The 57,671-nt window shown below is 44.4% G+C and carries 45 protein-coding genes (2 of these 45 only partly in view); 8 read left to right on the top strand and 37 right to left on the bottom strand.

Features of this window, described 5'->3' with window-relative positions:
* The 9 genes from ACFWMP_RS06920 to alaS form a co-directional block, all read right to left on the bottom strand.
* Positions 1–1,882, bottom strand: partial view of a methyl-accepting chemotaxis protein gene (locus ACFWMP_RS06920; protein ID WP_042186088.1) — the 5' portion only. It extends 296 nt beyond the left edge of the window; 1,882 of the gene's 2,178 nt are visible here — the first part of the coding sequence; its start codon is at positions 1,880–1,882; its stop codon lies beyond the left edge, outside the window.
* A gap of 317 nt (positions 1,883–2,199) precedes the next feature.
* Positions 2,200–3,531: a peptidase U32 family protein gene (locus ACFWMP_RS06925; protein WP_042186086.1), complete on the bottom strand. Its 1,332-nt coding sequence runs from the start codon at positions 3,529–3,531 to the stop codon at positions 2,200–2,202.
* A 97-nt stretch (positions 3,532–3,628) separates the two neighbouring features.
* Complete coding sequence (locus ACFWMP_RS06930) at positions 3,629–4,561, bottom strand: peptidase U32 family protein (protein ID WP_042186084.1); 933 nt, start codon at positions 4,559–4,561, stop codon at positions 3,629–3,631.
* A gap of 56 nt (positions 4,562–4,617) precedes the next feature.
* Positions 4,618–5,667 carry an endolytic transglycosylase MltG gene (gene mltG / locus ACFWMP_RS06935; RefSeq protein ID WP_231573402.1) on the bottom strand — a complete coding sequence of 350 codons (1,050 nt, stop codon included), beginning with the start codon at positions 5,665–5,667 and terminating at the stop codon, positions 4,618–4,620.
* A gap of 176 nt (positions 5,668–5,843) precedes the next feature.
* The gene (locus ACFWMP_RS06940) at positions 5,844–6,152 is read right to left on the bottom strand and encodes a DUF1292 domain-containing protein (protein WP_042186082.1); all 309 of its coding nucleotides are present in this window, start codon (positions 6,150–6,152) and stop codon (positions 5,844–5,846) included.
* Entirely contained in the window at positions 6,145–6,453 is a 309-nt protein-coding gene (locus ACFWMP_RS06945; protein WP_038569507.1) for a DUF1292 domain-containing protein, read from the bottom strand. Before ACFWMP_RS06945 ends, ACFWMP_RS06940 begins: the two co-directional genes overlap by 8 nt.
* Before the next feature lie 13 nt (positions 6,454–6,466).
* Entirely contained in the window at positions 6,467–6,883 is a 417-nt protein-coding gene (gene ruvX / locus ACFWMP_RS06950) for a Holliday junction resolvase RuvX (RefSeq protein ID WP_042193474.1), read from the bottom strand.
* Positions 6,883–7,158: an IreB family regulatory phosphoprotein gene (locus tag ACFWMP_RS06955; RefSeq protein WP_042125473.1), complete on the bottom strand. Its 276-nt coding sequence runs from the start codon at positions 7,156–7,158 to the stop codon at positions 6,883–6,885. Before ACFWMP_RS06955 ends, ruvX begins: the two co-directional genes overlap by 1 nt.
* 316 nt (positions 7,159–7,474) lie before the next feature.
* Entirely contained in the window at positions 7,475–10,108 is a 2,634-nt protein-coding gene (alaS, locus tag ACFWMP_RS06960) for an alanine--tRNA ligase (RefSeq protein ID WP_042186080.1), read from the bottom strand.
* Between the two features lie 567 nt (positions 10,109–10,675).
* Between alaS and ACFWMP_RS06965 the strand changes: the two genes are divergently transcribed.
* Complete coding sequence (locus ACFWMP_RS06965; RefSeq protein ID WP_379422695.1) at positions 10,676–11,539, top strand: CPBP family intramembrane glutamic endopeptidase; 864 nt, start codon at positions 10,676–10,678, stop codon at positions 11,537–11,539.
* 210 nt (positions 11,540–11,749) lie between these two features.
* On the opposite strand, the gene ACFWMP_RS06970 is transcribed toward ACFWMP_RS06965, so the two are convergent.
* From ACFWMP_RS06970 to ACFWMP_RS07000, 7 genes are all read right to left on the bottom strand, one after another.
* On the bottom strand, positions 11,750–13,135 hold the full coding sequence (locus ACFWMP_RS06970) for an MATE family efflux transporter (RefSeq protein ID WP_042186074.1): 1,386 nt from the start codon (positions 13,133–13,135) through the stop codon (positions 11,750–11,752).
* A 116-nt stretch (positions 13,136–13,251) separates the two neighbouring features.
* Positions 13,252–13,434, bottom strand: a complete 183-nt coding sequence (locus ACFWMP_RS06975) for a hypothetical protein (protein ID WP_379422697.1) — start codon at positions 13,432–13,434, stop codon at positions 13,252–13,254.
* A gap of 1,155 nt (positions 13,435–14,589) precedes the next feature.
* Positions 14,590–15,507 (bottom strand): DUF5692 family protein, encoded by a 918-nt coding sequence (locus ACFWMP_RS06980; protein ID WP_042186069.1) that lies wholly within the window; start codon positions 15,505–15,507, stop codon positions 14,590–14,592.
* 377 nt (positions 15,508–15,884) lie between these two features.
* Positions 15,885–17,147 (bottom strand): FAD-dependent oxidoreductase, encoded by a 1,263-nt coding sequence (locus tag ACFWMP_RS06985; RefSeq protein WP_340968189.1) that lies wholly within the window; start codon positions 17,145–17,147, stop codon positions 15,885–15,887.
* A 3-nt stretch (positions 17,148–17,150) separates the two neighbouring features.
* Entirely contained in the window at positions 17,151–18,188 is a 1,038-nt protein-coding gene (locus ACFWMP_RS06990; protein ID WP_379422700.1) for a helix-turn-helix domain-containing protein, read from the bottom strand.
* A 115-nt stretch (positions 18,189–18,303) separates the two neighbouring features.
* The gene (locus ACFWMP_RS06995) at positions 18,304–19,071 is read right to left on the bottom strand and encodes a metallophosphoesterase family protein (protein WP_379422702.1); all 768 of its coding nucleotides are present in this window, start codon (positions 19,069–19,071) and stop codon (positions 18,304–18,306) included.
* Between the two features lie 148 nt (positions 19,072–19,219).
* Positions 19,220–19,741 (bottom strand): MarR family winged helix-turn-helix transcriptional regulator, encoded by a 522-nt coding sequence (locus ACFWMP_RS07000; protein WP_052404196.1) that lies wholly within the window; start codon positions 19,739–19,741, stop codon positions 19,220–19,222.
* Between the two features lie 217 nt (positions 19,742–19,958).
* On the opposite strand from ACFWMP_RS07000, the gene ACFWMP_RS07005 reads away from it, so the two are divergent.
* The gene (locus tag ACFWMP_RS07005) at positions 19,959–21,590 is read left to right on the top strand and encodes an MDR family MFS transporter (RefSeq protein WP_379423538.1); all 1,632 of its coding nucleotides are present in this window, start codon (positions 19,959–19,961) and stop codon (positions 21,588–21,590) included.
* Positions 21,591–21,665: 75 nt separating this feature from the next.
* Here the strand turns inward: ACFWMP_RS07005 and ACFWMP_RS07010 are convergent, their stop codons facing one another.
* A complete protein-coding gene (locus ACFWMP_RS07010) occupies positions 21,666–22,133 on the bottom strand; it encodes a MarR family winged helix-turn-helix transcriptional regulator (RefSeq protein WP_379422705.1) in 468 nt (155 codons plus the stop codon).
* Positions 22,134–22,349: 216 nt separating this feature from the next.
* Here ACFWMP_RS07010 and ACFWMP_RS07015 point away from each other — a divergent pair, with 216 nt between their 5' ends.
* Positions 22,350–23,846 carry an amidase gene (locus ACFWMP_RS07015; protein WP_042186059.1) on the top strand — a complete coding sequence of 499 codons (1,497 nt, stop codon included), beginning with the start codon at positions 22,350–22,352 and terminating at the stop codon, positions 23,844–23,846.
* A 31-nt stretch (positions 23,847–23,877) separates the two neighbouring features.
* Here the strand turns inward: ACFWMP_RS07015 and ACFWMP_RS07020 are convergent, their stop codons facing one another.
* Positions 23,878–24,477 carry a TetR/AcrR family transcriptional regulator gene (locus tag ACFWMP_RS07020; protein ID WP_379422707.1) on the bottom strand — a complete coding sequence of 200 codons (600 nt, stop codon included), beginning with the start codon at positions 24,475–24,477 and terminating at the stop codon, positions 23,878–23,880.
* 166 nt (positions 24,478–24,643) lie between these two features.
* On the opposite strand from ACFWMP_RS07020, the gene ACFWMP_RS07025 reads away from it, so the two are divergent.
* Together ACFWMP_RS07025 and ACFWMP_RS07030 are read left to right on the top strand one after the other, a co-directional pair.
* Entirely contained in the window at positions 24,644–25,531 is an 888-nt protein-coding gene (locus ACFWMP_RS07025) for an ABC transporter ATP-binding protein (RefSeq protein WP_379423540.1), read from the top strand.
* Positions 25,528–26,340 (top strand): ABC transporter permease subunit, encoded by an 813-nt coding sequence (locus ACFWMP_RS07030; RefSeq protein WP_379422709.1) that lies wholly within the window; start codon positions 25,528–25,530, stop codon positions 26,338–26,340. The genes ACFWMP_RS07025 and ACFWMP_RS07030 overlap by 4 nt, the downstream gene beginning before the upstream one ends.
* A gap of 95 nt (positions 26,341–26,435) precedes the next feature.
* On the opposite strand, the gene ACFWMP_RS07035 is transcribed toward ACFWMP_RS07030, so the two are convergent.
* The 4 genes from ACFWMP_RS07035 to ACFWMP_RS07050 form a co-directional block, all read right to left on the bottom strand.
* Positions 26,436–27,398 carry a glycoside hydrolase family 43 protein gene (locus tag ACFWMP_RS07035; RefSeq protein WP_379422711.1) on the bottom strand — a complete coding sequence of 321 codons (963 nt, stop codon included), beginning with the start codon at positions 27,396–27,398 and terminating at the stop codon, positions 26,436–26,438.
* Positions 27,399–27,501: 103 nt separating this feature from the next.
* Positions 27,502–28,413: a carbohydrate ABC transporter permease gene (locus ACFWMP_RS07040; protein ID WP_042186041.1), complete on the bottom strand. Its 912-nt coding sequence runs from the start codon at positions 28,411–28,413 to the stop codon at positions 27,502–27,504.
* A gap of 54 nt (positions 28,414–28,467) precedes the next feature.
* A complete protein-coding gene (locus ACFWMP_RS07045; RefSeq protein ID WP_042186039.1) occupies positions 28,468–29,346 on the bottom strand; it encodes a carbohydrate ABC transporter permease in 879 nt (292 codons plus the stop codon).
* 79 nt (positions 29,347–29,425) lie between these two features.
* Positions 29,426–30,670, bottom strand: a complete 1,245-nt coding sequence (locus tag ACFWMP_RS07050) for an extracellular solute-binding protein (RefSeq protein ID WP_339246106.1) — start codon at positions 30,668–30,670, stop codon at positions 29,426–29,428.
* A gap of 275 nt (positions 30,671–30,945) precedes the next feature.
* Between ACFWMP_RS07050 and ACFWMP_RS07055 the strand changes: the two genes are divergently transcribed.
* The 3 genes from ACFWMP_RS07055 to ACFWMP_RS07065 all read left to right on the top strand — a co-directional run bounded on the left by ACFWMP_RS07055 (position 30,946) and on the right by ACFWMP_RS07065 (position 38,148).
* Positions 30,946–31,851, top strand: coding sequence for an ArsR/SmtB family transcription factor (locus ACFWMP_RS07055; RefSeq protein WP_042186035.1), 906 nt, complete (start codon positions 30,946–30,948; stop codon positions 31,849–31,851).
* 461 nt (positions 31,852–32,312) lie between these two features.
* Positions 32,313–37,061 carry a LamG-like jellyroll fold domain-containing protein gene (locus tag ACFWMP_RS07060; protein WP_379422715.1) on the top strand — a complete coding sequence of 1,583 codons (4,749 nt, stop codon included), beginning with the start codon at positions 32,313–32,315 and terminating at the stop codon, positions 37,059–37,061.
* A 172-nt stretch (positions 37,062–37,233) separates the two neighbouring features.
* Positions 37,234–38,148, top strand: coding sequence for an ArsR/SmtB family transcription factor (locus tag ACFWMP_RS07065; RefSeq protein ID WP_379422717.1), 915 nt, complete (start codon positions 37,234–37,236; stop codon positions 38,146–38,148).
* 44 nt (positions 38,149–38,192) lie between these two features.
* Here ACFWMP_RS07065 and ACFWMP_RS07070 read toward each other — a convergent pair whose 3' ends face one another.
* The 15 genes from ACFWMP_RS07070 to ACFWMP_RS07140 all read right to left on the bottom strand — a co-directional run.
* On the bottom strand, positions 38,193–38,480 hold the full coding sequence (locus ACFWMP_RS07070; RefSeq protein WP_042186032.1) for a hypothetical protein: 288 nt from the start codon (positions 38,478–38,480) through the stop codon (positions 38,193–38,195).
* Positions 38,481–38,492: 12 nt separating this feature from the next.
* Positions 38,493–39,989 carry an alpha-N-arabinofuranosidase gene (locus ACFWMP_RS07075; RefSeq protein ID WP_042186030.1) on the bottom strand — a complete coding sequence of 499 codons (1,497 nt, stop codon included), beginning with the start codon at positions 39,987–39,989 and terminating at the stop codon, positions 38,493–38,495.
* Positions 39,990–40,096: 107 nt separating this feature from the next.
* A complete protein-coding gene (locus tag ACFWMP_RS07080) occupies positions 40,097–40,804 on the bottom strand; it encodes a DUF421 domain-containing protein (RefSeq protein ID WP_042186028.1) in 708 nt (235 codons plus the stop codon).
* A gap of 525 nt (positions 40,805–41,329) precedes the next feature.
* A complete protein-coding gene (locus ACFWMP_RS07085; RefSeq protein WP_379422720.1) occupies positions 41,330–42,811 on the bottom strand; it encodes a sensor histidine kinase in 1,482 nt (493 codons plus the stop codon).
* Positions 42,778–43,464, bottom strand: a complete 687-nt coding sequence (locus ACFWMP_RS07090) for a response regulator transcription factor (protein WP_379422722.1) — start codon at positions 43,462–43,464, stop codon at positions 42,778–42,780. The genes ACFWMP_RS07085 and ACFWMP_RS07090 overlap by 34 nt, the downstream gene beginning before the upstream one ends.
* A 138-nt stretch (positions 43,465–43,602) precedes the next feature.
* Positions 43,603–44,958, bottom strand: coding sequence for an erythromycin esterase family protein (locus ACFWMP_RS07095; RefSeq protein WP_042186023.1), 1,356 nt, complete (start codon positions 44,956–44,958; stop codon positions 43,603–43,605).
* 108 nt (positions 44,959–45,066) lie between these two features.
* Positions 45,067–45,510 carry a signal peptidase II gene (lspA, locus tag ACFWMP_RS07100; RefSeq protein ID WP_379422724.1) on the bottom strand — a complete coding sequence of 148 codons (444 nt, stop codon included), beginning with the start codon at positions 45,508–45,510 and terminating at the stop codon, positions 45,067–45,069.
* Positions 45,511–45,763: 253 nt separating this feature from the next.
* Positions 45,764–47,596: a glycoside hydrolase family 35 protein gene (locus ACFWMP_RS07105; RefSeq protein ID WP_379422726.1), complete on the bottom strand. Its 1,833-nt coding sequence runs from the start codon at positions 47,594–47,596 to the stop codon at positions 45,764–45,766.
* A gap of 24 nt (positions 47,597–47,620) precedes the next feature.
* Complete coding sequence (locus ACFWMP_RS07110; protein ID WP_379422728.1) at positions 47,621–48,895, bottom strand: alpha-L-fucosidase; 1,275 nt, start codon at positions 48,893–48,895, stop codon at positions 47,621–47,623.
* Between the two features lie 117 nt (positions 48,896–49,012).
* The gene (locus tag ACFWMP_RS07115) at positions 49,013–50,410 is read right to left on the bottom strand and encodes an ABC transporter substrate-binding protein (protein WP_341049438.1); all 1,398 of its coding nucleotides are present in this window, start codon (positions 50,408–50,410) and stop codon (positions 49,013–49,015) included.
* A 143-nt stretch (positions 50,411–50,553) separates the two neighbouring features.
* Positions 50,554–51,390: a carbohydrate ABC transporter permease gene (locus ACFWMP_RS07120; protein WP_042186014.1), complete on the bottom strand. Its 837-nt coding sequence runs from the start codon at positions 51,388–51,390 to the stop codon at positions 50,554–50,556.
* 15 nt (positions 51,391–51,405) lie between these two features.
* Complete coding sequence (locus ACFWMP_RS07125) at positions 51,406–52,335, bottom strand: carbohydrate ABC transporter permease (protein ID WP_042125419.1); 930 nt, start codon at positions 52,333–52,335, stop codon at positions 51,406–51,408.
* A 170-nt stretch (positions 52,336–52,505) separates the two neighbouring features.
* Positions 52,506–54,089 carry a response regulator transcription factor gene (locus ACFWMP_RS07130; RefSeq protein ID WP_341061505.1) on the bottom strand — a complete coding sequence of 528 codons (1,584 nt, stop codon included), beginning with the start codon at positions 54,087–54,089 and terminating at the stop codon, positions 52,506–52,508.
* Positions 54,089–55,810, bottom strand: coding sequence for a sensor histidine kinase (locus ACFWMP_RS07135; protein ID WP_379422732.1), 1,722 nt, complete (start codon positions 55,808–55,810; stop codon positions 54,089–54,091). Before ACFWMP_RS07135 ends, ACFWMP_RS07130 begins: the two co-directional genes overlap by 1 nt.
* 67 nt (positions 55,811–55,877) lie before the next feature.
* A protein-coding gene (locus tag ACFWMP_RS07140) for an alginate lyase family protein (RefSeq protein ID WP_379422734.1) crosses the window boundary here: on the bottom strand, positions 55,878–57,671 show its 3' portion. The gene runs 369 nt beyond the window's last position; only the last 1,794 of its 2,163 coding nucleotides appear in the window; the start codon falls outside the window, past its right edge — the gene reads right to left on this strand; it ends in the stop codon at positions 55,878–55,880.

Here is a 57,671-nt window from a genome sequence, read left to right on the forward strand (position 1 = left end):
CTGCGCTTATTTGCTCTTTAAAGAGAGGTGCCACTTCAGATAATACAGCTTCCGTTTCGTTCATTTCCGTTATGATCTTGTCGGTGATTCCAGCAACAAGAGCAATAGACTGCTTCGATTGGTCGGCAAGCTGTCTTACCTCACCTGCTACCACCATAAAGCCCTTGCCAGCTTCGCCTGCACGTGCGGCTTCTATCGTCGCATTCAATGATAAAATATTCGTCTGCTGTGTGATACTCTTCATCACATCCAGCACCTTAATCACTGAGAATACTGTTTCTTTCAAATTGTTAACACGTTCTACAAGCGCACCTGTCTTTTCCCCAGTACGGCTAGTCTGATCCAGTAAATCCGTTAATTGCTTGGCACCTTGAGCACTAGCTTCTCCAACCCCGCGTGCTGCCTCATCCATCTCACTATTGGCACTAATCACGGTCTGCATTTGCGTAGCTATCACATCTGTAAGCTCATTACCACGTTCAGCTTCAAGTGCCAGACTGCCTGCTCCTCCAGCAATTTCTTCCGTAGCGGCTGCTATTTCCTTCGCGGAAATAGCAGTCTTACGCGAAGCTTCTCCAAGCTCGCCAGCGGTCTCTAGCACATCTCGAGCAGTTTCTCTAGTTTGCGATACAAGCTCAGTGATACGCTCCATCATCAAGTTAAAGGAGGCTGATAGTTGTCCAATCTCATCCTTAGACACATATTCTGTACGTACACTTAAATCTCCGCTTGCACCTTGAACCATAAGATCCTTCAATCGTGCCAGAGGGCGAGCAATCATACGAACCATCCAAATCCCGATCAATATCGCAAGCAGTGCTGCGCCAGCAGCTGTAATAAACGTCGTCAACAGAATCGGACGGGCTTCCTTCACTAGCTCGTCTGTAGGCACTACGCCTGATAGCTTCCAATCCGCCCGTATCATCGGATTAAATACCGCCAGAATTTCTTTTCCGTTTGGATCTTTAGCTTCTAGGCTATTATTATTTTTCTTACTCTCTTTGATAAAAGAAAACTCGGATGGCTTTCCATCGTCTATCGAATTAGAAGAAGCTACAACTGTACCTTCAGGAGATACTAGTTGAATACGGGAGCCATCTCCCAGCTTCACACTTGCAAAAGATTCCTCCAGCAGTGTGTTTTTCAACACAAGCATGATTATGTATCCTTTTTCTGATCCCAGATTTTTAAGGGATCTTACCATAGCAATCTCCTTATCTCCATTTCCTTGAATAGAAGTGGAGAACCAAATATTCTTGGCGCCGCCTTTGTCACCGTCCGAATAATATGAATTATATTCTTTGGTGTCTTCTACTAACTTCTTGTACCATTCTTGTTCACGTAATCCGTCAAGACTAATGCCAGCACTACCACTTGTAACGATATCCTGCTCAGGTGTCTCTGGAATCAAAGAGACACTGATAATATTATTATCTGTTGTTGTCTGACTGGACAATTTCTTACTTATTGCACTTGTTGCTTCAAATTTCTCGTAAGCTGTTTGTGCAGTAGACAAAGCCTTCAGATCCGTTTGCATCTGCGCATCAAAATAAAGCTGTAATGCCAAGTTCTCATACTGTTTCAAGGTAATATCCAGCTTCTCAGCAGTCTGAATAATAGTCTGACGATAGGCTTCTGATACGTTATTCTTTATCGTTGTTTTCGCCTTCGAATAAGATATAAGTCCAAGTGACATAACTACGATTACAGTGGAACATAGGAATATTAGAAATAACTTCACACCGACGGATTGGATAGGATTAACTCTCTTGATCTGGCTTCCCCAACCCAACATCATTTTCTTAGCATCTAACTTTGATGTCTTTCCTGTACCTACTTCATTGCTCTGTACATTTACGGATTTTTTATTGTTCTTCTTCATCTCTCTAACCTTCTCTCTTTATGCTTTTCACTAATACTATCTTGATCAGGATCCCCATCATGATCATCTACCCGCTAATATTAGAGGACATATGAAAGCGCTAACCATACTATATATCGGTTTATTAGGCCTTTTTTCTTAGCTTTACTATACTTTTTTTATAACTTTTAACCTATGTATTCTGAAACAAAAAAACTCCCTTCGTTCTACCCTCCTTTTGGATTTATTTGTTAGTTACTAATATATATATCTTATTGTTAGCTTTGTCAAAAGAAAAACAGGGATGCTCTTATAGCAAAGAACATCCCTGTATCTTATTAAGATTTTCTCTTACGCATCATATCAAAGTATGCTACCGGCTGATCTACCTTCATGCGTACACGTTGCAGAGGATGACGAGCTGCGTCAAGCGGGTTACCTGCTTCATCCCACAATTCCGCTACAGTCTGCTTAAAGAATGTATCATTGGGTCCGAAGAATTCAACTTCCTGCCCTGGCTTGAAGTGATTGCGTTGCTGAATGAGCGCCATTCCACTCTCAGCATCGTATTCTAGTACAAGTCCGGCAAAATCATAAGGAGCTGCTTTTTCTTCAGGCTCATAGATATGATCTTCATGATCCGGAGTATCATAGAAGAACCCTGTGTTAAGCGGACGATTCGCCGCTTTATTCAGCTCATCCAGCCACTCTTGCTTCAACTCGTATCCTTCCGGATCAGCCATGTAAGCATCAATAGCTTTACGATAAGCGTTAACTACAGTAGCTACATAGTGAATCGACTTCATTCGTCCCTCGATCTTGAAGCTGTCAATGCCTACTTCAATGAGTTCAGGGATACTTTCCAGCATGCACAAATCCTTAGATCCCATGGAGAAAGGATTATCTCCTTGCTGATGCAGTGGAATCTGAGTTACACCCGGAAGCAAAGGGGCCGGAGATTGTGCTTCAGCTTGATCTTCTTCAGATACCCAAGTGCCTTCAGGACGCGCATCCTCGAACAAATCATATTTCCAGCGGCAAGACTGACAGCAGCCTCCACGATTGGAGTCACGGTCTGTAAAGTGATTGGATAATACGCATCGACCGGAGTACGAAGAGCACATCGCACCATGGATAAAGCTCTCGATTTCAATGTCAACATGCTTCTTAATCTCAGCGATCTCTTCCAGGCTTGTCTCACGTCCGAGTACTACACGTGGCAGACCCTCTTCTTTCCAGAAGGATACCGCTTGCCAGTTCAGTGTAGACTGCTGAGTACTCAAATGTACCTCTAATCCAGGTACTAAACGGCGTGCTGTATCTACAATGACCGGATCAGCAACGATAATAGCCGCAATGCCAACTTCATATAAGTTACGCAGATATTCTTCAATCCCTGCGACATCTTCATTGTGAGCATAAATGTTCGTTGCAACAAATACCTTAGCGCCGTATTTCTTGGCGAATTCAACACCTTCACGCATTTCCTCAAAGCTGAAATTGTCTGCTCCTGAACGCAAACCGTATTTCTGCCCTCCGATATAAACAGCATCCGCACCATAGTGTACTGCGAATTTTAATTTTTCCAAATTACCGGCCGGAGCTAGGAGCTCCGGTTTGTCCAGACGGTAACGTTTGCCCTTGTATTGCGGCTTTGTCATGGTTCCCATTCCTGTTCTCCCCTCCATCGCCCCACAAAGTGATGTCTATGCATGCTTACTGCACCTAGTCTTTGCGGGGAACTAAAAAACTCTCATTAAATTAAACTTAATATACTTGCTCTTTATAGAAAAATCCGAAGCTTAGCTCCCGTTCTGGATCCTGCAACGTTCTGATAGCTTCCATCCAATCCTCTTGGAAAGAATATGCTTCTGGATCAACTACGTAGAGATCAATAGCTCTGCGATAAGTCTTAACAACCGCCACATTATACGCTGTTGATTTCAACAATCCTTCAATCTTAAAACTCTGTACGCCTGCAGCCATAAGGATATGAAGATCCTCCAAAATACAAATATCTTCCGAACTCATAATATGTGTACCGTTCTCGTCTTCATAGATTGGGAACTTTTGGTCATCTCGTTCTGCCTCGATCAAAAATAGACCACGTTCCTTACCAAGACTACCGCCCTCGCTTGGACGTCCTTGATGTGACATATAGCTTTCTACAAGCTTACGCTTGGAATGGTATATATTGGTCATGCCGTGAACCTGAACCTGTGCCTCTACCTCTAAAAGCGGAACCATTTCCGTCATTTCATCCATATTCAGCTCACGGGCAAGAACGACGCGAGTAGCACCTTTACGCCCCCAATAATTCGCGGTTGCGTAATTGGTAGAGGTCATTTCCGCATTCCAATGCAGATTCATGCCCGGTGCTTCCTTCTTCACTGTGGTTAACACAGCAGGATCACCGAACTCAACACCGTCAACACCAAGTTCACCTATAGCCTTCACATAGGCAGGGAGCTCTTCGAGAAGAAGGTTGGACATGAGTCCACCTAGTCCAGCATATACTTTGCAGCCACGCGCATGTGCCATTTCTACAACAGCAGCTGTATCCTCCAGAGAAAAATGTCCGGCAAGACGCATGCCAAAACGGTCATCCCCGATGAGCAATGCATCTGCTCCGGCATCCAGCAAAGCAGCAGCTTCCTCTAAGGATGCTGCTGTCGCCAGCAATTCCGGTTTGTTAATCATGTTGTACCTCCTACTTGTACAGTTATTTCAACCGCACCACTCTTCATTTTAATATTTTATTTCGATTCTTGCTTACTTTTTTCGATATTGGCTAAATGTTCCTTGTAGGTCTTAGCAAACAAATGGCCCTGTGTACCATCTTTCTTAGTCACATAGAAGTAGTACTCAGATGCCTCAGGTTCAAGTGCCGCCTGAATGGAGGCCAGCCCTGGGTTACTAATAGGTCCCGGAGGAAGCCCAATATTTCTATACGTATTATAAGGACTGTCAACTTCCAAATCTTTATATAACAGTCTTTCCTTCTGTTTGTCGAGCAAATATTGAACCGTAGCATCAATCTCCAGCTTCTGCTCTTTCTTTAAGCGGTTATATATCACGCCAGCAACTAATGGTCGTTCACTATCTACCACAACCTCACGCTCGACTAACGAGGCCACTGTCAACAGCTCATGAAGTGTCATTCCACGTGCTTCTAGCTTTTGCTTCCAATTCGGAATCGTGTCCAGTTTCTTCTGGAACTGATCCAATAATGCTTCTACAACTTCCTGCGGCGTACTATCCTTGGCTAGTTCATACGTTTCAGGGAACAAATACCCTTCAAGCCGATGACGAAGGTTCTTATTCTGCGGGATACCTAGAACATCAATTCCCTTCAAGCCCGTACCGGTATCCATTATTTCGAGAAAAATAGCAGCATCCTGATTCCATGCCTCAGCAAGCTTCTTGGCAATCTGCTCAGCAGTATATCCTTCCGGAATCGTAAAAGTTACGGTCTCTTCCTTAACAACATCACCCGCGTTTAACCTCTCGATGAGCTCGTCATAGGTGTCTCCTGGACTAGCAACATAAGTACCAGCTTTGAAGCTGGAACCTTCTTTGGTCCATTTCAAATATCCCTTAAAAAAAAGACTGTTCCGAATAATGCCATTTTGTTCGAGCAGATCAGCAATTTCAGCGCTGCCCATGCCCTTCTCTATCGTAAATGTTACGGCGGGTCCTGCAGGTTCTACCGGCTGCATCCCGTTCCAAATGTACCAAGCGCCTCCGCCTCCTGCTGCTACCAGCAAAAGAATAACAATAAGCACAGTACGGATTGCGGATTTCAAGTCAGGTTCCTCACTTTCCGACTATAAAGTATAAAAGTGTACTACTTAAAATTCAATAGATATTTCATGATCATGATTGTTGTTTTAATTATATTGATCGTATTCCAAGCAAAAAGAGCGCGGAATTCTCCGCCCTCTTCCGTACTCATCATAAATGTAACGTACATGTTTAAAGTTTATTCTGCATCGTCCACTGGAAAAGTCATCTCATCATATAGCTCAGAGATGTCTTCCCACTCTTCATCGTCCACGATGTTCTCTAGTTCCGGAAGTCCGTCAGGAGAGACAACGATACGCAGAATTTCATATTCCACGTCTTTACCGGTGCCTTTCAGCACCGCATAGCCAATACCACCGACTTCAAATTCGGCGATAATATCGTAAATGGAAGACTTGCCCTGCTCATCTTCCAGTTCTACTGTTTCTCCATAGGCTTCCTTAAGCCGCGAAGTCCATACCGCTTGATCAGCGGATACATCAGTCATTCTCAGATCCTCCGTCCAACTCGTCAACCAGTGTGTTGAAAGTCTCTTCGACAATCGCCCACTCCTCGTCATTATCGATCATGAACAATTGAAGATCGTCGCCTTCTTCCACATAACGGAACGCATAAACCTCATCGGTTTCCTCGTCCTCGGAATCAAGCGGAACCACCATCATGTACTTAGCGTCCGAGCCATCAACCTCAAACTTCATAATGACCTCGAATTCCTCTTCATTACCTTCCTCATCAGGAATATAGATAATTTCCGGTTCTTCCTCTTGGCCAATCTGTTCGTTTGTCATATCCTCGCACCCCTCACCTTTTACTGTTAGCATCCAAAAAATTTTGCAAAATCAGGGCTGCAGCCATTTTGTCCACAATCCCTTTGCGTTTCTTCCGGCTGACGTCCCCTTCAATCAGCACCCGCTCTGCGGATACCGTCGTCAGACGCTCATCCCAAAGGTGTACGGGCATTGCAAATTGCTCCCGTAGCTTGTCAGCGAACTCTATGCAGATTTCGCCCCGGGGTCCTACTGAGCCGTTCATATTCTTCGGTAGACCAACTACAATCTCTCCAATTTCGTGCTCCGTAACAAGTTCACGAATACGTTCGAACTCATTACCAGTACCGCGGCGCTCAATCGTTTCAAGAGCTTGTGCCGTCCATCCAAAAACATCGCTTGTGGCTACACCGATTCTACGGTCGCCGTAATCCAATCCTAACTTCTTCATCATCTGGGATTATCCACCTTGTGATTGACGAGGTAGAATCTAACCAGCTCTTCAATCAGCTCATCACGTTCTTTTCTCCGGACCAAACTTCTCGCATTGTTATGACGCGGAATGTAAGCTGGGTCTCCGGAAAGTAGATACCCTACGATCTGATTGATCGGATGATACTCTTTCTCCACCAGTGCATCGTATACAGCGAGCAATATTTCCTGGGGAGAAGCTTCCTTTTCGTCGCCCTTCACATTGAATTTGACCGTTTTGTCCATGGAGTCCATTTGTGACACCTTCCTTCTGCAAAATCACCCTAAAAGGGCGGCTTCGCAAAGTTGCTACTGTGCAGCTCACTTGCTTCCTTTATCATAACATATTCATAGCCCAACGAGGAAATCCTGCGCGTGGAATAACGCTTTTTTTGGCATTTCCTCTACAAAAATAATGATATTTTTGGCTTTTAAGCTATTGTCAAGCACAACTATTCATGAAAATCTAACCACCTGTTAATAAAGAGTAGCGGTACTGATGTCAAACTCTCAGTACCGCTATGTTTTTTCGTAATACGTTTAAATTAAGAAATAGTTTCGTAATTTTTATTTATGCTAGGGAAGCCACTAATTCTTCTGCTTTAGCCAGTGCCTCGCCAAGCTTGGAGGCATCTTTACCACCAGCTTGTGCCATATCTGGACGTCCGCCACCGCCGCCACCGCATACTGCTGCAACTTCTTTAACGATCTTACCAGCGTGGAAGCCCTTCTTCACCAGATCCTGTGGTACAGCTACAACAAAGTTCACCTTATCGTCCATGGCAGCACCCAGAACAAGTACAGCATCCGGGAGCTTGGATTTCAATTCATCTGCAGTAGAACGCAGAGCGTCCATATTTCCTGCTTGAACAGCAACAGCAAGAAGCTGTGTACCTGCACCAACCGTCTTCACACTGCTTGTTAGTTCAGCAGCAAATGTTGCGCTAAGCTTAGCTTGCAAGGATTCATTCTCCCGCGAAAGCTCACGCACTTGGTTATGCAATGCTTCAATCCGTTTTGGAACGTCGTTCAGAGAAGACTTCAGTAGACCCGCAGATTGCTTGAGCAGATCCAGTTGGCTCTCAGTGAACTGATAAGCGTAACGTCCAGTCACTGCTTCGATACGGCGCACTCCGGAACCAATACCACTTTCGCTAAGCAGCTTGAAAATTCCAATTTGAGACGTGTTGGATACATGGCATCCACCACAAAGCTCAAGGCTGTAATCGCCGACTTGAACGACACGGACAATATTGCCATATTTTTCACCAAATAATGCCATGGCGCCCATAGCCTTAGCTTCGTCAATTGGCTTATTCTCAATGACCACATCAAGGCCACGCCAAATTTGTGCATTCACACGATGCTCGATATCGCTTAGTTCTTCCGGTGTAATCGCTCCGAAGTGGGAGAAGTCAAACCGTAAACGTGCACCTTCTACTAAAGATCCTGCTTGGTTGACATGACCGCCAAGAACCTCTTTGAGCGCTTTATGCAGTAGATGAGTAGCTGTATGGTTCTTCACGATATCTTCACGCTGTGCACGATCCACTTCAGCGCGAACCGATTCGCCTACTTTCAATTCTCCAGCTTCGACAGTTACCAAATGTACATGTTGACCATGTGGGGCCTTGAACAATCCTTTTACCTTAGCTGTAACTGAACCGCCAGTAAGCAGACCTGTGTCACTCACTTGTCCACCACTTTCAGCATAGAACGGTGTTGCCTCAAGAATTACTTGGCACTCTACGCCTTCGCCAGCGGTATCGACCAATTCATCACCCACAACAATAGCCATGATTTTCGACTCTGTTACCGAGTCATTATATCCAACAAATTCACTTTTAACCGTCAGATCCGCTAATGCGCCACCTTGGATCTTCATGCTGCCACCGTCATGACGTGCAGCTCTTGCACGATCACGCTGTTCTTGCATAGCGACATCGAAGCCTTCACGGTCTACAGTTAATCCTTGCTCTGCTGCGAAATCTTCAGTCAGGTCAAATGGGAATCCGTAAGTGTCATATAGCTTAAATGCATCAGCGCCAGCAATCGTGCTGTGCCCATCTGCTTTTGCTTTAGCGCTGATCTCACCCAAGATAGCCAATCCATCAGACAATGTCTCATGGAAACGTTCTTCTTCTGTACGGATAATCTTGGCGATATATTCCCGATTCTCGACAACGGATGGATAATACACACCCATAATCTCACCAACGGTTTCCGTCAACTCATGCAGGAACGGACGATCCAGACCCAGGGTCTTTCCGTAACGAACAGCACGGCGCAGCAAACGGCGGATAATATAACCACGACCTTCATTAGAAGGAAGTACTCCATCCCCTACGGCAAAAGTAACGGTACGCACATGGTCAGCGATAACTTTAAGCGCGATATCCTGCTCAACATTATCTTTATAAGTTACACCAGCAAGCTCAGCTGTTTTTTGAATAATCGGTTGGAACAAATCGGTATCGAAGTTGGAATCTACATCTTGAAGAATGGATGCAAAACGCTCCAGTCCAGCACCGGTATCAATGTTCTTGTTCGGAAGCGGCGTATAGCTGCCATCCTTGTTATGGTTGAATTGTGAGAACACAAGGTTCCATACTTCGAGCCAACGTTCGTTTTCTCCACCTGGATACATTTCTGGATCGCTCATGTCGCTGCCATAAGCTTCGCCGCGGTCATAAAAGATTTCCGAACAAGGACCACAAGGGCCTTCGCCGATATCCCAGAAGTTCTCATCTCCCAGCTTAATGATGCGTTCTGCTGGCAAGCCCACTTTTTCATTCCACAGCTTGAATGCCTCTTCATCCTCAGCATACACAGTTACGGAAATACGTTCTGGATCGAAGCCGATCCACTCCTTGCCAGTCAAGAATTCCCAAGCCCATGTGATAGCTTCTTCTTTGAAATAATCGCCGATAGAGAAGTTACCTAACATTTCGAAGAATGTATGGTGACGGCGTGTCTTCCCTACATTCTCGATATCATTGGTACGAATACATTTCTGCGAGTTCGTCAGGCGCGGATTCTCAGGAATCTCACGGCCATCGAAGTATGCTTTCAGCGGTGCCATACCTGCGTTGATCCACAACAGCGAAGGATCGTTATGCGGTACGAGAGATGCACTAGGTTCAATCTTGTGACCTTTACTTTCAAAAAACTTAAGCCATTTGGAACGAATTTCACTTGCTTTCATTGTTTACAGCTCCCGTCTCATCTTTTTAATTCGGCTCATGCGCCAGATTGTACAAATTTTCTAAAAAATAAAAACAAAAAAACGCCCCTGAATAATTCAGGGACGATTAATATCGCGGTACCACCCTGGTTATCGCCTTGACCCAATTTACGGGAAAGTTAAAGGGCGATCGCCTTGTCGCGGCTGATAACGGGTGCCCCCGGTGAGTTTGTGATCTCACACTCCGAAATTAGCTTTCCACCGGCCTGTCTTCAAGGTTCTCCCAGCCATTACGAAATGTTTTCGTAAAGGAACCTGTTCTCTGATCAAGCCATCCTCCGGCGTACTTCATTTTCATCAACGTTTTATCCGATTTACATTTTAACATTTCAAGTATAGCCAGTGCCCCTTCATCTGTCAATCTGAGGAGGAGTTAAGAATAACGTGAGAATATATGATTTTTGTAATGGTGAACTCGGGCACTTAAAGAATATAGTAAATCTCAGATAACATTTGGAAAATTATGTATTATAAATAGTGCTCTAGAATACGCAATGCTCGGGTAAAACCAAAGGAGGATTACAAATCATGCTGCGCAATAAAGTAACTGAGGAGCTATCGATTGTTAAAGTTAAGCCTACATCAATACGCTTTATCGTCAGTCTCATTTTTATTCATATTCTCTTCACTCTAACGGTTAACCTTGTACTTTTTGCAAATGGAACTTTAAGCGTTATTGCCAAAAGCACAAACGGATGGATCAACGAAACGTTAGCTGCAAATCTGTTCGGTCTTGTGTTAGAAGTGGTTATTTTCTTATGTATAATAGCTAAATTATCGCTGAGGGATTTGGGGTTAAAAAGGAATACATTATTAGCAGGACTTATCGGCACTTTTCTATTTTGGCTCGCAATTAACATTGTTGATTTAGGTATGACATTACTGACTCACTCAAGTTTAACATTCAATAATGATATATTTACGAATTCGAACGTCGTCTTTGGTGCATTCCTGGGTCAGATTTTCGGAAATGCTTTACTGGAAGAAGTCTTGTTTCGGGGCTTTCTGCTAGTTCAAATCTATTTCTTATTAAAAAAAGTCAATAACAATACTTCACGCATTGGTTATGCAATGCTTATCTCACAATCGATCTTTGCCGCTATACATATCCCAAATCGGATCTATTCAGGATTAGTCGGAATGGATTTTGTTTATGATTTTATCGTACTAGTAATTCTAGGGGTCATATTCTCATTACTCTATGTCTTAACCAAGAATCTATTTTTCGTGATTGGCGTCCATTCCTTAATGAATGTTCAGATTATGTTTTGGAATAGTAGTTTTACTCATACAGCAACTTTAATCTGTTTGTTGTTACTGACTTGTCTTTTAATTTGTTTCAAAAGGAAGGAATTCCGAGCGCAGAAATCAGAAGAGGCAGTGCCAAGCTGAATAAATGGAGTCGGAGAATTTTCTAGAATCGCGACTGACCCAATTGTAAACATAATCAGCTAAAGCAAGCAGTCGATAACTAAAACGGAGGGCAGCAATTCTCAAGTAAATATGAGAATCGCTGCCCTGTGCTGTATATTTACGTTTTTAATATAAAAGAGCTACGTTTCCGTCAGCTGGCGCAGGCAGTACGTTTCCTTAATAACAATTCTAAATCAGCTTGTGTGCAAACCACTTTTCGCCCCTGAAGCGCCAAAGAAAAATGCCCCCGCGAACGGCCCACTCGCAGTTCATCGCCAGCCAGACACCCATGACACCGTAGCCCAGTACGATCCCAAGGATGTATCCAAAAATTACCCGAAACAGCCACATCGTCAGCATTGAGGTAATTGAGGTGAAGCGGGAATCTCCCGCTGCCCGCAGTGCGGACGGCAAAATAAAGCTGACGGCCCACAGCGGAACTTGGGCAATGGAATTCACCAACAGCACCACAAACAGATCATCAATGATCTCGGAAGGTGGGGAAAAGATGGATACCAGCGGGTGGAATAGCGGCATCAGAATCAAGGCGATCAACGCCAAAGAGCCAGACCCGATCCAGAGAAAGGACTTGATGAACTTTCTGGCTTCAGAGACATTCCCCCGCCCGATACATTGGCCGACCACCGTTACAATAGTTAGCGACAGCGCGCTGGCTGGAATTTGAAACACCAGAGCCAGCGAGCCGGCAATGGCATTGGTCGCAATGGCATAAGTGCCTAGGCTGACAATAAACACCTGAGTGAGCAGTTTCCCCCCGTTGAAGAACATCTGCTCTGCCGCGAACGGCACGCCGATGAACATGATTCTCCGCAGCATGGTCAGAGGGATTCGGAATAGGTCACGAACACGCACCCGGAGGGCCGTATCCACCTTGAACAGATACACCAGGGCACAAACCATACCAGCATACCGCGCGATATTAATCGCTAGCGTCATCCCCAGCACACCCATGTGCAACAGGTTAATGAAGACCACGTTCAGGATAACATACAGCAGGTTCATGATGAGCGACAGCATCAAAGAAGCCCGTGTCTTGCCCACTCCTCGCAGAGCTCCGCATACCGCCTGAACCACCGCGATGCCCAGATATGAGATGCTACTGCCGATCAGGTAGATGCGGGCATTGTCCAGCACTTCGGGTGAGGCGGTTCCGAACAAAAGGTTCAATATAGGAGTATGTAAGCCCATCAGCAGCAGACCGATTCCCAAAGCGATCAGCGACACCGAAGCGACCGAAGCCGCCGTAGCCTGGGACACCATCCGGTCGTTTCCGCTCCCTTTATACTGCGCGACTACCACTGTCCCCCCGGTTGCAACCGCCACGAACACATTGATCAGAAAAATATTCAGCGAATCCACCATATTCACTGCACTGACCGCCGCCATCCCGGACGAGCTAATCATTGCGGTATTTACCAGATTAAGTCCAATAATGAAGGCCTGGTCAATCAGAATTGGAATAAATAAAGCTATAATTTGCCGATAATCCATCCCCTCCCCAGAAAGATATTTCTCCAGCAATCTTTTCTTCTGAAGACTCGCGCGAAGCTGCATAACATATCACATTCTTTTCTGTAAAATGGAAAAAACTCTTCATCCGAAGAGCTTTTCAACAAATTATACCCATTATACCGTGGGCACTTTACATTCAGTTTACTATAGATACACTTTTAAGTCTTTAATCTGGAGTCAAAAAACAGCAACTGCCCTTCACATATTTGGAGAACATAAACTTCATCAGAATTATGCAGCTTCAGACCATTAGACAATAGAATCATTCGTTCATCAAAAGTATTGGCAAAAGTCTTTAAGCGGATTGCGTTATGCTTGATGATTATGATCGATCTTTGCATTTACGCAAGAAAAACTCCTGACGGCTTCCTTGGAGGTAGAGTAGAGTTACAAGCTGAGTACATCCGTAATTCCATAATCGTATCCATATACACCTTCGTAGTGAGGTTCCGAGAGACGGACCGTATTGCACTTATTCCCTAAAACAAGCCCATTCCCGGGTGATTTGGGGTGGATAACGGCGCTGGCTCGCTTACGTTACCGTCGGCACATTGTATTTGGTTTTTCACATACATTTGGCTCACTTACGTTACCGTCGGCACATTGTATTCGGTTTTTCGCATACATTTGGCTCGCTTACGTTACCGTCGGCACATTGTATTTGGTTTTTCGCATACATTTGGCTCGTTTACGTTAGAGTCGGCACATTGTATTCGGTTTTTCGCATACATTTGGCTCGTTTACGTTACCGTCGGCACATTGTGTTCAGTTTTTCGCATACATTCGGCTCGTTTACGTTACCATCAGCACATTGTATTTGGTTTTTCGCATACAATTAGCTCGCTTATGTTACCGTCGGCACATTGTATTCGGTTTTTCGCATACATTTGGCTCGTTTACGTTACCATCAGCACATTGTATTTGGTTTTTCGCATACATTCGGCTCGTTTACATTACTCGCGGCACATTGTATTTGGTTTTTCGCATACATTTGGCTCGCTTATGTTACCGTCGGCACATTGTATTTGGTTTTTCGCATACATTTGGCTCGTTTACGTTACCGTCGGCACATTGTGTTCAGTTTTTCGCAAACATTTGGCTCGTTTACGTTACCATCAGCACATTGTATTCGGTTTTCCGCATACATTTGGCTCGCTTACGTTACCGTCGGCACATTGTATTCGGTTTTTCACATACATTTGGCTCACTTACGTTACCGTCGGCACATTGTATTCGGTTTTTCACATACATTTGGCTCGCTTACGTTACTGGCGGCACATTGTATTTGGTTTTTCGCATACATTTGGCTCGTTTACGTTACTGGCGGCACATTGTATTTGGTTTTTCGCATACATTCGGCTCGTTTACGTTACTGGCGGCACATTGTATTTGGTTTTTCGCATATATTTCTCAGCAATCTCGAAATTTTATAGATTCTATTCCATAAAAAAACCCGCGCTAGGCGCGGATTCTTAAAGAAGCAATTAAGCCTTCTATTATTTTGCACTCTCGGCAATCGTCTTATAAGCCGCTAAATCTGTATACACTTCCACCTTAAGCGGATTGCGTTTATGTTTGGTAATTTTATAGAAGTGATAGACAAACACTGCAATATTAGCTGCTAAAGATAATGCACTCACAACCCAAAGCGCCGTTTCGCTGTGAGAAGATTGTACGGAGAACTTTGAATCGCCAACAAACGCCGGGAACGACATTGTAAACATCATCCAAATCGCCAAGGTTTGTGCACGGTGCTGTAGCCATGCTCCTTTTTTGAAGAAGAATGCTGGAATTGTACAAGAGATCAGAAGAGCTGCACCTGCATAGAAGGAATGGTCAGAAACTGCGTTATATACATAGGCAAAGTTCCAAATGTCATAAGCAATGATCCAGAACCACAGCTGGTCCGGCCACAACATATCCTTACTCTTGTCTTTACTAATAACAATACCCATCCAACCAGAAATCGTAATAATGTTCAGAATACCTGCGATCCCGTTCATAATGTTCCAAGGACCACCTACCATCATTACGCCATCCACCATGCCTTGCAAGCTGTACACTTGGAAATCACGGATAACTGCTTCAAGAATGTTAACTGCAAGGATAATAGCCGGGAACATTAATATATATTTATTTTTGTCCCATCCTTTAACATAACGGATAGCCATAAACCCTATACATCCTGCCAAGGCAGAATATACTTTTACCCAGTGAAACCATGTTCCAGTACTGGAGCCTTCGCCTGCCGTATTCGGCCAGACCGCTATGGTAAGAACAATTGGGACAACGATAAACAGAATGATTGAAAACCACTTGCTTCTTCGAGCTATTTCGTTGAAAATCATTAATCCTGCAAGTACCACTAACCACATTAGTGCAGAGTACCAAGGAATCGATTCGAATAAAAACATAATGTATTCCTCCTTCATATTTTGTATATAAGCTATGTCTTGAGTCCAATATATCCCATCCTCCTTCGAACGATCAAACCGCTCAAAACGTTGATTTATCAAGGTTTTCATAGTCTCATTTCGAGTTGAGTTTACACATCAATAGGACTGGAATTCATCCAAGGTCCTACCCCAAGTAAGGGAATCTATTAGAAACCATGCCTACAGAACTACAAACTGTAAACCTAACTCGAACGTAAAATAACCCCACAAAGTGAAGTTTTGCTTTAATGCTTACTCAGTTACTTTGTGAGAGGCCCAAAATATATACTTTATGCAATATAAAAAAACCTTGCCGACAAATTTCTTTGTGGACAAGGCTTACTACTCACGCATTTTTAAAAAAATCTTTCAACTAAGTATTTCGAATATACGATACAGTTCTCCAATGTAGGAAAATTCATGATTTCTCCAGCATAATAGATCTTATCTCTTCCCTGCATCTGATCAAGCCGTTCATAGAAGCCTTCACGGATCGCATTAGAATCCACATGAGGGAACTGCTTCCAGCGCTTCATCATATACAGACGGATATTCTCGCCGCCAAGCTCGCGAAGTTTATTTTCTACCTTTTCCCTCATCTCGAGATCTGTCATCTCATCATTCTCCGCTACATACACCGTAACTAGATCCGTTGTTCCCATATCTGCCCACCTGTAATACCATGCCATCATATGTCCCTTGCGTTCAGGATTCATATTGCAGGGGATATATCCAGAAAGCTCCGGCAACCCCTTCACTCTGTAGGCATATACCCGAAACCGTTCGTAGATTATACACTCAAATAATGCTCTATCTACCGAAGATAAGTGAATCATATCGCCCAGATGCTCTAAGGAAGCAGTATAAATAACCTTGTCAAAATAAAAGATATCCTGGTTTGTTTCCACCCGAACTTGACCATTTCCCTCTTGCTCCATATGTAGCACTTCACAAGTCAGACGCAGATCCTCTACTTGGTCGGCCATTCTTCTAATGAGTTCAGTGACTCCCTTAGGCCAGGTTATCATGTGAGTGATCTCAATAAAGGATAATAAATTATCATAAGTAAGAAATTTCAATACATAGGCGGCCGGCACATCCTGAATACTCCCAAAACCAAAAGTATTGAAGTAATGCATATACACCTGCCCAATTACAGATAGCTCATTCTCCGTACACCAATCTGAAAAGGGCTGACATAGATCTGCCGGTAAGTGTAGAAAACCCGGTTCTTGTAGTGACTTATAACGTTTCAAAATTTCCGGCAACCGTTTGAATTCTTGGGTAAACATCTGAATTTGGTCCATAGGAATCTGAGTAGTTTTTCGCCCATTTGTATCAAAAAATCCCCGTTCCAAGAGTGGCCCCTTATCCATAAGATCAAACTCCCTCATGAGTTCAATCGTATGTTTATAAGTTGGCAAGCCGATTAGGGTTCCCATTTCATAAGTTTTCCCTTTGTATTCGATGGAGTGGCACTTGCCACCTACTCGGTCCGACTTCTCAAGGAGAGTAATATGAGTATATCCTTTTTTCGCTAGTTGGTAGGCAGCTGTAACCCCAGAAATCCCTGCACCGATGATCCCTATTCTGTCTTCATACTTCATATTAGTCATCATCCGTTATCTCCTTGTAAATAACCATAATGGCAAGGTCTCACGCTGACCTGCATACTCAAGTGCGACATCCGATGGTATTTTACCTTGATTAGGTCCGTCTGTGATCACCCTGCTGAAGTTATAGATCCTCAAATATTCGTGTAAGCGCTTTTCTAAAGTCTCAAAGGAATCAATCGTATCATCCAACCAAGCCTGCTGATAGAACTCTTTCGTCAACACTGCTACAAATTGCTGTAAGGGCTGAAATACTTCTGTCTGATCTGCAGTAATAGCTACTTGATTTATGTTGTTCTTATGTAAAAAATCGCTGTATTTATGTTTACCTCTATCCCAGTTCGTAGTAAATTCACGACTCTTGTTCGTAACCAGATTATCAATTTGGAATTCTAAGGTCTTCATCAATGGGATGACCTTCAAATCCATAAAATCGATAAAATGAATGGCGGACTTCCGATTATATAGCTTAACTAAGCCTAATCTGGAATAGGCATCGTAGACCACGTATTGATACACCTTTCCTACCCTCGGGAACACTCCCATATAGCTAATACTCTGTTGGCACATATACCCGGGATGAGCATTTTCCGGATTTTTCATCCTATAGTCCAGAGGTTTGGGTTTCTCTTTACATCCTCTGCTGTTAGCCGCTTGCGCGCCGTCCCGCTTCTTTGCTTTAACTTCTTTGGCGTAAGCCTCCCGTTCTATTCTCTTACTAAGTCCATTTCGACGCAGCACATTATAAATACCTGACTCTCCTATGTTCACACCCTCATCCTGCAGTTCGTAAAAGATTCGCTTGGGTCCATCTTCAGGGAATTTGGCAACGTATTGTAAGATCAATCTTTCCGTTCGCTTATCCACTTTATTAGGCATTACCGGCTTTCGTTCCTTCTCTGCCAGTCCATCCATCCCCTGCTCTTGGTAAGCTTTACACCACTGATAATAGATCGTCCGGGATATGCCAAACTCCTTGCAGGTTTCGCTCACATTGTTGCTGATAGTCCCTTGCATGAGGATATGATATTTGTTGTTTGCATTCATCTATTACACCCCCTATTCTTTATTTTATACATAGTTGGCGTTAAATACAGTGCTATTCTACAAAGGATAGGTGAAAAACTTATACTTTCTATTATTATAAAAAAAGAGAGACAGCTCAAGGCTTCTCCCCATTCCGAACAAAATGTGTGATGTATTCCCCTCCGGAAATCTCCAAGCAGTTCAGACGTTGACCATAGGCACATCCACCATCCACACCAATCTTATCGCCCAGCGGACTAAACCAGATGTCTTCCGAATCATGTAGATCCATCGTCGAGGTATGACCGAAAATAACCGTTTTGTCAGTGCTAACTACAGGATTCGTATAAAATGGCTCTCTGATCCAGATAAAATCATATGGATCCTGCTGCTTCCAATCCGCTATTAATGGATTAATGCCTGCATGGACAAAGATATGGTCTTCCGTCTCATGATAAAGTGGCAATGAACTTAGAAAGTCCAAATGATGTTTGTATTTCTGTCTAATTTCTTCTTTCAGCATCATATAATCATGCCAGCCAAAATCCGCTTTAAAAAAATCAGAATCCGCCTCACAATAGCTCATCAATGTATACAAACCACCGTTGTTTAGCCAATGCGTATCCAGTTTATCATCCTCGCTGGTGAGCGCGTCATAGGCCATTTTATCATGATTGCCTTTTAGAACAGTAACGCCCCATTCCCGCTTTAGGGCCATAACTTGATCCACAATTCCTTTACTATTGAGACCTCTATCCACAAAATCCCCCATTAGGATGAGCTTGTCCTCGGATGGCCGATAGTTTATTTTTTTTAATAATGCGTTGAATTCGGAATAGCTTCCGTGAATGTCGCTAATCGCTAATATTCTGATTGTAATTCCTCCTTGCTCTGGATGCTGCAAGCTAAAACGCCTTCGGCGTCCTTTAAAGGACAGTGAGCGTTTATGCGAGAATTATAAGGATAAAGTATATCGCGAAACTTATACTTTCTTATAATTAAAAAAGACGTTCCGGGCAGAGGCACCGAAATATCTTTTTTTGTAATGGTCGCTATACGGAATCCATAACGAGCGGATCTTCATCGGATTGAGTAAAAAGCTGGCGGCTTCTGACTTCATGCACCGCTTCTTGAAAACGATCACACAGAAAAATCAACTGGTCGATCTCTTTCTTACCCACCTTTTCCGTAACTTCACTTAAGATACCTGAAAAAGTAGCCATCTGGGAATCATAAATCTGCTCCCCTTTATTCGTCAGACCAATATATACAACCCGCCGATCGGTATCGGACGTTGTTCGCACCACGTAACCCTTCTCCTCCAAACTGTTAACCATTTGTGTCGCAGTAGGTCTGCTAATTTGGAGCAAGTCGCTTAATCTAGAAATCATGACTCCCTGCTGCTCTTCGACTTCGTCTGAAAGCTTCTTTCGCTTCATTAAATTGTTTATGACATACATCATCATAAATTCTCTATACGAAATCACTTCCTTTGAGGACGGACGAGAGGTCAAACGTTTAATATTTTCAAAGGCTATAATTAGCTTTTGCTCTTGACTATTTTGAGTATCCATAGGGCACCTCCAATTTAACTCAATCTAATTAGATTACTTACCTATTTCCAAAAAATCAAGTCCAAATCACATTCTGTTTCCATAAAAATTAAATAATTAAACAGTTGTGCTAAATGATGAATTTGTGTATTATACATAAATGATAGTTTGGCTACCTAATTATTAAGACATGAATTCCCAAACTACAATATATAGAAGTTAAAGGAGAGGAACAGCTCTGGAGCATCTTACGCAAAAGAAAAAAGTTACAATTATGATTGCTTTAATGGCGGCTATGTTTTTCGCAGCAATCAACCAGACCATTGTGGGTACTGCAATGCCCCGAATTATTGCGATGTTAGGAGGCATTGAACATTATACTTGGGTAATTACCATCTATATGCTCACCTCTACAATCGCTACCGTACTTGTCGGCAAATTATCCGATATCTATGGAAGAAAGCCATTCCTATTAGCGGGGATCGTTATTTTTATTATAGGCGCTTTCCTGTCCGGATTGTCGACAAATATTTTCCAAATGATCACTTATCGCGGGATTCAAGGTCTTGGCGGCGGGATTCTAATGTCGGCTACCGTAACCGCTGTAGGTGATTTGTTCGCTCCTAGAGAGAGAGCCAAGTGGACTGGAATTATGATGGCCATATTTGGATTCTCTAGTGTAATTGGTCCTACCCTTGGGGGCTTCATGGTGGATCACATGGCTTGGAAATGGATCTTCTGGATCTTCTTGCCTTTCGGTATCGTGGCTTTCTTCATGATTTGGAAAATGTTCCCTAAAACTGCACGCTCCACTTCAGAATCCATTGACTACTTAGGCTCCATTTTCCTTTCCCTTACCATTGTTGCACTCTTGCTCGGCTTTTCATGGGCGGGTACAAAATATGAATGGGGTTCCCCAGAGATTCTCAGCTTGTTCGGGGCATCTATTCTCGGAGTTATTATTTTAATTCTGATTGAACGAAAAGCTAAAAGTCCAGTATTGCCATTATCCTTATTTAAGAATTCCATCGTAACCATCTCCATGGTTGTCGGCTTCCTGATGAATGCCGGTATGATGGGCGCAATGATCTATCTGCCATTTTTTGTCCAAGGTGTAGAAGGTGTCTCCCCAACCAACTCGGGATTCATTAATATGCCAATGTCACTGGCAATGATTGTACTTAGTACGCTCGTGGGTAGATGGATCTCCAAATCAGGTAAATACAAGCGTTATGCCCTGATGGGTATGCCATTTATGGTTGTAGCCATGATCATAATGGCCTTTATGAGCAACATTGCGATGGCCGTAGTCAGCATGATTGTCTTCGGGATTGGTTTAGGACTATCGATGCCTGTCTTTACCTTAACCGTGCAAAATGCTGTAGCTCCCTCCATGCTAGGAGTTGCTACTGCTACAAATACTTTGTTCCGTAATTTAGGTGGAACCATTGGTATCGCGATTATGGGTACCATCATGAACACTTCATTAACGAATAAACTAGAGGCAGCAGTGTCCTCTGGCAAGGGTCCAGATTTAACCAAACTTGACCCTGAATCCGCTAAACAACTTTCCGCATTTATGAATCCGCAAATGCTGCTAGATCAGCCTAAGCTGAAGGAACTGCACGCAACGCTGCCAGAGCAGATCCAGCCGCTCTTCAATCAATTGATTGAGATGCTGCGGAACGCACTAAGCGATTCTCTGACGGTTGTATTCTTAAGCGGCACGGCACTGTTAGTCATCGCAGCATTGCTTGTCCTGTTCCTTAAAGAGATTCCGTTACGAAGTGGTGAGAAAAAAACAGAGGTAACTGCAGAGGGAAAAAGCGAAGGCAAAAACCTTAAAAAGTCAGTACCTGCTGCACATTAATCACAAATAAATATACATTAGAGATGTCCGTAAACAGCTTTGGCTGTGCGGCATCTCTTTTTTATGTGAAGGAGATTAGGATTCGGTTGGTTGATCGTTCAATTCTTCGAAATAATCGTAGACTTCGTTTAACAGCTCCATTAACGAATCTGTCTTTTCTCTACCCATATAATCAATCATGCCTTTAAAGGTATTTCGGGATTTCGTCACAGCCATTTCGGCCAAATGCTCTCCTTTTTCCGTAAGCGTGATCTCACTGATTCGGCGATCCTGGGCATCGGGAGAACGCACTACATATCCCTGTGCAATCAGACTATTGACCATCTGTGTAACCGTAGGAGAAGTGACTTTAAGAAACTTGCTGATATCTGACACGGTCTGGCCCTTCTTCCCTTCCCGTTCCTTGCCGAGCTTTAAAGAAACCAACATCCGAACCTCACTTGGCTTCAATCCCCAGACTGTAGTTTTACGCCAATTCATCCTGGCAAATTGCTGGAAAGCTTCCATTAGTCCATCAACATTCTGATATTTATCTTCGTTCATCAGTACACCCCATAAGATCCATTTAACACTAAGTATAGCCTAATCGGGCATAAAAAAGAATTGATAGATGTCAGATATCCATTTTCAAATCATTACTATCGAGATGTATAATGGGATCAGAAGAAAGGGCTTGGTCGTCCTTTACTGACGATAAATGATACATTGTTATATATAAAATACAGGCAATTCACGCCTATTCGAAAGAGGTTATCTATCATGTCCTTTTCTTATTCTACATATGACGCTCTAGGGCTTGCTTCGCTTGTCAAAGCACGTGAAGTCTCCCCTCGTGAGCTTGTCGAAGCCGCTTTTGCTCGGCTCGATGAAGTTAATCCAGTTCTTAATGCGGTCGTACGCACTCGTAGAGAAGCTGCTCTTAAGGAAGCTGACGATATGCCTGTTCATGATAGCACTCGCCCGTTTGCCGGCGTTCCTTTTCTGCTCAAGGATATCTCCCAAGCTATCGCTGGAGAACCTCTTACTTCGGGTGCCTTGCTTATGAAAGACAATATTGCCAGACGTGACTCGAACTATGTAGCACGAATCAGAAACGGCGGATTCATTCCGCTTGGACATACGAATACACCAGAATTCGGCCTCAAAAACATTACCGAGAACGTCCTTCATGGCCCGGCACGTAATCCGTGGAATCCCGAATATTCCCCCGGCGGTTCAAGTGGTGGTGCAGCTGCAGCTGTAGCTTCTGGTATTGTTCCGGCAGCGGGTGCTAGTGATGGTGGCGGCTCGATCCGTATCCCTGCCTCGTTCACCGGCTTGTTCGGACTGAAGCCCACCCGTGGACGTACTCCAGTAGGACCAGGTGTCGGTCGTCAATGGCAAGGCGCTTCTATTGACTTTGCATTGACAAGGTCCGTACGCGATAGTGCTGCCATGCTGGATCTACTACAGGTTGTGCAGCCAGAGGCTGCTTTTCAAACACCACTATATCCGGGCGTCTATTTAGACGATCTATTCAAGCCAGCACAGCGAAAACTGCGCATAGCGTTCACAACAGCGTCTCCAGTAGGCACTCCTGTAACGAATGAAGCAGTCATTGCTGTGCTCAAAACTGTAAAATGGCTCGAAGCTGAGGGGTATGAAGTTGAAGAAAAGCTAAGTCCAGTAAATGGTGTTAGGCTGATGGAGAATTACTATACGATGAATACTGGCGAAGTGGCAGCGATGTTCGTATCGCTGGAAAAAATGATGGGACGTTCCATTACTTCCAGTGAAGTCGATATCGTTACTTGGGTCCTTGGGGAAGCCGGAAGAAAAGTCTCTGCGGCAGAATTTGTGCATAGTCTGGATGAATGGGATATTGCAGCCGCACAAATGGCAGGTCTGCTTAACCGCTACGATCTGTATATCACACCAACAAATGCGGATTCAGCCCCTAAGATTGGCGAGTTAACGCATAGCTCTGCTGAAATCGAAAAACTGCTGCATGTACATGAATTGCCGAAAGAGGAACAAGAGCGAATGATTTACGCTATGTTTAAACCAAGCCTAACCTACACACCGTTCACCCAGCTCGCCAATTTGACGGGTCAGCCAGCTATGAGCGTTCCCGTCCATATGTCGCAAGAGGGTCTACCGTTGGGGGTACAGGTAATGGCTGCTAAAGGCCGGGAAGATTTACTGCTTCAGCTTGCAGCCCATCTTGAACAATCCGAGCTGTGGGTAGGGATGACAGGGAATCCGCTCTTTCCATGATGAATTAGGGTAACAGGTTGCAAACCTCACGCTACTCCTGCTCCCGCCCGCAAATGCCATAGAAGAAGAGATGGATGGCTTCCTCCAGGAAGGCATCTATATCTTCTTGTTTGCTGGCTTCATCTAGCATTTCTCCCGAACTTCGCATATACATTCCTATAAATGAAAGTATCCCTTTGGTGGACACTTTATTTGAAATTTCTCCTCGTACTTTGCCGTCCTCCACCATCTTGACCATCAATGGTAAAACGTCATTTGTGTAACGTTCTTCAATATAATGAAACATTTCTTGGTCCTCAATCATAAGCTCCTTCACAGTCGTAGGAGACAATGAACTGTAGGTTTCTCTCTCCATCGTCATAATGTATTCAATAATCTCTTTTAGAGAATGCTCTCCATGAATGTAATCTTCAAATTCGTGAATGGCCTTCTCTATAAAATCCTTAAAGGCCTCACCAAGCAGTGCTTCCTTGCTGCCAAAATAATTATAAATCGTCACCTGTGAGACGCCTGCCTCTTTCGCAATGTCTGCGATCCGGAGACGTTTGGGCTCGCAGCTCTTGAGCATCTCCATCGTAGTCTTCATAATTTTGAGTTTTATTTGAGCGGCTCTTTTCTCAAATCCATTCATGCTATCCACCCTTAACTTCATTATATAGTGCGCTTATTTAAATTTAATGAAATATTTATTATCAATTATTTCATAATTCCATTGACTTCACTATTCACTAGGAATAATATAACATATGAAATATCCAATTAGTAATAGTTCATTATTTTGCAGCGGGGGTGGCGGCATGCTTGTAGTTGAAGGCTTAACCAAACGATTTTCGAATGGCAAGGGAATCGAAGATGTTACATTTACCGTAAATAAAGGTGAGGTGTTTGGGTTTCTGGGGCCTAATGGCGCGGGTAAATCTACGACCATAAGACATATCATGGGATTTATGAAGCCGGACAAAGGTAATGCGAGCATCCATGGACTTGATGTATGGAAAGCACAAGGTACGGTCCAGAAGCATATCGGCTATCTCCCCGGTGAAATCAACTTTTTTGACGGGATGACAGGCATTTCTTTCCTTAAATTCATGTCTGGCATGCAAGGGATGAAGCACACTACTAAACGTGACCGCCTCATTGAACGACTGCAATTTGACGCCTCAACTCCGATCCGCAAAATGTCAAAGGGAATGAAGCAAAAAGTCGGTATTGTCGCAGCTTTCATGCACAATCCTGAAGTTATTATTCTGGATGAACCAACCTCGGGACTCGACCCGCTTATGCAAAAGTTATTTATAGATCTCGTATTGGAGGAAAAAGCAGCCGGAACCACATTTCTAATGTCCTCTCACAGCTTTCAAGAAATTGAGCGCACCTGTGACCGAGCTGCGATCATTAAAGACGGACGTATCATCACTATAAAAAATATCCACGAATTACAATCGATGCAGCGGAAGCTGTTTGAGGTTGTTTTCGCGAGTCGCGAAGATGCAGAGCAATTCGCCGCCTCCGGCCTGCAAGTGGAAGCTCGTGAAGGGAATATGGTCCGCATTGCCGTTCAGGGTAATTACGATCGATTCATTCAGGAGACCGGGAAATATAATATCCGCAGTATGGATGTGTTCACGCAGAATCTAGAGGACATTTTCATGGACTATTATGACCGTGAGGGGGCCGTGCAATGAATCTTCCACTCTATAAAGAAATGATGAGGGTGAACCTCAAAGGCATTATGAATTACGCCTTCGGTTCTGCCTTCTATATTCTGTTTATGATCTGGCTATATCCAGGGATCGCCGGAAGCACAAAAGCCATTGATGACCTCATTAAAGCTATGCCGGAAGGTGTAGGTAAAGCCTTTGGATTAAACAGCGGATTTACCAGTGCTGAGGCTTTTATCTCAGGAGAATATTATGGACTTATTCTGGTACTGATTCTATCCATCGTATGTGTACAAATGTCGACGCAGCTCATGGCTCGACTTGTGGATCGTGGCTCTATGGCTTATCTTCTGATAGCACCAACTACGCGGAGAAAAGTAGCTACCACGCAGGCGCTTGTACTCACAACAGCATTGCTCCTGATTATGGGCGTAACCACACTCGCCGGATTATTAGGTAAAGCATGGTTCCTCGGCAGTGAATATGAATTTAATAGCGGCCGATTCGCTCAGCTGAATAGCGTAGCGTTTTTATTGTTTTTTGCCGTGGGGGGACTCACTTTCCTCGTATCCTCGGTTTGTAATGATGAGAAAAAAGCGCTTGGAATTTCCGGCGCTATCACCTTCGGATTCTTCACTCTGGATCTGCTAGGCAAAATAAGCGATAAACTGGAGGGATTACGTTACATGACCTTGTTCTCCTTCTATCAGCCTGGTAAAATCGTTCAAGGAAACGTGGAGATTATTCAGGTTTCTAGTTGGTTACTGTTGATCGGTATTCTCGCTTTTGCCATAGGGATCGAACTGTTCAGACGACGGGATCTTCCATTATAAGATTAAGGGACGCTCCAATAGCATGTGGCTACTGGAGCGTCCCTCTTTCATATAGAAGAATATAATAAGCTTCTTCACACTAGAGAAGCATTATTTTAAGATTTCGTATCCGGTCTAGGGACACCAAAGTTTGGCGTTCCATCCTCATTCCACTGGATCACTTGCACACGCGCATGCCGATTAGGATCATATAACGGGTCTCCCACAATTTCCTTATAGCTTCTAGCATGGAACACTAGGATATCCTGTGTGCCATCTTCTGAGACTGTAAAGCTATTATGTCCCGGTCCATATTGACCGTTTTCTTCAGAAGTTGTAAACACAGGTTCTGGTGTTTTGACCCATGATTTCGGATCCATTAAATCACTATCCTCATCAGCGGTTAACAACCCCATACAGTAGTTATGATCTGTTGCACTTGCCGAGAAAGTCATGAAAATACGTCCATTTCGCTTAAGAACTGCCGCACCCTCATTCACCAGGAAGCCGATTTTTTCCCAATCATATTCAGGCGTGGTGATGCACACCTGCTCTCCTTTTAACGTCCAAGGGTTTTCCATTTCAGAGATATACATATTAGAATTACCAGGGATATCGGGATCCTTTTGTGCCCATACGTAGTATCTAACCCCTCTGTGTTCAAAAGTGGTTGCATCCAGGGCAAAGGATTCCCATTTCGTTTTGATTTGACCCTTTTCCACCCACTCCCCTTCTAATGGATTTACGGATGAGTTTTCTATGGCAAACATGCGATGATCAAATAAGCCATCTTTCGTATCGGAGGTATGTGCAGCTGCAAAATACACGTACCATTTTCCATCAATATAATGAATCTCAGGTGCCCAAATATTGGCACTCATTAAGCCTGTTTCATGCTTAACCCAAATGGTCTTACCCTCAGCCTCAGCTAATCCCTGAATGGATTCAGAACGACGAAGCTCGATTCTATCAAACTCCGGAACCGAAGCTATGAAATAATAATAACCATCAGTATGTTTATAGATCCATGGATCTGCCCTTTGCTCAATAAGCGGATTTTTCGCATTGAATTCTCTCATGATGACAACTCCTATATCTCTCTTTATTTTTAATTTTATGGGTCACCAAAACACACCCTTCCTTATAAGAAGGCAAGGTGTATTTAAGCTATGTTCATTTGATCTACCCTTTAATACCTGAATTCAAGTTAATAGATTGAACGAAGTATTTTTGAGCAAATATAAATAACAGCAGGGTTGGAACGATTGCCAAGATTGCCGACCCCATTAATTGCCCGATCATTCGATAGTTTCCGTAGATATCTTGTAGCAAGAGCAACCCAGCTGTGACTGGCATTTTGTCTACATCTGTGTACACGATAACCGGCCAGAGGAAGTCATTCCAAGATCCCGTAAAGGAGAACAATCCGCAAACAATCAGAATCGGCTTAACTAACGGCAATATAATTTGCGCGAAAATTCTAAAGTCACTAGCACCATCAACTTTTGCAGACTCATCTAATTCTTTTGGGATACCGTTCATAAACTGTCTGACCAAGAAGATATTCCCCATACCCGCAAGACCGGGAATGATCATTGCCCAAGAAGTGTTTACCCAGCCCAAGGAATCGATAATTTTATAAGAAGGAATTAAGTTAACTACACCCGGGAAAAAGGAGATCCCCAACAAAGTAAAGAACAGTGTGTCTCTTCCTTTAAAGTTAATACGGGTATAACCAAAGCCTGTAATCGAAATCACAATAACGACCAGGATCGTGTGGGTTGTAGCGATAAACAATGAATTGCCTAACCAACGTAGAATTGGGGCTGTAGAAGTATTGTTCAGAATCGTAACATAGTTCTCAAAAACCCATGTTTCAGGAAATAGTCTAAAGCCTGAGGAAACCACTTCCGTTTGTGATCTAAAAGACGTGGAAATCCCGAATATTACTGGAATAATCCAAATCACACAAAGGATAAGCAAAAAAGCATATGATACATATTTTGAAATGCTAACATTGGATGATCCTTTTACTTTGCCTGTTCTATTTACAACTGGACGATTATCTAGGCCATTTACCGCCTGATTTGACATTATAGTACACCTACCTTTTCCATTTCCTTGTTAATCAATTAGTTCCCTAGAACCTTATGTAGCATTTCGGTTCATTACATAATATTGCAGCGCTGAGATTACCAAGATTACTAATCCCAATAACACTGCCATCGCCGATGCCATCCCTGCAATGGATTCACCGTTTCCGAAAGCTAATTGACGAATATACATCATGAGTACGTGTGTACTTTGTCGAGGCCCGCCATCAGTCATCATTAACGGTTGGCCGAATACATTGAAGGCTCCGGCAGTTGTCATAACAAAGGTATAGATTAATGGAAAACGAATAGATGGCAAGGTGATACTTGTGAATCTTTTAATTGAACCCGCACCATCGAGCTCGGCTGATTCATATAATTCTTGCGCAACGCCACTTAAGGAAGCACGATAAATAATCATGTTGCCCCCAATACCGCCCCATAGTGTGATTACAATGATGATAATCCACGCATACGGCTGATTTGCAGGCCAAGCAATTTGTGATCCGAATAGATTACCAGTAATCCCTAATTGCTTATTAAAGATCAAAAGCCAGATTAGTGCAGCCGCAGAAATCGAAATCAAGCCCGGAATATAGAGAATAGATTGAATTAAGCTCTTCATTTTAACTTTTTTATGTTCTAGTGCAACAGCAACCATTAATGGGATAACTATTAATAATGGAACAGAGAGACCCACAAAGATCAAAGTATTTTTCAGACCTCTGAAAAATTGAGTATGAAACGTTGATTTGCCATCAAAAAGAATGGCCTTATAGTTATCAAAGCCTACCCATACCGGGTCACTCATTAAATTCCACTTTGTAAATGAAGCATAAATCCCATAAATCGTTGGCAATAAAATGAAGACAGCAAACAAAATGACGTGCGGACCTACAAAGAAGGCAGGTGCCCAGTTTATTTTCTTTTTCATAGGATTTCATTTCTCCTTTTGCACAAAGTAATGCACCAATATACGGCACATTACTTCGTACAATCTATTCTATTTCGCTTTATTTCGCTGCACTGCTGCTTTCTGCGATCTTATCTTCTACAAACTTCTGCATGGTTGCCAAGGTCTCATCTAGATCAACGTTACCGCGAACGATATCTGCGCAATAAGTATCTACTGCTTCTGCAATGTATGGGTAGTACTCATATGTGTAAATGTAAAGGGATTCAATTTCTTTTTCATTAGAAGTAAAGAAGGATTGCATGTAGTTTTGGTATTCTGGACTTTGGTTAACTACGTTACTTGCGACGTTTTGACCAGCTTTTGCCCATTCCATTGAGTTTGTACGCACATATTCTAAGAAGTTAGCAATCCCTACTTCTTTTTCATCTGTTCTCTTATCGTTCTTAAGCATAGCGAACAAGTGAGAAGAAGATCTATTCGTGAATTTATCAGCGGTTGGAGAATAAATGTTAGTCACACCAAAGTTCAAGCCTTCAACTCCAGCATGTGCGGTAGAACTCCAAGTTCCGTCTGTGGAGAAGAGTACGTTTTGGGATTGGAACATCAAGTAACCGTCTTCACCAAATGGAGTCATCAAACCAGCATCAGCAATTTTCTTAACATCTTCAAAGGCTTGTTTAAATACTGGGGAGTTAACAGCCGGTTTGCCGTCCACCTGAATATCTCCGCCCAAGTTTTGAATTTGAGCCAGGATAACCCATCCGAGCAAGGCATCATTAACTACATAGTCACCTTCATCCAATTTACCTTGTAAGGAAAGCATTTCATCAATCGTAACAACGTTATCATCCAAGAAAGATTCAGCATTATATTTCTTGAGCAAATCTTTATTGTAATACATTACGTTACTGTGGATATCAAGAGGTACTGTGTATTGCGTTCCGTCGATGTTACCAGTGTTCCAAGCTTGTGGTAAGTAATTTTCAGCTTTTAGTTCAGGTTGTGCCGGCAATACAGTATCTTGCATAGGTTCTAAGACACCTTGCTTAACAAACCCAGGAACACGGTCAGCGTGGATAATTGCTAAATCAGGAACACCTTTGCTGGAAGCCAAAACGGTAGAAATTTTCGTGTACATATCAGCTGTAATAACGTGCTTCACTTTAATCTCTGGATTCGTTGCATTGTAGTCTTTAACGATTTGATCCATATAAGCACCATCATCACCAGTCAGCGGTGTCCAGAACGTAATCGTCTTACTATCATCTTTACCACCACATCCTGCTAACACTGTCGTTAACATTAGAACCGTTGCTAATACTACTCCAAATTTCTTTTTCATTACTCTCTCCCCCTGCAGCTGTAATGTTAAGATAATCATTCACATTAACTTTGTTGGAAACGATTAACTTAAACTTAGTATACAGTCGCTTTGAAAGCGTAGTCAATAACTTTTAAATAAACTTAATAGATTTTTTTAAAACTTAGTTAACCTTTTAGTTCATTAAGAGGAGATGAAAGCGATATATTATTTACTTCAGTTACCTTTCGTGTTACTTTATATAGAGATTAATAAACTTTACAGTATATGAAATTACTTTGAAAGAAGTGGATAAAATGCAATTGGAAATAGACAAGTCCTCTCTCGTTGTTTATGAAGCCTTGGCAAGTGAAGTACGAATAAAAATCATTCAGTTACTCTCCAAAAACAAGATGAACATCAAAGATTTGGCAGAAGAACTTAAAATAAGCAGTCCCATCGTAACAAAACACATTAAAAAGTTAGAAGATGCAGGAATCATAAAAACAGAAAAAGTTCCTGGTAAATCCGGAATGCAAAAAATCTCAATTCTTAGAGTCGACCATATTGAGATTAACTTTCCTAAAAAAATCTTTCATTCCTTTGCCTCCTATGAGACATCGGTGCCGATTGGTCATTATACGGATTATGATCTGAAGCCTACATGCGGACTTGCCACAGAGAAAGAGTTTATCGGCAGAGTAGACGAACCTAAGTATTTCATGGATTCTAAAAGAGTCGATGCAGAGATTCTATGGTTTACCCAAGGTTATGTTCAATACAACATTGCCAATTTTCTAAAAAAAGATGAAACCTTGCAGCAATTTGAAATTAGCTTAGAGCTTTCTTCCGAATTTCCATTTGCCAATGACGTATGGCCTTCAGACATCACCTTTTCATTGAACGGCTTGGAATTAGGTACTTGGACAAGCCCTGGAGATTTTGCTGATGCAAGAGGTAAATTCACACCTGAGTGGTGGCCGCACAATATTAACCAGTATGGATTACTAAAAACGATTAGAATTACTAATCACAATGGAACATACATTGACGGTGACCCCATGTCTTCCGTTTCGATTGAGGATTTAGATACGACCTGTGACCGATGGACTTTCCGGATCGAAGTGAAGGAAGATGCAAAACACGTCGGAGGCGCAACAATTTTCGGAAAAAAATTCGGAAATCATGATCAAGATATCATGTTCAAAATGTATTACCTTTAAAATCTTCTAGTATGCAAATGTATCAAGGTTGGTTCTTTCATGGGGGCGAACAACTAATTAGTATTTATTCTTCATTAGCCCCCCCTATCTGTACTGTGATATGAACCAGTTATCACTTTCCCCTATCCATCTCTTTATCGCCCACATTTCCCACCTTCTTTCACTTTCCACAACTCCAGTAGTAATCTGCAGTACTTTTCATACGCTATCCAAACCCAACTACCTTTTGTTAATAAAAATATAAATAGATTCATTGTTTCATAAATTTCTATTTGACTATATGCTAATATCATGCTTAAAATGAGATCAATATAAAACGTTTTCCACGATATGGTTTGTATAAACATAAAACAAATCCATTTTGATTTGTGAAAAACGTTTTTTTAGTAGCTCTATTGTAAGCGTTTTACATTTTTCGTACCGCCGCAATCTCTAATCAATAGAATCGGAGGATCATGAATTTGAGGAAAACAACTCGTAAGCTAACCGCTTCACTTCTTGCACTCACGCTGCTAGTACCTGCACCATTCATTTCAGCAGCTTCTGCAAGCGATTCCAAAACAATCCCACCATCCACGCAACAACAGGCTGTCGATTATTCAGGCCACTGGGCACAGAAAGATTTTCAATCCTGGGTGGATAAGGGCTTGATTTCAGGCTATGGAAATGGAATTTACAAACCTAATCAAGAGATCACCCGCGCGGAATGGGTCACATTGATCAATCGGGTCTTTAATTTGCAGGAAAAATCAGAAATCGCCTTCATGGATGTACTGGAGTCAGGTGCTTATTACAGCGATATCCAGAAAGCTTCGGCTGCAGGATATGTATCAGGATATAGCGATGGCACCTTCCGACCAACACAGGTAGTAAGTCGTCAAGAAGCCGCGGTTATGCTGCACAGACTATTCCAGCTCAATTCTTCTGCAAATACCTCTGCACCAAAAGATGTTGAAGATTTACCCTCATGGAGCCAAGAAGCTGTATTATCTTTATTTGGTGAAGGTTATTTGAATGGTTATAGTGACGGCAGCTTTAAAGGCGCAAAAGCCGTAACAAGAGCGGAAGCACTGCGTATGATTGAGAAGTTGGCCGGGGAAATCACTTCTAAGAGCGGGAGTTATACGGGGATTACCACTCAGAATATGGTAATTAGTAACCCGGGTGTTGAGTTGAACAACTCCACCATCTCCGGAAACCTGTACCTTACCGAAGGTATTGCAGAAGGTGATATCACGCTGAATAACGTCACTGTTAAAGGAACAATATTCGTATCCGGCGGCGGCGAAAATAGTATCGTACTTAGTAACTCTAATGCAGGTGACATGGTTGTAGATAAGCGTAATGGGAAACTCCGCGTCGTTACTAAAAGAACGAGTACCGTACCAAGTGTACGTGTACATTCCGGTGTAATGCTTGAGGAAGATACTACTTTGACGGGAGCAGGCTTCGGCCGGGTCGTTATAGAGAATACGCTCCCGAACGATTCAATCATCAGGCTGAGAGGAAATTTTGATTCTGCTGAGGTACGAGCGGTAGGAGTGCCTACACTACATCTAGCCGCAGGCAATATTACTGAAGTTACATTGAACCAATTAGCCAAGCTGCGTGTAGATGCTGGTGCAGCAATCAAGAATCTTATCCTTGGTATAAACGATATGATTACTATCCAAGGCACCGGGAAGGTTAGCTTTGACAGTAAATATAATAACTTAATCAAATTTGAAACACCTACTCCGACAGCTACGGCAACGTCTGGTTCTGGTAGTTCAGGTTCTGGTGGATCGGACGGCAGCGCTGTTGCTACACCTACTACTACCCCGGTTCCTACAGCTACAGCGACTCCTACTGCTACGCCGGGTCCGTCAGCAACGGCACCAGCACTCACCAATGTTTCTGTACATGATCCGTCAGTGGCTGTAGACAAAGGAACGTATTATGTATTCGGGTCTCATATCGATGCGGCCAAATCGGATGATCTGCTGAACTGGACTCGTTTCACAAATGGTTATACAACACCAGGCAACGTACTCTTTGGTGATCTTTCCGCGAATCTGGCAGAATCCTTTAAATGGGCTGGAGAGAACGATTCTGACAGTAAAGGCGGGTTCTCCATATGGGCTCCAGACGTTTTCTGGAATGAGGATTATAAGAATGCGGACGGAACCACTGGCGCTTACATGATGTATTACAGTGCTTCTTCCACTTACATCCGCTCAGCGATTGGCTTTGCCACTTCACAAAATATTGAAGGTCCTTATACCTATGGAAATACCGTAATTTATTCCGGCTTCACCAAGGAAGAAGATTACGATACTAACAGCAAAATTAACAAAAAATGGACAAACACAAATATTCAGAAGCTTATTGATAACGGAACACTAGAAGATGCCAACCCAGATTGGTTTGACGCAGGCGGTTCATATAAGAACAAAACGTATACAAACGCAATTGACCCGACGTTATTCTACGATAAAGACGGCAAGCTGTGGATGACTTATGGATCATGGTCAGGCGGTATATTTATTCTAGAAATAGATCCAACTACCGGCGAGCCAAAATATCCGGGTAAAGATGGAACGACCGCTGATGGACGTCTAATCGACCGGTATTTCGGTACCCATATTTCTGGCGGTATGACCAAATCGGGCGAAGGTCCGTATATCATTTACGACAAAAATACAGGTTACTACTTCTTATACGTAACTTATGGAGGACTTGCGTCCGACGGTGGTTACAATATGCGTCAATTCCGTTCAATGAATCCGGATGGTCCTTATGTGGATGCTGCCGGACAAAGTGCAGTGCTGGCAACGACCAATGATCATTCGGCCATTGGCAACAAAGTTCTTGGTAATTTCATGTTCACGAACGTGAATAGTGATCCAGACTTCCAAACTTACGGCTATGTTGCATCAGGCCATAATTCAGTCAATTATGATGAAGAGACGGGTAAAATATTCAACTTCTTCCACACTCGCTTCCCGCAGCGTGGTGAAACACATGAGCTTCGTGTGCATCAAATGTTCACCAACGAAGATGGATGGCCGCTCACTTCTCCTCATCGTTACACTGGTGAAACTATCGCAGCCGTTATGCAGGAAGATGTTATTGGAGCTTACCAGTTCGTGAATCACGGGAAAGATACTTCTGCTAAAATTAAATCCACAACAGCTATCGAACTGCGAAGTGATGGAACCATTACAGGGTCCGTAACCGGTTCTTGGGAGCTAAAAGGAGAGTATTACGCCGACCTGCTCATCAATGAAATAGAAAACGGAGCTGCTGTACAAAATCTCTACAAAGGTGTATTCGTAAAACAATGGGATTCCACTCGTCAGAGCAATGTTATGACTTTCACAGCCATGTCCAATAAGGGTGTTACCGTCTGGGGCAGCCAAATTGAACTGCTGAGCACAGATCAAATTGTATCCAATGTTAAAGATAGTTTAAGCTTGGGCAACACAAGTAAAGTATACAAAGATCTTACGCTCCCAACTGAGGACGTTAGAGGAACAGTCATTACGTGGTCGTCTTCCAATGAAGCCGTAGTAGGAAACGATGGTTCAGTTGTTCGTCCTGAAAAAGGACTCGGAAACGCAACGATTGAACTTACTGCTACGATTGCGCTGGGTGAGTCTACTGCAACTAAGACCTTTACTATCATTGTAATGGAACTGACTGGAAATATACTGGAAGACGGTTTGGTGGCAGCGTATGATTTTGAAGGAGATCTTTCAGAGAACGGAGATCGTACTGATAAGGGTACAATTACCGGCAATCGGATTAACAATACTGGTGGGAACATCACCTATGAGACAGGTGAAGTTGGTCTTGCAGCTAAATTCGACGGTAGCTCCGGTATTCGCCTACCAAATGGTTTGATTAAAGGCAACACCTACACAATAGGCATGTGGCTTAACCCACAAGAACTGACTCAATTCACTACAGCCTTCTTTGGTGCTACAACAGATACGAATTGGATTAGTCTCTTGCCTTATGGAAACGGTGGAGCTACTACCCGGATGTGGTTTGGTAGCCAAACCTTCCACGATGCAGAAGCAGGCATGCAGATTCCAGTTAACCAATGGTCGCATATAGCTTTCACTTACGATGCCGGGACTGTGAAGCTGTATGTGAACGGAGTATTGAAGTACACTGGAAAAGGATTTACGGATGTATTTAACAGTGCAGATGCAGTATTCGCCCTGGGTGTAAACTACTGGGATATCCCATACAAAGGTTTGATTGATAACCTGCGTATCTACGAAAGTGCACTTTCCGCTGAAGCTGTAGACTTGCTGGTAAACGGTGAGCCTGACAGTAATATTAAAGTAAGTACGATAACCATCCGTGATGCTGAAATGGATGTGGCTGTGGGGAATACCTTTACCCCTCAAGTAAAAGTACTTCCTACCAATGCCGGAAATAAGAAACTTACTTGGAGTTCTAGTGATCCTAGCGCCGTTACAGTTGATGCTACAACCGGAACCGTAACCGCACTAACGGTAGGTGGCGAAGCAGTGATTACAGCCACTGCGGCTGATGGCAGTGGTGTCTCAGCAGACTATAAGGTAAACGTTACGGATGGAAAAGTAGCCTATTATGCTTTTGATGGAAACCTTGATGACTCCCTCCAATTGGTCGGTACTGGACAGGTTACGGGAATAAAAATCGAGGCTCCAACTGTAGGTAACATCACTTACGGTAACGGTATCACTAATCAAGCAGCAGTATTTGACGGTGTTTCCGGAATCCGGTTACCTAATGGATTAATTGACAGCAATACCTATACCGTATCTATGTGGTTAAACCCTGAGCAGCTTACTGATGCAACAACAACCTTCTTCGGTGCTGCTTCGATAAACAGCTGGATTAGCTTCGTTCCACAGAACGGCGCAGGTAAAACACTGCTATGGTCTGGCGAGGCGTGGTATGATGCTGTTTCCGCTATGAAGATTCCAGAGAATAAATGGACGCATGTAGCATTTACGGTCAACAACGGTACCGTGAAGGTATACCTCGACGGAGTTGAGCAATTCTCCGGTGAGGGCTTCCCGAATGTGTTTAAGAACAAGAATGGTGTGTTCACTCTTGGTGTAAACTATTGGGACGTACCTTATAAGGGAATGATTGATGAACTGAAGATTTATAGCAGAGCACTCAAATCAGACGAAATACTGACTGAATATAACTCAAATGTAAATTAAGAGAATCATCATTTGGAAAGAGAGCGGAGCCTCAGGCTCCGTTCTTTTTATCTTAAATCACGCGATCAAAGTGAATGAGCGTCCATAAAATTTCTCACCTTCGTATTGTAAAACAAGCATTTAAATAATATAATCATTAACTATACGTCTTGAACTAAATTGGAGGCCATCTATGAAACTTGACCTGTCGGAAGAATCTCTTCCCGTCTACGAAGCTTTAGCCAGTTCAGTTCGTCTGCAGCTGCTGCGCTTGCTTGCCGAGAACCCAATGAATGTCAAGGAATTGGCCGCAGCGGTAAATTTGAGCAGCGCCATTATGACAATGCATGTGCGTAAGCTAGAAGCTGCAGGACTTATCCAGACACATATGGCACCTGGACGAAGTGGTCTGCAAAAGATCTGTACGCTGGCTGCTGAAAGTGCCGAGATCACCTTTCCAGGCAGACAAATTAATGAGCGCAAAAGCTACCGCAAGGAGATTCCTGTTGGGCATTATTCCGACTTCATGATCGAGCCTACCTGCGGTCTTGCCACTACAGAGCAAGTGATTGGCAGCTTTGATGATCCCCGTTATTTCTGGGATCTCGAGCGTATGAATGCTGGTATTCTCTGGTTCGGCAAAGGATATATCGAATATAAAATTCCTAACTTCCTTCTCTCCAGTCAACAGCCCGAGGAGCTAATCATTACGATGGAGATTGCCTCCGAAGCGCCTTCCATTAATAATAATTGGCCCTCCGACATCACTTTCACACTGAACGGAGTACAGCTTGGATTCTGGACAAGTCCTGGTGACTACGGAGATAGACGTGGTAAATACACGCCAGCTTGGTGGCCAGCACTCACGAATCAATACGGCCTTCTTAAGCAGCTGCGCATTACATCTAAAGGCACGTTTATGGACGGCCTGAAACTGTCCGACGTTACGCTGGATCAAGTGAACATTCGCAACAAGCAATGGACTTTCAAGCTTTCCGTCGATGAAGAGGCCGAGCATATTGGCGGCATTACTCTTTTTGGCAAAGGCTTTGGCAACTATAATGATGATCTAATCGTTGAGCTGTTCTACACAGATACCCATGAATAAAGCCGCATTCATCTCCCGTTGGAGAGTCGAATGCGGCTCTTATTTTACCTTATTTCATGTTCAATGAAGGGTCCCCATAATCCGCCACCAGGCAGTGGACAGCCACGTTCCTTAAGCTTAGCTACAACAGGAATAATGCATCCACAAGCTACGCAAGTCACACTCTCATGCAGCTTAGGACAAGTCCCGCAAAGAGAAATCCGTTCAGCATAAACCTCATCTGGAACACAAAGCTCTGTCTTAAACATGGATGATGACAGGATACGCTCTATCTGTGCATCGGTAACCTTATAATCGTCACGACACCCCTTGCATGCAGATGTTGTTGACATGATAACACCACCTTATGCCTTCGGCGTAATCTCCAGCACAGTTACTGACATTGGAGCCAGCTCTACATTAAGAAGATCACCTTCAAGTGTAAAGGCTGTAAAAGCTTGCGGTACGACAGCATCTGGCTGACTAAATGTATTATGAGCATCTATCTTGTTACCTGTGAGCGTAGTGCCTGTCACTTCAACCTTCTGCCCGGAAAGGCCACGCAGCTCGAGGGGTACAGTAGCTGATGCAGCGTGATTCAAGTTGCAAAGACTGACATGAATGATCCCAGCGTCTGTTACGGAAGCTGAAGCAGATACTTCAGGAATCTCGCTGCCCTCAAAGCTGTAAGTCCCACTATCGATTGTTAAATCCAACAATTCAGCATCCTGATGGACTTTAAACATATTGAATACATGATAGGTAGGCGTTAGCAGCATTTTTTCTCCTTCGGTTAAAATCACTGCTTGAAGCACGTTAATGGTCTGCGCAATATTTGCCATCCGTACCCGGTCACTGTGTTTATGGAAAATATTCAGGGTTACGCCAGCTACAAGGGCATCCCGAATTGTATTTTGTTGATATAGGAATCCTGGATTCGTACCCGGCTCAACATCATACCAAGTTCCCCATTCGTCGACGATAAGGCCTACTCTTTTATCTGGGTCATATTTGTCCATAATAACGCCATGTTTAGTAATCAGCTCATCCATGCGAAGGGCCTTCTCTAAAGTGCTAAACCATTCACTAGTTTCAAAGCCTGTTGCTGCCCCTTTATTCTCCCATGCTGGACCAGGAATCGTATAATAATGAAGAGTAATCGAGTCCATAAAGCGTGTAGCTTCACGCATTAAAACTTCCATCCAGTGATAATCATCCACGTTAGGACCACAAGCGATCCGGTGAATACGATTCTCCCCGTAATTACGTACATACGTCTGATATTGGCGATAAAGATCTGCATAATATTCTGGACGCATATTCCCGCCGCAGCCCCAATTCTCATTACCAACGCCAAAATAAGTGACAGCCCAAGGCTCTTGATGACCGTTCTGCTGGCGAAGCTCAGACATCGGAGAGACACCGCCAAAGGTTAGATATTCTACCCATTCGGACATCTCTTGAACCGTACCACTTCCCACATTACCATTGATATAAGGTTCACATTCCAGCATCTCACATAATTCCATAAATTCATGTGTACCAAAATGGTTGTTCTCAACCGTGCCGCCCCAATGCGTATTGATCATACGTTTACGAGCTTCGCGATCACCAATACCATCTTTCCAATGATATTCATCTGCAAAACATCCACCCGGCCAGCGAAGTACTGGAATTTGTATTTCTTTAAGCGCTTTCACAACATCATTACGAATACCGTTAGTGTTAGGAATCGGTGAATCTTCTCCGACCCAAATGCCTTCATAAATACAACGTCCTAGATGCTCAGAGAAGTGTCCATAAATATTTTTGTTTATCGTACCTTTACGAATGTCTGTGTTAAGGATTGCGCGATCTGCCATGAATAAACTCCGCCCTTCAACATTTATATTTTTATTAACTAATTAATAATTATACAAATATTATAGAGCGGTCCTCAGCGATCCGTCAATCTCCAATATGAATGAATCTATTCTTTATCAATCGGTTTGTTTATCCCGTCTTCATAATAATCAAAAACGAGCTGCCGCTGCGTTCCTCTTACCCCGTAAAATACGTCGGAGATCCGTTTCCCCTTCCGTCTTAATTCGTTCTCCAGCCATTCTTTGGTCAGTCCATTATTCTCAAGATTCTCTTCAATGAGGACGCCATCCATAATTAACTCAACGGGAAAGCTCTGAGGAACCGAAAGAAGCTTCAAATCTTTTCGAGTAACATATTGATACTCTTGTTTCTTTAAGACGGATACCATTCCGTTATCTTCTAATACGGCATACTCTACTACCTCCAGATTAAAAATTTCTTTTTCCCTCAGTGCCTGATCCAAGGAGTCTAGCGAATACCTTACCTTTTTCATATTCCCTTCAAGAATTTTCCCGTTTTCAATAAGTACCGTAGGTGATCCTGAGATCCAGCTTCTCATTCTACGACTCTTTATAGCGATGATAGATAGTAGAAAAGACGTAGCAGTGATAACAATGAGCGCCACGATCATATATGACGACTTCAGGTCTTTATTAAAAGCCAGGTTTGCCGCAAGCGATCCTAATATAATGCCTGTCACGAAATCATGAAACGTCAAATTAGAAATCGTTTGTTTACCCAATATCTTAGCTATCACTAGCAGCATGATCATAGCGACCACAGTACGAAGAACAATATCCATATGCGCCTGCATCTCTAATGCTCCTTTCTATTCAATCCCCTATTATTCACAAACCAAGGTGAAATGAAACGTCATTACAATCGGTTTAATTTTAAGAGGTCATCCGGAGACTTCTATAAACGTCAAAAGGGCTCTGGAATGGTTCTACTGAACCGTCCCAAAGCCCTAGCTACGAATGCTTATTTTTCAGTCTTGATTGCAAGCAGATTGTGCAGAATCATTGCGCTTTCAGCTCGAGTTGCTGAGCCTCCCGGATCGAATTGCCTGTCACTTCGACCCGGGATAAGTCCAAGGGCTTGAGATTGACCGAACTATAATTGACTGCAGCTTTCGATTCTCCATTGACATACGCATCTTCAGAAACATACAGCTTCGTCTGGTTCCGAATCGGAAGGCTCGGTGCAGTACCATCCCGATCATTACCGCCATGTGACCGTACAGTTCATCTATCGACGGGATCATTTCAAGACAAGCGCGTTCCATAAATTTATCGAATTATTGCAGCAAAAACCCTGAAGACTCGTATGATGAGTTTCTTCAGGCTTTTTTACATGGCACCGTTATGATCACCTGTGCGCCGCCTTCGACACGGTTTCCTGCTTCGATATGCCCTCCGTGCTTTGTAATGAGCAACTGTGCTGTATACAATCCAAGCCCGGAATGACCTTTGTCTAGAGATCTAGACGGATCCCCCGTGTAGAATTTATCGAACATCCGCCGCAAATCAAGAGCGCTGAACCCCTTCCCCGTATCCGTCATGTCAAAGGTAATCTGCGTCTCCTCTACGATGACCGTCCACTCGATCCTTCCCTCCACTGGCGTAAATCGCAAGCTATTGGTAATCACGTTATCGAATACTTGCTCCAACCGTGATGTATCCACAAGAAACTGCTGTTCTTGGTCGCATCGCCTATTCACATAAGAGAAGTCAAAAGCAATCCACTTCTCACGGCATAACAATGCGTATTCATCTTTTTTCCGCTCACAGAAGGCGAGTAAATCCGCTCTCGTATACTGGAGGACAAAATCAGGCGTGTCGATTTTATTCATGAACAGCAATTCCGTCAGCATTTTGTCCGCACGCTGCGTACTGTTCTGAATGGTTAACAAGTACTTCTCCAGCCGTTCGGGACGGCGTGCACCGCTCTCGATTAAATTGTCTACATGACCTTGAATGATCGTCAGCGGCGTCCGCAAATCATGGGCAATCGCAGAGATCATGTCGCGTCTCTCCTGCTCCAGCTTCCACTCCCACTTCAAGGATTGCTCCAGCGCGATCCGCATCTCTTCGAAGGCATCGGAGAGCTCGATCAGCTCCTTCGACCCACCTGCTCCTGCGACGGAGAAATTCAGGTCATTTTGCTGGATTCGTCTAGCTCCCCCGATGATCCGTGCGATCGACGGTTCGAGCCGTTTACCCAATTTTCTCGCGAAAATAAAAGAGAACAAGACGATGAAGAAGAACGGTGCGATCAAACTGCACAAAATAAGCATAACGAGCAGCCCGTTTCCAGGGTTGTTGGAGGATACACTTAAACTGTATCGTAGCACCAGCATCCCCTTTAATTTTTTCTGCGAATCAAGGATCGGGTGGTAATTGATATATTTCCCGCCCTGTTTCTCGCTACGGTTCAGCTTGCTTAGCACATCCTCCGGGCTGTTGACGAAAGTCTGCCCCTTCCAGCCGTAGACGATTTGCCCCTTCAGATTCACGATTTGATACTGCATGCCTTTCGTCAGAATAACATGTTCCAACGCATTCTGCTTTGAAGGAGATAATAAGGCGTCTTTTTGCTGATCTACATAACCTAGAATCTGGGGAATTTGCTGCTCATAATAGTTGGCTGGTAGAATGCTCTTGTCCGTTTGATTAATCAAAACATAAAGCGTACCGCCCCAAACCAGCATCGAGCCGATGAAGCTATAGAAAAGAACGAGTGTAAATGCGCCCATAAACTGTCTGCGCAGCGGTTTTCGACTTGCCTTTACTTCCTTTCGAATCTGTACCCTACCCCCCATACCGTTGTAACAAAGGTCTTCTCCGGTGCTGCGCACGTCAGCTTCGCCCGGATATTTTTGATATGTTCGGTAATTGTGGCTGCTTCTCCCTCCGCATCGAATCCCCAGATCTTCTCATAGATTTGTTCCCGCGAGAATACTTGATTCGGATGCATGAAGAGAAGCCGGAACAATTCGAACTCCCGGCTGGTCAGCGGAATCGGAAGGTTCTGGTAGAATACCTGATGGCTGTCCAGATCCATCGTGAGATCGCCATGGTGCAGCAGCTTCGGTTGATGATCAAGATGGCTCCGCTGCTCCCGACGAAGATGCGCTCTTATTCTCGCCTTCAATTCTTGCATGCTAAAAGGCTTCACGATATAGTCATCGCCACCGACGGCGAGTCCTTGGATCCGATCCGCTTCATTGGAGCGCGCGCTTAAGAACAGAATCGGACACGAGACCCGGTCACGTATCGCTTGGCATACTTCGAGCCCATCGAGATGCGGCATCATAATATCCAGGATGATTAAGTCGGGCGTCTCTCCCAGTCGATCGAACACTTCCTTGCCGTCATAAGCCACTGATACCTCATACCCATCATCCTGAAGCGCATCGCGCATAAATCCGACGATTTCTCGCTCATCATCGGCGATTAATATCTTTTCTCTCATCTCTTGAATTTCCTTTCGCGTCTATCAATCTAGCAGCTTTATCCCCTCATTGTACCTTCTTGTGCGCCAAAAATCCCCTGCAGCGGCACACACAGTGTTCACGACAGGGGAACAATTAAATTTCCAGGTATAACTGAGTTAGAGCTTCGTTGTCGGTTCTTTGACTTTATCGAAGACGATGATCCCGTCATATTGCTCTTTTGGAATGAATCGCATCGACATCGGCATAATGATCTCGGACGTCATGCCATCCTCGGCTGCATAGATCGGTTTGAACATCCAAGCATTATTTTTGTTCGGAGACTTGTGCTTGGATAGATCCGCAAACGCAATCTTATAACCGCTCTGCATCATCAGTTGTTCCAGACTCCCCTTCGGCATCGGCTGAATATCGAAGATCTTCTGTGTCGTAATCGTGCTCGCCTTACCGCTGTTCATGTACAGACCCAACACGTAGACCTTATCCTTTAGCTTCTTATGTAGCAATTCTCCCATACTTGTAAAGCTGTTAATCCATTTCCCTTGTTCTTTCGTTTCGATTTTGGACGTATTCTTCGCCAGATGATCGTTATGCGCCCATAAAATCACTTTCTTGCCGGGATACATCACCTTCATTAACCACTCCACGTTGTCAGCCATGATTCGATCACGGAATTCATAGCTTTCCTTCGTATCGTACATCCCCATCTCGATGAATTTGACCCGATCCTCCAACGTCTTGACAGCGATATCCACCATCCGCGGGTTCGTAGGGTAGGCGGCTGCAAGTTGTTCTTTGTTCTCTTGGATGAATTGGATCAACGCCTTGTATTTCGGTTCGTACGCATTCTTCACCTTCTTGATTTCTGCTTTCGCCTCCGGATGACTATCGTCCATGCCATATTGGTTGAGCACCTTATAGAAATCCGTCATCGCTTGCATTTCGAAGTTGAAATAATTCTCGCCCTGATCCTTGTCTACCTTGGCAATCCAACCGGCAATAAATTGCGTTAAGTACCCTGATGTGAACTGCATGTCATAACCTGCTAGATATAAGGGATCGTTCGTCCCTTGCTTCTTCTTGATGTAATCGAATAAATTCAGAGTCTCCTTGGAATGCCAGATGGGAAAAATTGAACGTTCCATCATTTGTTGCGATGTCCATGTTCCTGCATTATCGTACGTCATGAATGAATCCCCAAGGCCCGACTCAAATGCAATCACGTCAAAATCCAGCTCTTCGTGTAAATATTTGATCAACCTTGTCTTCATGCTGCTGTATTCTGCGACACGGTGAAAGTTCTCGCCAAGGCTAATGACCGTCTTATCTTTCAAGATCGGCTTCAGAAACGCTAAATCTTTATAGTCCGATGACGTCAAAGATTTAATCTCTTGAATATTCTCCTTCGACCCCGTAATTTCCTGCGCGGTCGCCGAGGCGCTCACTGGCGATAGTAATAGTGAAAATGCTAGGCCCAGGGAAATGATACCTGTTAATCGTTTCGTTGCTTGCATGTTGAATGTTCTCCTCCTTCGAAATCTGTTATTACGTCGTTCTCTTACCATGCAGAGACATCGTAACAGGAACTTCTAAGGAATCTATAAAGATAAGAGAATAATTCCTCAATGCGCGTGCCAGAACCGCTTCTTCACGAATCTCACTGCCATATTTAAGACGAGCATGATCATCCCGATGTTGATCGCATAATCCGCTAAATTGAGAATGCCTCTCCCCGATCTAGACATGATAAAATCCGTGACCTGCCCGAACACCAGTCGATCAATCCCGTTGCCAACCGCACCGCCGACCAAGAAACCAGCGATCATATCCGCCAATCGGCCTTTCCAGGCACCCATTCTGCGATAATAGAACACACTGATGACGAACAAGATGGCGATCACCCCGAATAACCACGCATAACCTTGGAATAAACTGAAAGCCATCCCGCTATTCTCATAATGTGTAATCTCCCATCGTCCGAAGAACAAGCTATCTCCGATATCCAGGTTCATCCGAATCCAAATTTTCGAGACCTGATCGATCAAGATCACGACCATCGCGATCATACAAAACCACATAGCGACACCCACTTTCTTCTCAGCCTATGAACAACCATGTAACTCCCTTGTGCTCATCATACTACAAAACCATGTGGCATCGAAAAATAAAGGCACGCCCGAAGGAGTGCCTTTCAGGTATCCTTATATTGACTGCTCGTCTTCATTTTTTTGTAAAATAATGAAAGAAAACGCAGGTTTCTTGTGTCTAATAACTGAGAGGATAGGGGAATGATTTCTATGACGGCAACGCTAAAAAAGTCTACAAGTTATCTTCCTGCACAAAATTCAGCACGGCATCGTCGACGGCCGAAGTTCTTCCCAGATCAGGGCAATTCACAAGCTCAATTTCGCAAGTCTCCGCACAGCCGTGCAGCTCCAAAAGAACCAGTTCATTACGACCTTTGCGCAGCAATGGACCGGGGATGTATAGGGCCCTTTGCGGTCCTGCGTTCCAGTAGCGGCCCAGATTAAATCCGTTGATCCAGGCAACCCCTTTATTCCATCCATCGAACCGTAGAAAAGTATCGCCAATTTCCTCCGCCTCAAAGCAGCCCCGATAGAATCCGGGCAAACCTGAAGGTGCCGCAGCTTCTTGCTTCTCCACCGTCTGCTCCTTGTACTCAAGTGAAGCCAGCGTTCCCGGTTCTAACGGAAGTGTACGGATCGTCCAGTTATATTGCAGCTGGTTATCGATTCGAACACCGTCCAGAATTCCTTTCGGATCACGAATGAGCGGCCCATAATTAATCCGACCCATATTCTCGACGAGAATATCCAGCTGCGCTCCTCCGGCAGGAATGGAAAGTTCAAGTGGCTGCGGATTCCAGCGTTCAATGACCCCAAGTACCTGTCCATCCAGGAAGACCTGCGCCCGATCACGCACACCCTCGATGTAAAGCTTCTGCCTGGTCCGTGGTCCCTGCACATAAGTGCTGTACAATATAAAACCATAGGATTGTCCGAGCTTTTCCATCGGCTGCACACACACACTGTTCACCGGCTCGGATAACTTCTCCAGATTGGAGGCTGTGAATAGTTCCGCTCTTTCCATCAAGGCAACTTTCCCGTAGGAGATCTTCGGAATCGGCTCAGGGAGCGGACAAGTCGGTGCAAATCCATGTTTGCCCAGTACCGACCGAACAGCTTCAAATTTCGTCGTCGTATCTCCCCATTCCGTGAGCGGGGCATCATAATCATAGCTTGTAGTCGTCGGCTCGTAGGCGACGATATGATTCGCCCCATTATAGAAGCCAAAATTGGTCCCGCCGTGGAACATGTACATATTTAGTGAGGAGCCATGCGTCAGGATATCATCCAGAACGCCAGCTACATCTTCGGCATCGCGCACATGATGATCCTCCATCCAATGATCAAACCAGCCGTTCCAATATTCCATCACCATCAGCGGCTCTTCAGACCGGTACTCCCGGTATTTGCGGAAGGATTCCTCTGCACAGGAGCCAAAATTAACTGTAGCATGCACATCTTCCAGAGTTCCACCGAGCAACATTTCATCGGTTGGTCCGTCGGAGGTAAAGAGCAACACATCGACCCCTCTGCTGAGGAGTCCATTACGCATATATCTCAGGTAACTACTGTCATTGCCATAGCTGCCATATTCGTTCTCTACCTGGACGGCCAGAATCGGCCCGCCATGTGTGGACAGTAGCGGAACCAGCCGAGGAATCAGCTCATCGTAATACCGGTCCACCTTGCTTAAATAAAGAGGATCACAGCAGCGAAGCTGAAGTTCACTGTAAGCCAGCAGCCAGGCCGGCAGACCACCGAATTCCCATTCGGCACAAATGAATGGACTCGGTCTGACAATAATATGAAGCCCAAGCTCTCCGGCCAGTTCAATAAAAGAGACCACATCGGCCATGCCATCAAATACGAACTCCCCTTCCTTGGGTTCATGCATATTCCAGGCGACATAGGTCTCCACGGTATTGAATCCGCAGGCTTTCAATTTCAGTAGCCGATCTTTCCAGTATTCAGGCACAACCCGAAAATAATGAATGGCTCCCGATACGATCCGGTAAGGCTGTCCGTCCAGCAAATATTGTCCGTCGTTCCAAGTGAGTAGGCTCATTATCGACGACCTCCTTTTTAGCATTTATTCTAACGATTCCCCACAGTGGTAGACGGCAAGCCGTCTAATCTTAGGGCTTGCGGCAGCTACTGGCACCCGTAGTCGTATCTTCTCTGCGCATACCGGAGGGAAGGCGTCGATTTTCTTATGGCCAATCGCGCTGCCACGTTTCAACTCCAGCCACGCTCCGTCACTGAATGCTTCCAGCACATATTCGCTCACTCTTTCGCCATAAGCGATGTCCTCCATAATCTCGGCGTGGTCAATCACAGTAGCTACAGGAAATTCCAGCTCAATAAGATCTCCAGTGCCCGCCGTTACGGCTAGTGCCTTTCCGAATCTACGTTGAATCTCCTTACCGAATTCCAGCAGACGCTGCACATCGGCCTCTGGAAACAGCCCGTGGTTGTCAGGCGCCACATTGAGCAGCAAAGTCGCCCCATGCCCAACCGAACGATAATAAATATCCATTAGCTGCTCCAGAGACAGCAGCAGATGCTCTTCCTGAGGATGCCAGAACCAGCGGTCTTTACGGATGGGCACATCACATTCCGCAGGCACCCAGCTCGGTGTTCCGGGAAGCCAGTTCAATGAAGCTTCACTGAACATGCTACCTCGAGCGGAATCCGCAGTGTTCCAGCATGGATAAGGAGCAACGCCATCCTCATTGCCAACCCAGCGAATCGTTGGTGCCCCCATATTAAACACCATGGCGCTTGGCTGATGGAGCTTAATCAGATCCATAATCCGCCGCCAATCGTAATTACGGCCTTCAGATCCTGCGCCGTCGAACCAAATCTCCGTAAGTGGGCCGTAGCCCGTAAGGAGCTCCTGCAATTGCAAGCAATAGAAATCATCATATGCTTGCGGATCCGCATAACATGGCTCATGTCTGTCCCATGGAGACAAATAAATGCCGAAGCCTAGTCCAAATTCACGGCAAGCCTCCTCGCACTCCTTGACAACATCGCCTCGCCCTTCTTTCCATGGGCTGGAGGCAACAGAATAAGTACTCGTTGCAGTCGGCCACAGGCAGAAGCCATCATGATGCTTAGCGGTCAGTATAAAATAACGGAATCCAGCTTCTTTAGCTGCACTAACCCATTGGCGTGCATCCAGATGAAGCGGGTTAAAGACCGTAGGTGAATCGCTACCTTCTCCCCACTCCTGATCGCAAAATGTGTTCATTCCAAAATGGCAGAACATCCCCAGCTCCAGATTCTGCCACTCCATCTGTTCCTTAGAAGGCAAAGCTACTTGCTCTTCGGACTTGTTCTTTGAAGAAATGCTTTCCATCATTTTTATACTCTCCCGTATATTTGTGTAAGCCCAATGTATAAATAAGGGCTTTGGAAAGCCGGTTGATGACCTTCCAAAGCCCCGTCCCCAACTTGGGATACCTCGCTTATTGCCTATTTACTTGATGACACCTTTTTCGTTGATAATTTTCGTTGCTTCACCAACCATCCATTGCTGCACCTTATCAATCGATTCATTTCCAAGCATGAATCTGCTGAAGCCGTCATCGATAATTTTGGTCAATTCGGAAGTTGCCGTCGTCATCACCTGCGCACCGTCAAGGAACTGAATTTCATTATCGAAAAGTGTGTATTTGAGTGAATCCATATCATACATATCTTCTTTGCCAGCGACCAATTTGGTCAGCAAGGTCTCATTGTCAGCTTTTTTATATCCGGAGAATTCCAGTCTGTTATCACTAACAGCCGTCGACATAAATCTCATCAATTTGAAGGAAGCCTCTTTGTTCTTTGAAGTTGCGCCCATCGCCAGCATGTTGCCGCTGGTGAAGTATTTGCCTTCATAGTCTTTCGGTTCCGATCCTGCAGGAGGCACCGGTACCGGAGCAAAGGCTGTCTTGAATTCATGCGGATACTGCTCGGTGTTACCTGGATCAGCAATCGTCCAGTTGCCAGCCAAGATCATAGCAGCTTCTTCATTGAAGAATTCGGTACGATAGTTAAGCTTAGCGGCAAGAGCGTCTGCATAAGATTTCGCAGATTTATCAGCAGACTCCATATCTTTACGCAGCTGGAAAAAATACTTATATGTCGGATCCGCGAAGATCGTCGTCCCGTCATCATATACGAACGGGTCTTTCATCATCGTTTGAGCTGGAGCGTTCATGTACAATTCCCAGGTGTGGAAATATGTGCCGTAACGTTTGTCCACGCCTTCGCCTTTGGTCAGTTTTTTGGCATAGTCGCGGTAGTCATCCCATGTCCAGCCAAAAGTAGGTACAGGCAGACCCGCTTCGTCCAGTGCATCTTTGTTCAGCATCACGTAGTTGCTGCTCTTCGTATATTGCAACCCATAATAGTTGTTGTCGACCTTAGCATTCACATAATATTCATCCTCAGGAACGAGGTTATCTTTCTCATAGAATTCATTCAGCGGGGCAAGTGCTCCCCGAGTCGCCCGTTCAAGCACGCCTCCCAAGCTTGGCACCTGAACAACATCAATCGCTTCGCCGGAAGAAATCAGGAAGTCGAGTTTCTTCAGCATCTCCACAGAATCACCGGGAACGAGTGTCACATGCTCTACCTTGATGCCTGGGTTCTGATCCATAAATTCCTGCAGCATAGCATCGGTACCAGCCGACTGGGCTTCATTATCCCAGTTGTAATACTTGATGGCCACTTGCTTGTCCACCTTGGTGTTCCCGGCATTCGTACCAGCTTCAGCATTCCCATTCTTTTCCGAGTTTCCGGAATTTCCACAGGCGCTTAGCGTTAAGGAAACCGCCAGCATGGAGCCCAGTACAACGGATAATCTTTTTTTGCTCTTTGTTTTCATTTTACTTCCCCCCGCACTGAATTTTAAGTATAGTGCCTTGTTCATTTCTTATTATAGGCATCCGCTTTAGTCGCCAAGTGCACAATTTTGCTGTTGTAGGATCACATTTTTGACTTTTACTATCTATCGTGTACACCCGCAGGTCAGCCCTTTACGCCGCCAAGGGAGATTCCGTTAATGACTTGCTTTTGCAGGGCAATGAACACGATGACGAGCGGGATGATCGCCGAAACAGCTGCCGTCATCATAATCGCATAGTTGTTCGAATAATCGTCCCGGAACAGTGTCATACCGAGTGGAATAGTGTACAAATTCTTATTTAGTAAGAAGATCAGCGGATTCTGGTAATCATTCCAGGTCCAGATAAATTTGATGATCGCCACCGTAGCGAGCACCGGCTTGCAGAGCGGAATAATGATAGACCAGAATATCCGTAAATGGCCTGCACCGTCAATTCGTGCCGCTTCAATGTATTCGTCGCTGACACCAATCATAAATTGCCGCAGCAGGAACGTGAAGTAGATGGAGAACATACTCATTAATATGATTGCAGCATGAGTATCATAAAGACCGAACCAGCGAATCAGCAGAAAGCGCGGAATCAGTGTGGCCTGGTCAGGTATAATCATGAACGACAGCAGCGCCAGAAACACCATATTTCGTCCTTTGAACTTGATTTTGGTCAAGGCGTACGCCGACATAGATGAAATGATAAGTGTAATTAAGGTTGTAATAATCGCAACTTTAAAGGAATTTAAATAGAAATGAGAAAAAGGTACTCGTCCCATCCAAACCATCTTGAAATTATACGCTACATTGATCTTCTCGGGAATCCATTGGATCGGGAAGCGCATAACATCTTTCTCATATTTAAAGGCTGCGGAAATCATCCAGATCAGAGGAATAAGAAATACAATGGACAAAGCCCCCATGATGCAGGTAGTGATCACTCTGGACATATTTTTTCTAATCAGTTGCATGTTAATCTCCCCCCTTTATTCTTCATTTCTCATTTTCCAAGTAGCTGCGGTGATCAAGCCTATGACGGCGAATAGCAGCCAGGAAATTGCAGAAGCATAGCCCATGTTGTAGTATTTGAACCCTTCCTCATAGATCCTGAACACAAGCACGGTAGAAGAATTGTTCGGGCCACCTTCGGTCAAAAACGCGATGATGTCGAACACCTTAAACGAGCCAATCAGCATAGTTATAAGCAAGAAGAACGTGGTTGGACGCAGCATCGGAACCGTGATGGCAAAGAATTTCTTCAGTGCGCTGGCTCCATCTATTTCGGCGGCTTCGTAGATTTCATCGGAAATATTCGTCAAGCCGGCCATATAGATAATAATCGTGTAACCCAGACTCGCCCAAGAACTGATAATGGCAATCGATAACAGCGAGGTCTTTGGATCCACCAGCCATTTTGGAGGACTGGAAATTCCAAGCTCCATCAAGAACTGATTGATCGGTCCAAGGGATGGATGGAACAATGCGCTCCATACGGCGGCAATTGCAATAATCGAAGAAATATAAGGGATAAAGAAGGCAACTTTGAAATAATTTTTAAGAAATACACTATTTTGAATCAATGCCGCCAGCACCAAAGCAATCGCAATCGGTATCGGCACGGTCATAATCATATAAATAGCATTGTTCTTCAAAGCTTGAATGATGCTCGGATCATGGAACATTTTGATATAGTTATCCAATCCGATAAACTCGATTCCTTGAACCCCCGACAATAGATCCCATTTCGAGAAGCTTAAATAAAGTGAGAATCCAAGTGCAAATACATTAAGAAAAAGCATTCCGACAATTTCCGGAGCTAGAAACAGCCACCCGGTCAAAGCCTCTTTCCGCTGCGGAGTCCAGAACTTCCGCTTCTCCTGCAGAATTTTTGGCACAGGTTGTTTTGCAGCCTCCACGTTGTATCACCTCGACAATTTGATTTGTCATTATAGTAATATATCCGCCTCCCGCATGAAGGAGTGATTATGACCCGAGATGTGCAAGATTTTGACCTTTGTCTTTCGACATCAAAAAAACCGCCCTAGATGGGCGGCTGGTCTATTCGGTAGGTTGAGAATTGCGCTTCTCAGCGTACCGAGTGTTTGGATTTATATTCACTCGGTGTTGTTCCCACATATTTTTTAAACACTTTTGAAAAATAGGTTCTGTCCGAATATCCCAAACCAACGGCTAGCGATTCCAGGTTCTGGCTGGAGATTTTCAGCATTTTGGTCGCAACCTTCATCTTGTGCTGATGTACATAGTCCGTAAAAGTCAGACCTGTCATGCGTTTGAAATAACGAGAGAAATAGCTCGGATCCAGAAAGAGATAACGTGCCATATCAATTGAAGTGATGTTATCACCAAGATGCTGATCGATAAATTGCTGGATAAGCTGCAGCTTGGGCTCCTGCGGGGGAGTTCCCGCCACCTGCTGTTTGTTGCCTGTAATCTGCACAAGCTTTCTTTCCACCAGTTCCATCGTATCCTCCAGTGTGCGGGTTTGTACGAGATAGACGAACAGATCCTCATCGAATGTTAGGCTAGTGAACATCAGCTCGATACCTCGGAGCATAAAGGATAAATCCCGGACGAAATCGCCCGGATGGATAGCCATAACTTTTGCAGTCCTAGCGATTTCCTGAAGAGTGCCACGGATGGCTTCAAGATCATTTTTAATCACGGCCCGTTCCATCTGCGGGATATAACTATCCAGAAATCCTTGAGGAGCAGGCTGGAAGCGAGGGGTAGCGATTTGCAGAGTATCCAGAACTGTGTATTCCGCACTCGCATAGAACTCGCACTTGTCCTGGACAATTTGCCGATGAATCTGTCCAATCGCCTGCAGCTCTATTTTCTCAGTGACTGCGATGATGCCCGGTTGAATCTTAAGGAGATGGGAGCACTCGGAACACAATCGCTGTAAATAATCATGAAAATAAAGACTGGCATTCTGCGCCAGATTTACACGGTAATTATACAGAATTACAATATTCTTCTGTTCCAAAAAAGGCGTAATCCCCTCACACGCTTCAGACAGCTCTAGGGCTATATTGTAGATGGCATATAAAATAAGTGGATACTCGCTCTGCTTGTACCTCTTCTCGAAACTGGAAAAGTGAATGCTGACCGTGCCCAGCATGAACCACGGGTATGTCCAGGATATGCCGATTTGCGCCGCATAGGCTAGCGTGGTTTCGGGCGGGGCGCCGCCAATCACCCTTTGCAGCAGATTCTGCCGGAATAACTGGCTGTTGTAACCCGTCTCCCCATGCTTGATTAGCCCGATCTTCGATTTAAGCAAGCGTACAGACTTGGCAAGGCTTTTCTCCAGTTGCTCGTCCGTAAGCTGGTCCTTAATTAAATAGTCATCCACCTTCAGCTTTACCGCTTGCTGAGCATAATGGAAATCCTCATGACAGGTCAGGAAAATAATTCTGACCTCCGGCTTCATCCGGGTAAAGTAATCGGCCAGCTCAATCCCGTTCTTTTGCGGCAAGCCAATATCTGTGATCACGATATCGGGTTGTACTTCCTCAAACATTAATAACGCCTTGGCACTGGAATAGGTGCTGCCGACAATCTGCAAGCTATGTGCTTCCCAGTCAATCATCTGCTGAAGCACCTTGAGCATAGGAACATCATCATCTATGAGCATCACTTTATACATCAATATCCCTCTCTCTCCGACAGATTAACCTGATGATTGCCTTGCGGCAAATACAGTGAAACGGACACCCCACCTTGCGGCAAATTATGCAGCGACAAGCGGGTATCCTGACCATAGGTCAGCCTCAGCCTTTGAACCACGTTAATTAAACCGACCCTTTGATAAGTTCCATCCTGTTCATCGTCCTTGTAGAGCAATCTGCGGTTCAGTCCTGCCAGAATTTCTGCCCCTGCACCACAGCCATTGTCTTCGACTTCAATCATAATCCCATCAGGGATCGTTCGGGCACGGACGACAATACGCGGTGCCGGGTGGTCAACTAGACCGTGAACGATGGCATTCTCTACGAGCGGCTGCAGAATAAGTTTAGGAACGATGAGCTTCTCTGTATCCGCTTCCAGATCGACCTCCAGTTCAAGAGGGATTTCGTTGCGGATCTTCATGATGTCGATATAATGGCTAAGCAGTCTGCATTCTTCCCGTAAGGTAGCCGGTTCATTGACCTTCAGATAGGCACGGAGAAGACTCATTAGCGAATCAATGATCCCGCTGTGCAGCTTATCTTTAGCCAAAATAAGGCTACATTTGATCGAATTCAACGTGTTGATCAAAAAGTGGGGACGAATCTGCATAAACAGCGCCTCAAGTTCCATCACTCGCTTCTGTTCTTGCTCCAGCTCGATGTCGTGAATCAATCCTTGCAGTTGATCCAGCATAGTATTCAATGTCTGCCCTAGCTCAGCGATTTCATCCTTGCCCTTGACCTCCAGCCTGACATCAAGATTCCCCATCCCGAACTGGCGCACAACGCGCTGCAGCTTCATGATCGGACTATGCAATCTTTTGGCAATCAGCATGGAAGTAGCCGAAAAGACAATAAACAAGAGAAGCACTAAACCAATACCACTATAAAAAGTTCGCGAAATCTGGCCCGACCATTCTTTCTCTGAAGCTTCATAGACCAGCTCCCAATTGGATTTGTCGATGGCTCTGGCCGTACGCACGCTCCCTCTAGCTTCCTTGCCTTCTGGGGCTAGCTCTGAGTTCCCGGCGATAAGACCTCCTCTGGAATCAAACAACGCCAGCTTGCCAAACTCGACCGGCCCGAGCAATTTGTTGAAATAGGCATCGGGAATCGAGATGAGAAGCACGGACACCTGCTGTTTCTCCCGGCTATCATAGATTACTCTGGCAATATAGTAGCTACTGCTTTTACCGGAACCGCTGTCAGCCATCCCAAGCCATTGCAAGGTCTCCGGTTCGTGAATATTGACACGTCCCATCAGCTTGTCCATGTTGGCATTAATCACGGATAAATTCTCAGTCCCAGAGGAGATCACAAAGTGTTTCCGGTTAACCAAATACATGCGAATGTTATTATTTAGCGGCTTAGAGTTGATGAGCGAAAACACATCCTGAATTTGCGTAAACTGTACGTAATCCTGATAGGTATTCAATCGCTCGGTATCTGCAAAGACCTTCAGATTGGCGCGAAAATTGGTATCGTTTACAATAAAATGCGATGCAAATGTCACATCATCAATGGTCTTGTTTAGTTCGTCAATCATAACGTTCAGAAAGTTATCGTTGCTGAGCTGCAGCTTTTCTACCATCGTATCCCGAATAAGCACAAAGGAGATGATCGATACTGCAATCAGCGGAATAAAAATCAGCAAAAGAAATGAAACCTGGATACGTCTATAGTAAGTGAATTTGAACATGTTTTCTCCGCGCCTCTCTCATGCTCTTTTCTTTTATTCTATCAGCCCGTTATCCAGTATACATGCATTATCTGATTACCGTGACTTTCTTTTGACCGTTTGCGAAAACTATAAGCACCACTTCACCAAATATTTGTATACCTTCCACTACATAGGAATCCAAGTGGCTGGATGGAACCTCATGACTGATCACGATAATATGCTCCTCATTCCTTTCAGGGAAGCTGATGCGGCATGCCTCCGCCTGCACGGCATCCACAGGTTCACCCGTATGGCGGTAAATCGGTACCTGTTCAACCAGTGGACAGAACGGCTCACCGGAAGGCTGCGGGTACAGCATCTGCATCATCGATACCGTTCCTTTTCCCGTTCGGGCGTAAACGGCATGCTGATTAGGTTCCAGCAGATTGTATTCGCGGGAAATTACCCCGTCATCAATCTTGCCCTGAAGTCCTTTAACATTAACGGGAATGATGCAAAGATTGGCTTCCCGCTCATTTTTTGTACGGCAAATGAATGTCTCCTCTTCCATCTGAACCGCTCCGGGCGCAAAATGAAAATGCTGGGAAAACGTATGCTCCTGACGGCAGCTAAAGCTGTCGACCAGAAGCCAGTAATAAGGCTTGATGAATATGATCCTCCTTAGCAGGTGTACCGGATCATCCAAATGACGGTAGCCATCATGGCTGCCCTCAACATAATCAAAGTCCGGATTGCTGATCCATTTGCTGCCTGCCGGCTTCGCAATTTGGGAGAAGGACCATGTATCCGTGATTTCAGTGAATCCAATTCCGTCAACAGTAGTCGTATTATGGGCAGCGCTTTCTTTTAACGCTTTTCTAAGTGGTGTGTGATCACTATAGTTGTATCTGCCCAGATCGGTAAGCATATCCCGCCCAAAGGCATGCAGATCGAAATGTAGCAAATCCGCGTGACCATGTCCACCACCAAGCGGTCCGCAGTGGAAATATAGGTACAAGTCCTGCTCGTCCCAACCCGTTCGCATCACATAATGACCGGAATGTGTGAAAGAGCGCGACAAGTAAGGCGGTTCCTCCGCAATCAGCTGCTCGTAGCCTTCAACTCCATTCGTTCCGAACAACCAGGCATTGTCATAATCCATATGATCGTATCCGCCAAAGCGGAGCACAGAATCCTGGAACAACCAACCTGCATAAGTCAAAATCGAACGGACATCGCTGTCATCGCTATCCCCGAGCATCGGCTGCCGATGATTCGGTTTGGCCCAATACAAGGAAGCGACGGCCATTTGATGAACTTTTTGCTGAAGTTCATCCTGTAGCTCCAGTCCATTCATGCGAGCCAAGCGGATGCAATCGAGAAAACATACCAGAACCTCATGGTGATAGGTGGGCGATTGCTCCCAATGGATACCGTCCGCCATGACCTGGATTCTAGCCGTCTCCCCTAATCTCTCCTCACCGAGCCGTCGCCAAATCTTAGCCCTAGTGAACTCAGGGAAGTAGAGCGCGGTTTGGAATAAACCACAAGTCTCCAGAACGCCCCAATTGCTGATATTCTTCCAGCCCGTAAACGATAAAGCTAAATATTCGCTGTGTTCATGAAGGGATATCATCACTTTCGCCAGAAGCGTCGGTGTGAGCAGCGGACTATCCTGTATATAGGACAGCGCTTTGATCCAGTTCGCACAGCGAAGACCCGCTTCAATTGTGCGCCAAGTCAACGTATCATTCGTAGGCATGTCTGGAACAGGATTACGGTCCATCCAATCTTCAAGCTGACAGCAAAATGTTCTCGCATACTCCTCATTACCTGTTATCTCATACGCTTGTCCTAATGCCACCCAGTAGCGGTGGCGATTCAGCATATAAGCCCATTC

The sequence above is a fragment of the Paenibacillus sp. NPDC058367 genome, assembly GCF_042723305.1.
Lineage (GTDB): Bacteria > Bacillota > Bacilli > Paenibacillales > Paenibacillaceae > Paenibacillus_AQ.

What these genes read in the sequence shown, in the direction of transcription:
- ruvX (WP_042193474.1), bottom strand. Translation starts at nt 6,883, where the DNA reads ATGAAGAAGTTAGGATTGGATTACGGCGACCGTAGAATCGGTGTAGCC.
- ACFWMP_RS07080 (WP_042186028.1), bottom strand. Translation starts at nt 40,804, where the DNA reads ATGCAGGCGCATATGGATATTGTTCTTCGTACTGTGGTCGCTATGATC.
- ACFWMP_RS07090 (WP_379422722.1), bottom strand. Translation starts at nt 43,464, where the DNA reads ATGAGAGAAAAGATATTAATCGCCGATGATGAGCGAGAAATCGTCGGA.
- ACFWMP_RS07130 (WP_341061505.1), bottom strand. Translation starts at nt 54,089, where the DNA reads ATGTATAAAGTGATGCTCATAGATGATGATGTTCCTATGCTCAAGGTG.
- ACFWMP_RS07030 (WP_379422709.1), top strand. Translation starts at nt 25,528, where the DNA reads ATGAATCTTCCACTCTATAAAGAAATGATGAGGGTGAACCTCAAAGGC.
- ACFWMP_RS06940 (WP_042186082.1), bottom strand. Translation starts at nt 6,152, where the DNA reads ATGACTGATGTATCCGCTGATCAAGCGGTATGGACTTCGCGGCTTAAG.
- ACFWMP_RS07045 (WP_042186039.1), bottom strand. Translation starts at nt 29,346, where the DNA reads ATGAAAAAGAAAATAAACTGGGCACCTGCCTTCTTTGTAGGTCCGCAC.
- ACFWMP_RS07135 (WP_379422732.1), bottom strand. Translation starts at nt 55,810, where the DNA reads ATGTTCAAATTCACTTACTATAGACGTATCCAGGTTTCATTTCTTTTG.
- ACFWMP_RS06965 (WP_379422695.1), top strand. Translation starts at nt 10,676, where the DNA reads ATGCTGCGCAATAAAGTAACTGAGGAGCTATCGATTGTTAAAGTTAAG.
- ACFWMP_RS06975 (WP_379422697.1), bottom strand. Translation starts at nt 13,434, where the DNA reads ATGCAAAGATCGATCATAATCATCAAGCATAACGCAATCCGCTTAAAG.
- ACFWMP_RS07085 (WP_379422720.1), bottom strand. Translation starts at nt 42,811, where the DNA reads ATGGGGGGTAGGGTACAGATTCGAAAGGAAGTAAAGGCAAGTCGAAAA.
- ACFWMP_RS06925 (WP_042186086.1), bottom strand. Translation starts at nt 3,531, where the DNA reads ATGGGAACCATGACAAAGCCGCAATACAAGGGCAAACGTTACCGTCTG.
- ACFWMP_RS07095 (WP_042186023.1), bottom strand. Translation starts at nt 44,958, where the DNA reads ATGCAAGCAACGAAACGATTAACAGGTATCATTTCCCTGGGCCTAGCA.
- ACFWMP_RS06945 (WP_038569507.1), bottom strand. Translation starts at nt 6,453, where the DNA reads ATGACAAACGAACAGATTGGCCAAGAGGAAGAACCGGAAATTATCTAT.
- ACFWMP_RS07010 (WP_379422705.1), bottom strand. Translation starts at nt 22,133, where the DNA reads ATGAACGAAGATAAATATCAGAATGTTGATGGACTAATGGAAGCTTTC.
- ACFWMP_RS07110 (WP_379422728.1), bottom strand. Translation starts at nt 48,895, where the DNA reads ATGATGGAAAGCATTTCTTCAAAGAACAAGTCCGAAGAGCAAGTAGCT.
- ACFWMP_RS07070 (WP_042186032.1), bottom strand. Translation starts at nt 38,480, where the DNA reads ATGTCAACAACATCTGCATGCAAGGGGTGTCGTGACGATTATAAGGTT.
- ACFWMP_RS07120 (WP_042186014.1), bottom strand. Translation starts at nt 51,390, where the DNA reads ATGCAACTGATTAGAAAAAATATGTCCAGAGTGATCACTACCTGCATC.
- ACFWMP_RS07015 (WP_042186059.1), top strand. Translation starts at nt 22,350, where the DNA reads ATGTCCTTTTCTTATTCTACATATGACGCTCTAGGGCTTGCTTCGCTT.
- ACFWMP_RS07065 (WP_379422717.1), top strand. Translation starts at nt 37,234, where the DNA reads ATGAAACTTGACCTGTCGGAAGAATCTCTTCCCGTCTACGAAGCTTTA.
- ACFWMP_RS07055 (WP_042186035.1), top strand. Translation starts at nt 30,946, where the DNA reads ATGCAATTGGAAATAGACAAGTCCTCTCTCGTTGTTTATGAAGCCTTG.
- ACFWMP_RS06930 (WP_042186084.1), bottom strand. Translation starts at nt 4,561, where the DNA reads ATGATTAACAAACCGGAATTGCTGGCGACAGCAGCATCCTTAGAGGAA.
- ACFWMP_RS06970 (WP_042186074.1), bottom strand. Translation starts at nt 13,135, where the DNA reads ATGCAGCTTCGCGCGAGTCTTCAGAAGAAAAGATTGCTGGAGAAATAT.
- ACFWMP_RS06980 (WP_042186069.1), bottom strand. Translation starts at nt 15,507, where the DNA reads ATGTTTTTATTCGAATCGATTCCTTGGTACTCTGCACTAATGTGGTTA.
- ACFWMP_RS06990 (WP_379422700.1), bottom strand. Translation starts at nt 18,188, where the DNA reads ATGAATGCAAACAACAAATATCATATCCTCATGCAAGGGACTATCAGC.
- ACFWMP_RS07025 (WP_379423540.1), top strand. Translation starts at nt 24,644, where the DNA reads ATGCTTGTAGTTGAAGGCTTAACCAAACGATTTTCGAATGGCAAGGGA.
- ACFWMP_RS07115 (WP_341049438.1), bottom strand. Translation starts at nt 50,410, where the DNA reads ATGAAAACAAAGAGCAAAAAAAGATTATCCGTTGTACTGGGCTCCATG.
- ACFWMP_RS07000 (WP_052404196.1), bottom strand. Translation starts at nt 19,741, where the DNA reads ATGGATACTCAAAATAGTCAAGAGCAAAAGCTAATTATAGCCTTTGAA.
- ACFWMP_RS07035 (WP_379422711.1), bottom strand. Translation starts at nt 27,398, where the DNA reads ATGAGAGAATTCAATGCGAAAAATCCGCTTATTGAGCAAAGGGCAGAT.
- ACFWMP_RS06955 (WP_042125473.1), bottom strand. Translation starts at nt 7,158, where the DNA reads ATGGACTCCATGGACAAAACGGTCAAATTCAATGTGAAGGGCGACGAA.
- ACFWMP_RS07105 (WP_379422726.1), bottom strand. Translation starts at nt 47,596, where the DNA reads ATGAGCCTACTCACTTGGAACGACGGACAATATTTGCTGGACGGACAG.
- ACFWMP_RS07040 (WP_042186041.1), bottom strand. Translation starts at nt 28,413, where the DNA reads ATGTCAAATCAGGCGGTAAATGGCCTAGATAATCGTCCAGTTGTAAAT.
- ACFWMP_RS07020 (WP_379422707.1), bottom strand. Translation starts at nt 24,477, where the DNA reads ATGAATGGATTTGAGAAAAGAGCCGCTCAAATAAAACTCAAAATTATG.
- alaS (WP_042186080.1), bottom strand. Translation starts at nt 10,108, where the DNA reads ATGAAAGCAAGTGAAATTCGTTCCAAATGGCTTAAGTTTTTTGAAAGT.
- ACFWMP_RS07050 (WP_339246106.1), bottom strand. Translation starts at nt 30,670, where the DNA reads ATGAAAAAGAAATTTGGAGTAGTATTAGCAACGGTTCTAATGTTAACG.
- ACFWMP_RS06985 (WP_340968189.1), bottom strand. Translation starts at nt 17,147, where the DNA reads ATGATGACTAATATGAAGTATGAAGACAGAATAGGGATCATCGGTGCA.
- ACFWMP_RS07075 (WP_042186030.1), bottom strand. Translation starts at nt 39,989, where the DNA reads ATGGCAGATCGCGCAATCCTTAACACAGACATTCGTAAAGGTACGATA.
- lspA (WP_379422724.1), bottom strand. Translation starts at nt 45,510, where the DNA reads ATGATCGCGATGGTCGTGATCTTGATCGATCAGGTCTCGAAAATTTGG.